This window comes from Cyanobium sp. Copco_Reservoir_LC18, from assembly GCF_009834675.1.
GTDB lineage: Bacteria > Cyanobacteriota > Cyanobacteriia > PCC-6307 > Cyanobiaceae > Cyanobium > Cyanobium minutissimum.
The window spans coordinates 1-54,463 of record NZ_ASAC01000026.1 but is presented as its reverse complement, the minus strand read 5'-3'; the positions used below and the strand labels follow the sequence as shown (position 1 = coordinate 54,463).

Genomic DNA, 54,463 nt, shown 5'->3' with positions numbered 1-54,463 from the left:
CAGCCGCCGTCCCGCTCGGCGCTGTAGGCGCCGCGGGCCCCCTGGCCGTTCCAGGGGGTGAGCCGCAGCATCAGCAGGAAGGCCGGCAGGGCCGCGGCGGTGGTGGCCAGGAAGAAGCCCGGCCAGCCCAGCCGTTCCGCCACCAGCCCCGCCGGGGCGGCCAGCAGGGAGCGGCTCAGGGCATAGACGCCCGAGAGCAGGGCGTACTGGGTGGCGGAGAAGCGGGGGTTGCAGAGGCTCATCAGCAGCGCCACGAAGGCGGCGCCCACCATGCCGCCGCCGATGTTCTCCAGGGCCACCGCCATCAGCAGGGCCGGCATGCCGCCATCGAAGCGGGCCAGGGCCCAGTAGGCCAGGTTGCCCGCCGCCCCCACCAGGGCGAACAGCCACATGGAGCGGTTCATGCCCAGCCGGCCGAACAGCACGCCCCCCAGCACCGTGCCGACGATGGTGGCCCCGATGCCCCAGCCCGCCAGCACCGACCCCACCACCTCGGGGCTGAAGCCCTTCTGGATCAGGAACGGCACCGCCATCAGGCCCAGCAGCCCGTCGGGCCAGCGGTAGAGCAGCACCAGGGTGAGCAGGGCCGCGGCCCGGGGGCCGCCGCTGCGGTGCAGGAACTCCCGCGCCGGCCCCAGCACCGCCTGGCGCAGGCTGCTCACCGGCACCGCCAGGGGCTCCAGCCGCGGCGCCGTGAGGGTGAAGGGCACCACCACGAGCATCAGCAGGGCCGAGAACAGGAAGGCCAGGGGCCAGTCGAAGCGGCCGGCCAGGATGAAGCCACCGGCCCCCACCGCCAGCATCGCCGTGCGGTAACCCAGGTTCGAGGCGGCGGCCCCGGCGCCCCGCTCCAGGTCGGGCAGCAGGTCGGTGCGGTAGGCATCCACGGCGATGTCCTGGGTGGCGCTGACCACCGCCAGCAGCACCGCCATCGCCCCGATCGCCGTGAGGCTGGCCGGATCGGTGGAGGGCCGCAGCAGGGCCATGGCCCCGATCACCGCCACCAGGGTGAGCTGCAGCACCAGCAGCCAGCCGCGGCGGCGGTCCGGCCAGGGCAGGGGCCAGCGGTCGAGGGCCGGCGCCCAGACCATCTTGAGCGTGTAGGGCAGCTCCGCCAGGCCCAGCAGGCCGATCAGGCCCAGGGGGATCTGGCTGGCGGTGAGCCAGCCCTGCAGCAGCTTGGTGCCCACCATGTAGGGGGTGCCGCTGGCGACCCCCTCGGCGGCCACCGCCAGGAGGCGACGCCAGGGGCGGACACTGCTGGAGGCAGGGCTGGCCATGGCCGCTCGCGGATCGCCGAACCCTAGGGGCGGCCGGTCGGACCACAATGCAGCCAGCCCCGCCGTCCCGTTCCCCCCCCATGTCCTTCCTGCGCTCCACGCTGCTGCCGGTGGCCATCGTGCTGCTGTTCGCCCTGGCCCTGTTCGCCGTCAGCGCCCGCATCTGGCTGCCCGGCGACATGGCCGCCCCCGCCCCGCTGGGCTGATCCGGCGCCGCTGGGCGGATCGGGCGGCCAACCGGCTTTTACGATGCCTTCACCTGGATGGCTCCATGCCGGACGACGGCCTGCCCTTTCCCGAAACCACCCACGCGCTGGCCCTCGATCCGGAGGTGCTGGCCCGGGAACTGGCGCAGGAGCTCCTGGGTGATCCCCTCGATGAGATCGACAGCGTCGCCCCCTCCAGCTCCGACGTGGCCGCCGAGTGCGACCTCGGCATCGAGCTGCTCAAAGGGGGACGGGAGGAGCGGCTGCAGGGCCTGCGCATCTTCTGCGAGCACCGCGACCCCCGGGCCATTCCCCTGCTGCTGCCGCTGCTGAAGGCCGGCTGTCCGATCGTGCGGATGAGCGCCGTCTACGCCCTCGGCCGCAACCCCCACCCCCTGGCGGTGGAGCCCCTGCTGGGCCTTCTGGCCGCCGACGACAACGGGTACGTGCGCAAGGCGGTGGCCTGGAGCCTCGGCAACTACCCCGAGGCCCCGGTGCTCAACCCCCTGATCCGGGCCCTGGAGCTCGACATCGCCGCGGTGCGGCTGTGGGCGGCCAGCTCCCTGGCCGATGCCGGCGCCACCGGCGTGGCCAAGGCCGACCCCGCCGCCGCCCAGCTGCTGCTGAGCCTCCGCATCGACAGCGAGCCGGCGGTGCGCAGCAACTGCGCCTGGTCGCTGGGGCGTCTCTACACCGACCTGGTGGAGCCGCGCCAGCGGGACGTGGTGGAGTCCCTGCTGCACACGATGCTGCACGACGGTGATCCCACCGTGCGGGACGAAGCCCGGATGGCCCTCGAGCAGCTGGAGCAGCCGGAGGTGCTGGAACGGCTGCAGACCCTGGTGGACGAGGGACTGATCAGCTGACGGTCGGCGGGCCCGTGCCATCCGGCGGCCGCGAGCTCGGAAAATCGCGGTTAAGATCCCGGTCTCACCTGTGCAGCCCATCCGGGATGGCCGAACGCACCATCCGCTTCCGCATTCGCCCCGACGGGCGCGTGGAGGAACTCGTGGAGGGCGTGCAGGGCGAGGGGTGCTCCCGGCTCACGGAGCGGATCGAGGCCCGACTGGGCAGCGTGCAGCAACGACGCAGCACCTCGGAAGCGTTCCAGACGCCCCCCCTCGTTCTCCAGGACCCCCAGGTGGTCGTCCAGCACCACGGGCCCTGAGCCCCCGCTCCCCCTCCCCTTCCGTCCCATGTCGCACTTCAGCACCGTCAAGACCGAGCTGCGCGATCGCCAGGCCCTGGTGGACGCCCTCCGCGACCTGGGCCACCCTCCGTCCGAGGGCTCCTGCCAGGTGCGCGGCTACCGCGGCCAGACGGTGACCGCCGATCTCGCCATCCCCCAGGCCGACGGCGTCGACATCGGCTTCCGCTTCAACCCCGACAGCGGCAGCTACGAGCTGGTGACCGACCTGGAGCTCTGGAAGCAGCCCATCCCGGTGGAGCGCTTCCTGGCCAAGCTCACCCAGCGCTATGCCCTGCGCTCCATCCTGGCCAGCACGGCCGAGGAGGGCTTCCAGGTGAGCGAGCAGACCAGCCACCTGGACGGCAGCATCGAACTGGTGGTGACCCGCTGGGACGCCTGATTCCGTGAGCGTGACGGGTCCCGCCGCCGGTCTCGACCCCGCCCTCGCCTTCCGCACCGCGGTGGCCCCCGAGTCGGCGGCCACCGGTCGGGAGCCGGTGCTGGGCGGTGCCCTGCGTCAGCAGGCCGTCTGGGTGGATGAGGCCGTCTGCATCGGCTGCCGCTACTGCGCCCACGTGGCCGGCAACACCTTCGTGGTGGAACCCGACTGGGGCCGCTCCCGGGCCCTGCGCCAGGACGGCGACAGCACCGAGCGGATCCAGGAAGCCATCGACACCTGCCCGGTGGACTGCATCCACTGGGTGCCCTACGAGCAGCTGCCGGCCCTGCGGGCCCAGCTCGACGAGCAGGAGATCCAGCCCCTGGGGCTGCCTTCCCACGGCCGCCGCCGCCGCACCCTGCCCCGCGCCGTCCCGTCGTCGCCGTGACCATTCCCACCCGGCGTTTCGGCCGCACGGGACTGGCCATGCCGGTGCTCTCCCTGGGGGGGATGCGCTTCCAGCAGAGCTGGAGCGACCTGCCGCCCGAGGCGGTGGAGGCCGGCAGCCAGGCCAACCTCGAGGCCACCCTGCGGGCCGCCATCGGGGCGGGGCTGCACCACATCGAGACCGCCCGCCACTATGGCACCTCGGAACGGCAGCTGGGCTGGCTCCTGCCCCGGCTGCCGGATCCCCGGCGGATCCTCCAGACCAAGGTGCCCCCGGCCGACGATCCGGCGGCCTTCGAGGCCGACCTGCGCACCAGCTTCGAGCGGCTGGGCCTGGACGGCGAGGGGGGCCCGGAGGGGGGTGGGGGCCGGGTTGATCTGCTGGCCATCCATGGCCTCAACACCCCGGAGCTGCTCGATCAGACCCTGCGGCCCGGCGGCTGCCTGGAAGTGGCCCGCCGCTGGCAGGAGGAGGGCCGGATCGGCCACGTGGGCTTCTCCACCCATGCGCCGCTGCCCCTGATCCTGGAGGCGATCGCCAGCGACCAGTTCGACTACATCAACCTGCACTGGTACTTCATCCGCCAGGACAACCGGGCGGCGATCGAGGCCGCCACCGCCCACGACATGGGGGTGTTCGTGATCAGCCCCACCGACAAGGGGGGCCATCTGCACAGCCCCTCCCGGCGTCTGTGCGAGCTCTGCGCGCCGCTGCATCCGATCGTCTTCAACGACCTGTTCTGCCTGTCGGCCCCCGGCATCCACACCATCAGCGTCGGTGCCGCCTCGCCGCAGGATCTGGACCTGCACCTGGAGGCGGTGGCGTTGCTGCCCAGGGCCGGTGAGCTGCTGCCGCCGATCCTGGCCCGTCTCGAGGAGGCCCGCCGCCGTGCCCTCGGCGACGACTGGCTGGCCAGCTGGGACCGGGGCCTGCCGGCCTGGCAGGACACCCCCGGGGGGATCAACCTGCCGGTGCTGCTCTGGCTGCACAACCTGCTGGAGGCCTGGGATCTGGAGGCCTACGGCCGGGCCCGCTACGGCCTGCTGGGCCAGGGCAGCCATTGGTTTCCGGGGGAGAACGCCGAGGCCCTCGATGGCAGCGTCAGCGAGGCCGAGCTGCTGGCGGTGCTGCAGGTCAGCCCCTGGGCCGCCGAGATCCCCGACCTGCTGCGGCGTCTGCGGGGGCGGCTGGGGGGCGAGGCGGTGAAACGGCTGCAGGTGGCCTAGGCGCCCGGCGCGATCGGTGTTTTCTGGGGTACCCCCACGGCGCGGGGGTAGGCGGCCGGACAGGGGCCGGCCGGCCGCAGCCAGAGGCCGTGGCGCACGCCCCGGCCCGCCGGCAGGTCGCGGCGCTGCACCGGATCCACCGACGCCCGCAGCACACCGACGGCCGCCTCCAGATCCCGCTGGTCATCGGCGCCCCACTGGCCCCGGTAGAGCAGGGCCAGGCCGTCGGGCTTGAGCAGGGGCACCAGGTATTCGGCCACCACCGGCGCGCTGGCCACGGCGCGGGCCATGGCGCGATCGAAGCGTCCCCGGCAGTCGCGGGCGCGGCCGGTGCGCTCGACCCGTTCGCAGCGCAGCCGCAGGCGCCCCTCGTCGAGCCCCAGGCTGTGGGCCATGGCCCGCACCGCCTCCAGTTTGCGGCCCACCGAATCCACCAGGGTGATGCGGGCCGTGGGCAGGGCGATCGCCAGGGCCAGCCCGGGGAAACCGCCGCCGGTGCCCACGTCGATCAGCTCCAGGCCGTCCGGAACGCCGCCCGGGGCCGTGAGCAGGGGCACCCAGGGCCAGAGGCTGTCGAACACCTGGGCGATCCAGAAATCGTCGCCCTCCACCAGCCGGGTGAGGTTGACCCGGCCGTTCCAGAGCCGCAGCTGCTCCTGCAGGGCCACCAGCGCCGCCAGCTGGTCGTCGGTGGGGGTCCAGCCGAGCGCCTGCCAGAGGCCGGCATCGGGTGGGGCGCTGGGGTCGGGGCTGGCGGCCATCCGCTACGGCAGTGGTGCTTCTCCCTAGGATCCCTCACGCCGGGCAGGCTGCCATCGCCGCCGCAGGGACCATGTCCTCCACAGCCAAGCCCTCCACCCCCACCCACTACCAGGTGCTGCAGCTGCAGCCCACCGCCACCGATCAGGAGCTGCGGCAGGCGTTCCGGGGCCTCAGCAAGCGCTACCACCCCGACACCACCGCCCTGCCGGCGAGCGAGGCCGAGGTGGCCTTCCGGCAGCTGCGTCAGGCCTATGCCGTGCTGAGCGATCCGGCCGCCCGGCGGCTCTACGACGCCGCCCTGGCCCAGCCGGCCCCCCCGGCGCCGCTGCGGCCTGCCCCGGCCCCCGTTGTCCGGCCCGTGCCGGTGCGCCGGGCCCTGTCCGGCGGTGAGTGGTTCGCCCTGCTGCTGCTGGCCGTGGCCCTGGTGCTCAGCCTGGTGCTGGGGCTCGGGGTGGCCTGGGCGCGGGGCGCCGAACTGATGGCCTGGCCCAGCTGGTGGTCGGAGCTGGAGGCGGCATCAGTGCCCCCAGCCCCGCTCCCCCAGTCGCCCGCCGCCTGATCCTCCCTTCCCCTGCCGATCCGATGGCGACCCTGCCCCCCGCGCCCACCCCCCTCTACAACCACCCCCTGCCCGCCCTGGAGGCCTGGCTGCGGCAGCTCGGCGCCAGCCAGTCGCGCAGCAACGTCTCCCACTGGGACCTGCACCGCCCCGAGTGGAGCGCCCGGATCGAGATGGAGGTGGAGGAGCTGCGGGTGAGCTGGCACCAGGAGGGCCGCACCACGGCGCGCCAGTTCCCCTATGGGCTGTCGCGGGCCGACGTGGAGGCGGCGATCCTGGCGGGACCCTGAGGCTGGCCTGCGGAGGACCGCCCCGCCGCCTGCCGCCCGCCGTTCAGAGCCCGTCCAGGGCTTCCCCGATCACCGCGTAGCACCGGGCCAGCTGGTCGTCGTCGATGCAGAGCGGCGGCAGCAGGTACACCACCTGCCCCAGGGGCCGCAGGAACACCCCCCGGGCCAGGGCCTGGCGCTGCAGCCGCTGGCCGACGGGATTGAGGTAGCCGGGGGCGTCGGTGGCCACCTCGAAGGCGGCCACACTGCCCAGGAGCCGGGGCCGCCGCACCAGGGGGTGGCGCGCCAGGGCCTCCAGGTGGGGGCGGTGGCGCGCCTCGAACCCCTGGTGGCGCTCCGGACGCTCCTCCAGCAGGGCCAGGCTGGCCAGGGCGGCGGCGCAACCGAGGGGGTTGGCGGTGAAGCTGTGGCCGTGGAAGAGGGTCAGGCCCGGGGTGGTGCCGATGAAGCCCTCGAAGATGGCCTCCCGGGCCAGGGTGACGCCCATGGGCAGGAAGCCGCCCGTGAGCCCCTTGGAGAGGGCCATGAGGTCCGGGTGGATGCCGGCCCGCTGGCAGGCGAACAGGTGGCCGCTGCGGCCGAAGCCGGTCATGACTTCGTCGGCGATCAGCAGGGCGCCGCTGGCGCGCACCAGCGCCTCCACCTTGCGCAGGAACTCCTCCCGCACCAGGGCCATGCCGCCGGCCCCCTGCAGCAGCGGCTCCAGGATCACCGCTGCGGTGGGCGTTTCCAGCAGCTGCTCCAGCCGCTCCAGGGCCGCGGCCTCCCGCGCCTCCACCCCGTCGTCGCCCCACCAGGTGGCGGGCCAGGGGGCCCGGGCGACGGCGAACAGCAGCGGCTCGAAGGCCTCGGAGAACAGGGAGCGCTCCCCCACGGCCATGGCGCCGAAGGTGTCGCCGTGATACGCCCCGTCGAAGGCGATCAGCTGCCGGCGCGGCTCGCCCCGGTTGCGCCACCACTGCCAGGCGATCTTGAGGGCCACCTCCACCGCCGTGGAGCCGTTGTCGGAGAAGAACAGCCGCTCCAGGCCGCTGCAGGCGGCCAGCCGCTCGGCCAGCTGCTCGGCGGCCGGGTGGCGGAAATCGGAGAAGCCCACCTGCTCGAGGGTGCGGGCCTGGCGGGCCAGGGCCTCGGCGATGGCGGGCTCGCCGTGGCCGTGCAGGGTCACCCACCAGCTGCTGATGGCATCGATCAGTTGGCGGCCGTCCTCCAGTTCCAGCAGGGCGCCCTCGCCGCGCACCACCCGCAGGGGTGGATCGGCGGTGGCCACCTGGGTGAAGGGGTGCCAGAGGTGGGGATGCCAGCCGGGTCCTGTCACGGTGGGGCTCAGCGGCAGACCTCCGAACGGCGCTCGCCCCCGGTGGCGATCGGCCCGCAGTTGACCCAGCGGGTGACGCTGGTCTCGATGTCGGTGAACAGCACCAGGATGCCCGCACAGAGCGCGGCCACGGCAGCTGTCACGAGCAGATGCTTGCGGCTCATGGCTGCAGGCTACGGGCCAGGCCACTGCGCTGCCATTGCCGCGCCAGCCCCTCCCGGTCGAGGGGATCGAGGGGCGGCAGCTCCGCCAGCACCGGCACGCCGCCGAGGGCTTCCAGGGTGCGGGGATTGTCGGGGTGGGGATCGCCGTTGAGCACCAGCCCGAGTACGGGGATCGAACGCCGCTTAAGGGCTTCGAGGGACAGAAGGGTGTGGTTGAGGGTGCCCAGGCCGCTGCGGGCCACCAGCAGCACCGGTAGGCCCCAGACGGCGATCTGCTCGATCTGCAGCCAGTTTCGCCGCAGGGGCACCAGCAGCCCGCCGGCCGTCTCCACCACCAGGGGGCCGTCTCCGGCCGGCAGGGCCAGCCGGGCCGGATCGATCGAGACCCCATCCCGCTCGGCTGCCCAGTGGGGGGAGACGGGGGCGGTGAGCCGGTAGGCCTCGGGCAGCACCCGCTCCGGGGGCAGCCCCAGCAGCTGCTGCACCCGGCCCGTGTCGCCGCCCCCCTCCATCCCGCTCTGCACCGGCTTCCAGTAGGTCGCCCCCAGGCCCTGCACCAGCAGGGCGCTCACCACCGTCTTGCCCACGTCGGTGTCGGTGCCGCAGACCACCAGCCTCATGCGATCCTCCGGCCCACCAGCAGCAGCACGTCCCACGAGATTGCCGCACCGCAGGGCCAGTGGCGAAGCAGGCGGCGCAGCTGGGCGGGGCTCAGCGGCGCGGTGCGGCTGCTGCCGGCGCCCAGATCGCGCAGGCGCCGCAGGGTGGCCAGGCCGTTGCCGGCCGGGCGGCTGAAGCGCAACCGTTGCTGGTGGGTGGTGGCCAGGCCGGCGCGGCCCAGGGCGCCGACCAGCGCGTCGGCGTCGGGCAGCTCCAGGGCGGTGCAGGGCACCCCGGCGGCGGCGGCGGCCTGGTGCCACTGGGGAAAGCTGCCGCGCACGGGCACCGCCAGCGCCAGCCAGCCGCCAGGGGCCAGGGCCCGCCCCCAGCGCTCCAGTTCCCGGGCCGGGGCCTCCAGCCACTGCAGCGCGAAGCTCGACACCAGCAGCCCCGCCGGCTCCAGGGCGGCCGGCAGGCCGCCGTTGAGGTCCCACACCAGCGGCGGCGGGCCCGCGGTGGCGAGGGGATTGCGGGCCAGCAGTTCGGGGCAGAGATCGAGCTGCAGCAGGGGGCGGCTGGCGAGGCCAGGGCAGTGGTGCAGCAGGGCGCGGCTGAACAGGCCGCTGCCGGCGCCCAGATCGGCCCGGGGGACGTCGGGGGGTGGGGGCGGCAGGTCGCGGCAGTGGCGGGCGAGCCGCCAGGCGATGCCCCGCTGCAGGCCGGCCTGGCCCTCGTAATCGGCGGCATGGCGGCCGAAGGCCCCGGCCACCTGCAGGGGGAAGGTGGTCATGGGCCGAGGGTGGCGGTGATCCAGTGGCGCAGCTCTTCAGGTAGGGGCGCCTGCAGCAGGCAGTGGCCCGCCCCCTCGACGTGGAGCACCTCGGCATGGGGCAGGCGCTCGCGCAGCAGGGCGCGCGCCTCGGGCCCCACGATCCGATCGGCGCCGGCCTCCACGATCAGCACCGGCACGTCCTCGGGAAAGCCGGGCGGCAGGTCTGCGCAGGCCCCCAGACGCTCCAGATCGTCGCGCAGCCGCCGCCGGCCCTCGGGCCCCACCGGCTGGCTGGCGGGGCCGTGGGGCAGGAGCTCGGGCGGATCCGGGGAGGCCGCCTTCTCCAGGAAGGCCTGCAGCATCCGCTGGGCGCGAAGGGCGGTGTCGGACTCGTCTGGCCCTTCGGCGAGCTGGGCCGCCATGCCGGCGAGGGCGGTCTGCAGCCGGCGGCCCTCGCGGCCCGGCGGCAGGAAGCGGGCGAAGCCGGCCAGCAGCACCACGGCCTCGGCCTGCTCCAGCACCGCGGGGGGCAGCAGGTGGGGGCCCATCGAATGGCCGATCAGCAGCCGCCGGCCCTCGGGGCCCCACTGGGGCCCCGAGGGTGTGCGGCCGCCATAGCCCCGTTCGCCGCACTGCCAGTGCCAGTCCGGTGCGGCGAGGGCCTGGCGCAGCAGCTCCCAGCCCAGGCCGTCGCCGGCCCAGCCGTGCATGGCGATCACCTGCAGGGACGAAGCCGGGGCGGCCTCAGGGGGCGAGGGCATGGTGGGGGGCGAGGGGACCGGGCCCGAGCGCGGCCAGCAGCCGCTCGAGGGAGCCGGTGGGGAGATCCTGGCGCAGCACCAGCCGCAGCCTGGCGGTGCCCTCCGGCACGGTGGGGGGCCGGATCGCCACGGTGAGCAGGCCGGCCGCCTCCAGCCGACGCTGGGCCGCCAGGGCCTCGGCGTCGGCACCGAGCAGCAACGGCAGGATCGGCCCGCTGCCGGGGGGCCGGGGCCAGCCGGACGCTTCGATGGCGTCGCGCCAGCGGGCGGCCCGCTGCGCCAGGGCCAGGCCCACCGAGGGCGTGGCCTGCAGGTGAACGAGGGCCGCCAGGGCGCCGGCCGCCAGGGGCGGGGCGAGGGCGGTGGTGTAGCGGAAGGCGCCGCTGCTCTGCAGCAGCCAGTCGCCCACCAGGACATCGCAGGCGAGGAAGGCACCGCCGCTGCCGAAGGCCTTGCCGAAGGTGCCGCTCACGATCGCCACGGAGCCGACGCCGTGGGCGAGGCCGCGACCGCCGGTGCCGAGCACACCGAGGGCATGGGCCTCATCCACCAGCAGGGGCGCGTCGTGACGGAGGCAGAGGGCCGCCAGGGCGGCGACGGGCGCGCTGGTGCCCTCCATGCTGTAGAGGCTTTCACACAGCACCAGCAGCCGACCATCGGGCCGCTCGCGCCGGGCGGCGAGCAGGCGGCGTTCCAGGTCTGAGGTGTCGTTGTGGGCGAAGCGCCGCAGACGGGCCCCGCTGGCGCGCACGCCCACCAGCAGGGAGTGGTGGATGAGCCGATCGGCCAGCACCAGGGTGTGGCGATCCGCCAGGGCCGACACGGCGGCGAGGTTGGCCTGGAAACCGCTGGGGAAGAGCAGCACCCGTTCGCGGCCGAGCCAGGCGGCCAGTTCGGCCTCCAGCTGCTGGTGGATGGGCCGGGTGCCGGTGACCAGGCGGGAGGCGCCCGCCCCCAGGCCACTGGCGGCCAGTTCGGCCGCGGCAGCCGCGAGCACGGCGGGGTGGCGGCTGAGGCCGAGGTAGTCGTTGCTGGCCAGATCCAGCAGGGGGAGCGCGTCGCCGGGGGGTGCGGGCTGGAGGCTGGCCGTGGCGGGGGCGGGCTCAAGGCTGCGCAGGGCCCGGCTGCGGGCGCCGGGCAGGGCCGCGAGGGCGTCGCGCAGCTGCCGGCGCCAGGGGGGCTGGGGGGCGGTGGGGTCGCCGGCTTCGGTGGTGGGGGGAGGAGGGATCAGGGCGGCCCGATAGCAAGGACTGGGGGCAGTCTGGGATGGGGGTGGGTCAGGGCTCGGTTTGGCCGTCGATGGAGTCAATGCGTGGGTCGTGTCACTGCAGACATACACCCCAAAGGTGTAGTCCGGGATACAGGTGGTTCACGGGTCCGAGAACCAGAGGCGAGCAATGAGTGAGTGGGGTGGATACTGTGTGGGCTGATTGTGTTCTGGCCGTGCTGATGTTCGGGGTGCACCTGTGGTTCACGGAAAGGGCAGGCGACTGGGGATTGGTTCTCGGAACCGTCTAATGACTAGTTGTACTGGCTTGCTACCGTTCGCGAAGTCCTGCCCTGACATTATGAAAGGAAGATGGTCGGAGAGGTTCACTCAACTAGAAGCTCAAGCGTCAGCACTTGAGAATACTGCCCATATCGTTACAAGCGCGCTAACTGGAAGTCAAGACACTTTTCTTGACGACGATCTCCTGCTTCATTGGAGAGCCAAGGTCCGAAACCTACTTGTTAATGCGTGTGGACGAGAGTCAGAACACTATCAATTATTTCTGCAGACAGAGGATGAGACCTTTCATGGCACAAACTACAATCTCTTCAAAAGGTTAAGGCTTGTCTTCCTTGCCGCAAAAGACGACTTTGATGGTGGATTTCTTGTTGGAATTAGGACGATAGTGCAATCAGAAGTCTTTGCATCTGAGCTTGAACAGGCTTCTGAACTCTTTGTCAGTGGCTATTATGCTGCAGCAGCAGTTATCGCTGGAGTTGTTCTAGAGACGACATTACGAGAGCTCTGCATGAGGCAAGATATCCCGTCAGCATCGCTTGAAAGAATGAATGCTGAATTGGTGAAGGCAGCTGCTTATAACACCTTGACCCAGAAACAAATTACAGCATTTCCGCCGTCCGCAATTCCGCAGCACATGGAAAGAACGAGGAGTTTAACCGCCAAGATGTTGAGCGGATGATAAAGGGTGTTGCTGACTTTTTAGCCTCCAACCTATGACTAGTAGCCCACCAGCCCCCGGAGTGGACATGCCTCCATTGATTCTTCGGCTTCCGATCTAAACTTTCTGTCTACCGTTCAAGGACAGATCTGGGCCTCAAAGGTGTATAAATAGATGATCGATTCGGATTTCATTAAGGAATGCTTGAAGACCAAGTCTGATGGCCGTCTCTTCCATCGCGAGAATCAGGAACTCGAGTTCAAAGAACAGTTTAACTTGGCAGGTCTTGAGGAATACCTCAGGGACTTTGCGGCATTCGCCAACAACCGAGGCGGCTACCTAGTGTTTGGGGTCAAAGACAAGCCGCGGCTGCCCAATGGCATGACGGAGAAATCGAGAAAACAGTTCGAGAAACTTGACCCTGAGAGGCTGACCGGATTCCTGCTTGAGATATTCGATCCCCAGATCGACTACGAGATCTCCTCCTTCGAGATCGACGAGAGAGTCTTCGGCGTGATGCGCGTCTTCGAAGCCAAGCGCAAGCCCGTCATCGCGAAGAAGGATGAAGGTAAGCAGCAGTCGATTCGGAATGGTGAGATCTACTATCGCTACGGGGGACGTACCCAGAAGATTCAGTTTGCAGAGTTGACAGCCATCATTGAAAGCCGGATCACTCAGACCAACAACGCGTGGATTGATCTGGTCGAAAAGATCGGCAAGGCAGGCCCTGCAAACGCTGCGATCTTAGATACCGAAGAAGCCGTGATCAGCAAATCGGATCGGCAGATTCTCGTGGTAGATGATGCCCTTGCCAAGAAGCTGAAGTTCATCAAAGAGGGCCACTTCTCGGAAACAGATGGAGACCCGACACTGCAGCTGGTTGGTGATGTGGTTCCTGTTAGTCAAGTTGATGTAGTCAAACGGATCCGCGAGAATTTGCACAAGGACTACCCGTTCTCAGCTATGGAGCTGGTTGAGCAGGTTAAGGCCATGCTTCCTACTGCGAAGCAAGGTCAGGTATGGAAGGTGATTGCAGACAACGACTTGAAAGCCAATCGCCAGTACAGTGCATATGTCTTCCGCAATAAGAAGCAGGAAGATGACTACAAGGCTACGGGCACTGTCCCAAAGGTTACCCCGTCAATCTACAATCAGGCGGCCGTGGACTTCATCGCAAAGGTAGTTAGCGATGATACCGATGACGGCCAACAAGCCAATCAAGTAGACGGCCTAACGGCCACCATTGCGCGTTGACGTTCAGCAGACAGTTGCCTGACAGGCTAAATGGACTAAAGTAGTCAGTGCGGCAGTGGTCTAACAAGGTCATGACGCTCGTGTCTCCTCGGAGCCTCGGGAGATCCCGGTTCGATTCCGGGCTGCCAGAGGGCGCTTTATCAGCTCCTTTTGCCAGCCTGTGAACCGAAACCAGCAAATGGATCGAGCAGCGCAACACTCAATCTTCCAAGCGCAGACCGCAAACGTTCGGAGCTTGATATCGGTCCAAAAGCGTATGCACCGGCGGGCCAATCAGGCCCTCAGGCTGGGTAATCTGGCAGAACTAGATATGCATACTAAGTTAATGGCCCTGTTGTTTTGCGCATGGTCAGAAGCCAATCTTTCAAAACTGATACATACGCCTTATGGCTTCGAGCTTTCAGAAATTGACGATATCAAGTCTGCATGGCGTTTGAACATCGAAGCTGCTTGGCTAAAGACTATTGATTTTGGCTTGGCAAAGGTCGCAACACCTCCGTCGAACGCTTCCCAAAAGTTGCACTCCCTTGTAAGGGACTTTGTTGTCGAGCCCGCAGGAATTAGGAATAAAGTGGCCCATGGCCAGTGGTCGGTTGCTCTAAATGCGCGAGGGACGAATCTCAACCATGACCTGACAGACGAACTTGCCCGCCTTAGTATAGTAAATATTCAGGTTTGGTTTCGCTCATCCACCCTGCTGTCAGAAGTCGTTGAAGCATTAATCGAGTCTCCTGAAAGTGCATTCCATCGGGATTTCGCCACAAAGCTCTCCGATCTCGAGGCATTTAGGCAGCGCAGCGCCACGTTCACGGTTTCGTCAAAGCTACAACAACTGAAGCCAATACTCCCCAGGGCTTAGCTGTCCAGCATCAAGATCCAGCGGACGGGACCACGGATGCTGGCTTTATTCGCAGTGGAACTTGCCTTCCGCTGATCTGGAGCGTTAGGTGCTTGAAGAGGGCTGAATGATTGACGTCACAAGAGCAGAACAACTGTTTAGCATCCTCGCTGAAGTGACGGATCAGCCTCTCTATGACGAGTCTAGGCGAATTGAGCTGAGCGCCACGCTCGCTAACACAGCTCTTGAAATCGGACGATCGATAAGAATCCTTTGCGCAGCCGACCAGCAACTCGGAGCAACGGTCTGCCTACGTAGCCAATTTGAGTCGCTCGTCAGAAGTGTTTGGACTTTACACTGCGCAAGTGAGAAGGAAATCAAACGTCTATCCATAAATCGTCTTACTTCTGAGACGTCGCAAGGCGCCAAAAACATCCCCCTTGCTGCAAAAATGCTTGAAGAGTTGGAAGAGATTCCCAGTTTGAGGAATCTGATGGTCGCTCTAAATGAGTTCAAGGGCTCGGCATGGCGTCCACTTAACTCTTTCGTGCATGCTGGCCTTCACGCAGTGGTTCACACGAAGTTCGGGTGGCCACCAGAGCTCGTCGATCAAACTTTTCGAATGAGCAACGGGCTTTGTGTGCTTGCCTATACGCAAATCGGCTTACTCACCGGAACACCTAGGATTCAGGGAGAGATCATTGCTTTAGCGGCTAGCTTCTCCAGTGTTCTTCCAAGGTATCGCGATAACACCTAACATCGCCATTCACCTGAGCCGCCGCCACATGTGCACTGTATGTCACAATCTCTCCTTGCGGTCAGGCAATGGCAGCGTTCGATCGCTACGCTTGAGGATAAAAGGAGTCTATAGGAGGTAGCATTATGCCAAAGGACAAGGATGACGATTTCAGCATTGACTGGAATATAGATGAGAGCTTATTGAAGGATTGGGATAACTTGCCTATGGTTGATTCCTCAACCGATGAGCTACTCAAATCGTGGGGCGCCAATCTTGAGCCTTGGCCGGACTTATCCTTCTCGGATGAAGATCTCAGTAAATTAACCAAAGAGTTATCACTTGCTGATTCTGAGTTTAATTTCGATTGGTCAGAAGCAGATTTATCCGCATGGACGAGCGATGGTGATGCGAGGGTTGCTGAATCTGAGCCGTCGGCTGAACCTGACCCCAATCTAACGGCAAAAGACGTAGCCGAGTGGATGCTGAAGGAGGTAGAAACAAAAGGAGAGCTTTTTCAGAAAGATGCCGCTTGGCATATCAGACGAAATGTTGGAAAGCGGTTCATCTATCTTAACGAAAATCACAACCCCGCAATATCGCGGGAAGTCTTAAAGGAATTTCTACTAATCTCAATGAAAACAGTGGTGTGGAATCGGCGAGAGCGTTATTGGAGAGTTCGCCAGCCGAACGATCCTCCGAAGTGTAGGGTAGTAGATAGTTAAGGTAGCTGTTTTCGACCATGGCCATATAATAACGGCATGCACCCGATCGGCGAAACGCTGCCTGTCAAATTCCTTCAATCGTTTGGGCGGGCGGGTGATGTCTGGCGTTGGACGCATAGTCCCAACATCGTTTCGCCCTGGGAATCGGCATTCGATAGCGCAGGCGTAAGGCCCGAAGCTTCCACAAAGTTTGCAGGTTAGCGGTCCCACACCCCCCCTAACCTCCCTACATGACCACCATCACCGAGATCGCCCCCGATCTGTTCCGGCTCTCGATCCATGTGCCGGAACTGGACATGCAGTTCAACCACTTTCTGGTGCGCGATCAGCAGCCGCTGCTGTTTCACGCCGGCCTCATGGGCATGTTCCCGTTGCTCCGGGACGCGGTGGCCACCCTGATCGATCCGGCCACGCTGCGCTTTGTGGCTTGGAGCCACTTCGAGGCCGATGAGGTGGGCGGCCTCAACCAGTGGCTGGAGCTCGCGCCGGAGGCCGAACCCGTCTGCACGTTCGTCGGCAAGGTCGTGAGCGTCGACGACGTGGCCCTGCGGCCCGCCCGCGGCATGGCGCCCGCCGATGTGCTTTCCACCGGCACCTACCGCTTCCGTTTCCTGGCCACGCCCCACCTGCCCCATGGCTGGGACGCCGGCCTGCTGTTCGAGGAAACGCGCCGCACCCTGTTCTGCTCCGACCTCTTCCACCACTTCGGCGATCCGCCGCCGCTGGTCTCCCACGACCTGATCGGTCCCTCCCTGGCGGCCATGGAGCAGATGCAGCAGGGCCCCCTGGCCGGCTACCTGCCCTACACCCCCCAGACCGACGGCCTGCTCGCCGGCCTGGCCGCCCTTGCGCCGGAAACCCTGGCTCTCATGCATGGCTCCTCCCATTCCGGCGCCGGCGGCCCGATGCTCACCGAGCTCGCCTCGGCCATGCAACAGGTGTTCGTGGCCGAGTGATGGGGCTGTAGGGCCAACCGGGACCCGGCGGAGGCCGCCACCGCGTCGGAATCCGGCCGGTCCGCTGTCAGAGGGCGTAGCGAAGGATTGCGGCGACGGCTGCCCCCTCGGGAAGGTCCCCCTGGCGCACCCCCAGCACCTCACCGCCGGAGAGCAGCACCCGCCGCGCGATCTCATCGAGCACCCCGTAGCTGTCCGCACCGGGGGCGTCCGCCTCGTCGATGCGGCCGTCCGTCGTGTCGATCCGCCCGTTGATCACCCGGTCGATGTCCACCAGGAGGCTGCCCACCGCTTCGAAGGTGGCCGCCCGGGCCACCTGGGCGAGATCGGTGCTGGCCCGGCCGGTGTTGCGGCGCTGATCGAACGTGCTGCGCCAGTCCACCAGCCGCTGCTGATGGAGGGCGTCCAGCACCGGCCGCGCCGCCTGGGCCAGCTCGGCGTCGGAGAGGTGCTCCGGGCTGCCCTCGATCGTGGCGGCGGCCAGGTGGGGGTAGGTGTTCACGGAGCGGTAGATAGCCCCGAGGCTCTCCACCGCCGCCAGCACCAGCGGCAACCTCTGACCGGCGAGATGGTCCCTCAGAGCCCCGTTCACCTGGCGGGCGTACTGCCGCAGTCGCACCTTCTTGCCCTCCGAGCCCGTTAGCCGGCCGCTGGGGGAGCGGTCATTGAGGCTGGCCTTGCCGGCGGCGGAGGCCGCGTCCTTCGGCAGATCCGCCAGCTTCACCGTGCTGGCCGGCAGATCGGCCGACACCTCGACCAGCCGCACGCCCCCCTCGGCGAGCGCCAGCACGTGACCGCTGCTGGTGAAGCTCGTGGCCCGCAGCAGGGGCTTGAGGTGAAACCGGTCGGAGACGGCCACCAGCGGCTCGACCGTCGTCGGCAGACGGAAGGTCTGAAGGGTCCCGGGGGTGGCGTAGACCACCAGGGAACGGGCCTGAAAGCGCCAGAACCCATCGTCGTCGACCAGGTCGGCCAGGGACTCCCGCAGTGTTTCCATGGCGGAGCTCTCCTGCCCGGCGGCCTCCAGCTGGCTGACCGCCTCCTCCGCCAGGGCCCGGAACCGCAGCCGGTCCACGTCGGTGTCGGGGGTGATCGGGGTGGTGGGCAGCACGATCGAGACGCTCGGGTCGTGAACGTGACGGGCGAGGGCGGCGAGCTCCTCCCGGCTTGGCAGATCGACGTGGAGCATCGGCCAGGAGTGCGCAGGTGATCACGCCACTCTGGCCCGGGGCACACGGCCCCATAGAATCGCTTCATGCTTGATCGCTCCGACGTTGGCAGCACGATCCGCTCCGACGGCGACGCCAGCGACACGACTTCGGGCCGCCCGGCTGGCACCGGTGCGGTCCCCCCCGTGGATCAGCTGTTCCCCTTTCCCCTCGACGGCTTCCAGCTCGAGGCGATCGACGCCCTGAACCAGGGCCACTCGGTGGTGGTGAGCGCCCCCACCGGCTCCGGCAAGACCCTGGTGGGCGAGTACGCCATCCACCGGGCCCTGGCCCATGGCCAGAAGGTCTTCTACACCACGCCCCTCAAGGCCCTCTCCAACCAGAAGCTCCGCGATTTCCGCCACCAGTTCGGCGACGAGAAGGTGGGCCTGCTCACTGGCGACCTCAGCCTGAACAGGGAGGCCCAGGTGGTGGTGATGACCACCGAGATCTTCCGCAACATGCTCTACGCGGAGATCGACCACGCCGACGACGACCCCCTGGCCGACGTCGAGGCGGTGGTACTCGACGAGTGCCACTACATGAACGACACCCAGCGGGGCACCGTCTGGGAGGAGTCGATCATCCACTGCCCCTCCCGGGTGCAGCTGGTGGCCCTCTCGGCCACGGTGGCCAATGCCGGCCAGCTCACCGACTGGATCGAGCGGGTGCATGGCCCCACCCGCCTGATCCACAGCGACTTCCGCCCCGTCCCGCTGGCCTTCAGCTTCTGCAGCGCCAAGGGTCTGCACCCGCTGCTCAACGACGAGGGCACCGGCCTGCACCCCAACTGCAAGGTCTGGCGCCCTCCGAAGTCCACCCGCCGCAAGGGACCGAAGGAACCGCGGCCGCCCCAGCCGGAGGCGCCGCCGATCGGCTTCGTGGTGGCCCAGATGGCGGAGCGGGAGATGCTGCCGGCCATTTACTTCATCTTCAGCCGCCGCAACTGCGACCGCTCCGTGCGCGACCTGGCCAAGGTGTGCCTGGTGAATCCCGAGGAGCAGGCCCGCATCCGCCGGCGGCTGGACGCCTTCATGGCGGTGACGCCCGAGGCGGTGCGGGATGGCGGCCATGCCGATGCCCTGCTGCGGGGCATCGCCGCCCACCACGCCGGCGTGCTGCCGGCCTGGAAGGAGCTGATCGAGGAGCTGTTCCAGCAGGGGCTGATCAAGGTGGTGTTCGCCACCGAGACCCTGGCCGCCGGCATCAACATGCCCGCCCGCACCACGGTGATCTCGGCCCTCTCCAAGCGCACCGAGCGCGGCCACCGGCCCCTGATGGGCAGCGAGTTCCTGCAGATGGCGGGCCGTGCCGGCCGCCGCGGTCTCGACACCCAGGGCTACGTGGTGACGGTGCAGAGCCGTTTCGAGGGGGTGCGGGAGGCCGGGGCCCTGGCCACCAGCCCGGCCGATCCCCTGGTGAGCCAGTTCACCCCCAGCTACGGCATGGTGCTCAACCTGCTGCAGCGCTACGACCTGGCCAAGGCCCGGGAGCTGGTGGAGCGCAGCTTCGGCCGCTACCTGGCGGGGCTGGATCTGGCCGAGGACGAGGCCCGCATCGCCGAGCTGATGGCCCAGCTGGCCACGCTGGAATCCAGCGGCGGCGAGGTGCCCTGGGACGACTTCGAGGACTACGAGAAGGTCCGCGGCCGCCTGCGGGAGGAGCGGCGCCTGCACCGGATCCTGCAGCAGCAGGCCGAGGAGACCCTGGCCCACGAGCTCACCCTGGCGCTGCAGTTCGCCAGCGAGGGCACCCTGGTGAGCGTCAAGGCGCCGGCCCTGCGCAGCCGGGTCACCCCGGCGGTGATCGTGGCCAAGGTGCCGGGCTCCGGCCAGTTCCCGCTGCTGCTCTGCCTCACCGACGAGAACGTCTGGATCCTGCTGCCCTGCCACGCGGTGGTGACCCTGCACGCCGAGCTCAGCTGCCTGCAGGTGGATCAGCTGGAGCCGCCGGAACTGCACCACGCCAATGAGCTGCGCCACGGCGACAACGCCAGCGGCGGCCTGGCCCTGGCGGTGTCCTCGATGGCCCGCCGCCACGACATGCACACCCCCCGCTACGACCTGGCCGGGGAAGTGCGCCAGCAGGGTGAGCTGGTGCAGCAACTGGAGCAGGAGCTGGAGGCCCACCCGGCCCACCGCTGGGGCGACCGCAAGCACCTCAAGAAGCACCGCCGCCGCATGGAGGAGCTCCAGGAGGAGATCGGCGAGCGCCAGCGGCTGCTGCACCACCGCGCCAACCGCCACTGGGACACCTTCCTCTCCCTGATCGACATCCTGCGCTTCTTCGGCGCCCTCGATGGCGAGGAGGGGCTGGAGCCCACCGAGGTGGGCCGCACCGTGGCGGCCCTGCGCGGCGACAACGAGCTCTGGCTGGGGCTGGCCCTGATGAGCGGCCACCTTGATGCCCTCGATCCGGCCGAGCTGGCGGCGGTGCTGGAGGCCATCTCCACCGAGGTGAACCGGCCCGACCTCTGGTGCGGCTACCCGCCGCCACCGGCCTCCGAGGAGGCCCTCCACGACCTGCGCAGCCTGCGGCGCGAGCTGCAGCGCCAGCAGGAGCGGGCCTCGGTGGTGGTGCCGGTGTGGTGGGAGCCGGAACTCACCGGCCTGGTCCACGCCTGGGCCCGGGGCGCCAGCTGGAACGACGTGATCGCCAACACCTCCCTCGACGAGGGCGACGTGGTGCGGATCCTGCGCCGCACCGTCGATCTGCTGGCCCAGATTCCCTACTGCGAGGCGATCAGCGAGCAGCTGCGCCGCAACTCCCGCCTCGCCCTCAAGGCCATCAACCGCTTCCCGGTCTGCGAGATCGAGGACCTGCTGGCCACGGGCAACGGCAAGCTGGATCCGGCGACGGAGCGGCCGCCGGCTGGGTAGAGGGCGGCCATCGGGGCTGGCGGTGAAGGGGCTTTATTAGCAAATCTGCCAATACGGTGCCAGTATTGGCTTGTGCCCGGACGCTGCCAATACCCTCTCCATGGCACTTCCGAACCTCTGGAGGCTCTACAACCTCCGCTCCTCGCCCTTCTTCCAGGCCACCCTGCGCCAGGACTCGGAGGCCACACCGCTCAGCCTGTTCGTGGGGCGCCGGAACGAGCGGCAACAACTGCTCAACGCCATCGGCGGCTCCCGCAGTTCCCGTCAGGCGGTGGCGGGGAGGCCTGGCATCGGCAAGACCACCCTGGTGCAGGTCGTCAAGGCTGACGCCCTGGCCGCCGGCTACTGGACCTCAGCCGAGATCATCCCGATCACGGCCGATCTGACCAGTGAGGATCTGATCGGCCAACTGCTCGCCGGCGCCTTTGATGCCGTCCTCGCCTCCTGCACGCAGGCGAGCGGCCCCGCCGTGGAGGCTGCCCAGCAGTTGGTGCGCACCATCCGTCTGCGCGGTGGTGGCTTCACTGTGTCGGCCGCCGGTTTTGGGGCGGGCGGCACCAGCACCCAGGTGGTCTCCTCGCCCCCCGGGGCCCTGCTGCTGGATGGACCCAGGGTTCTGCGCGATCTGCTGGCCTTTGCGCTGGAGCAGGGCGCCTCCGGTGTGGTGCTGCACCTCAACAATCTCGAGAACCTCAGTGAGGCCGATGCAACCCGTGCGGCCGATCTGCTGCGCAGCATCCGCGACCAGGCCCTGTTGCTCGATGGCCTGCACTTGATCGTGGTGGGCACCACCGATGCCGTTCGCACCGTGGTGCAGAGCCACACCCAGGTGCGCTCGGTGTTCAGCGATCCCGTGGTGCTCGAACCCCTGGAGCCGAAGGAGGTTCACCAGTTGCTGGAGGCGCGCTACCGATCCCTGCGACTGGAACCGGGCCTGCCGGTGCAGGCGCCCGTGCAGGGGGAGGTGATCGATGCGTTGCATGAGCTGTTCCGAGGAGATCTGCGCGGACTGCTCAAGGCCCTGGAAGACGGCATCTCTGCCCTGCTGGGTCTGACCGGCGACGGTGAGGGGCCCCAGCCGATTGACCTGGCCGACCTCACCCTCGTGCTGAGCCGTCGCTACAGACTGGAACTGCTGGACCAGCTCGGCACCACCCTCTGGCAACGGTTGGAGGCCTGGGGCGAGCGGGACGTGCATGCGGTGCTGACCCAGGCCGACCTGGTGAGGCTCTGGGGGATCAAGCAGCCCTCGGTGTCCCAGACCTTGCAGCAACTGGTGCACTCGGGTGCCGCGGACGTGCTGCCACGCCGGGGAGGGGAACCGCTTCAGTACCTGCTGACCGGCGCGACGCGGCTGGCTCTCAACTGAAAGTGAGTGTATTGGCAAATCTGCCAATACACAGCCGGTATTGGCAGTTGGCAGTCGCCAGCCAATACCCCGCCTGCAGGCCACGCGCCTCAGATCCCCAGCCGCTCCCAGATCACGTCCAGATTCGCCCGGTGCAGGTCGGTGGCGAAGCAGGCCTCCAGCTGCTCGGGGCCCAGGTGGTCCGTCACCGCCGGATCGCCCGCCAGGTTGGCGCGGAAGTCGCCGCCCTCGGTGTTCCAGGCGGCGTGGGCATGGCGCTGCACGATCCGGTAGGCCTCCTCCCGGCTCAGCCCCGCCTCCACCAGCGCCAGCAGCACCCGCTGGCTGAACACGACGCCGCCATACACATTCATGTTGCGGGCCATGTTCTCGGGGTACACCCCCAGCCCTTCCACCACGGCGGTCATCTCCCGCAGCATGAAGTGCAGGGTCACCGAGCAGTCGGGCAGCATCATCCGCTCCACCGAGCTGTGGCTGATGTCGCGCTCGTGCCAGAGGGCCACGTTCTCCAGGGCCGCCACGGTGTAGCTGCGCAGCACCCGGGCCAGGCCGCTGATGCGTTCGCTGCGGATCGGGTTGCGCTTGTGGGGCATGGCCGAGCTGCCCTTCTGGCCCTTGGCGAAGTTCTCCTCCACCTCCAGCACGTCGGAGCGCTGCAGGTTGCGGATCTCAGTGCTGAAGCGCTCCAGGGAGGTGCCCACCAGGGCCAGGGTCTGGACGTACTCGGCATGGCGGTCGCGGCCGATCACCTGGGTGCTGGCGGTGTCGGGCTCCAGGCCCAGCAGCCGGCAGGTGATCGCCTCCACCTGCGGATCGGTGTTGGCGTAGGTGCCCATGGCGCCGCTGATCTGGCCCACGGCCACCACCCGCTCCAGCCGCTCCAGCCGCTCCCGGTTGCGCTCGGTTTCGGCCAGCCAGCCGGCCACCTTGAAGCCGAAGGTGATCGGCTCGCCGTGGATGGCGTGGGAACGGCCGATCATCACCGTGTCCTTGTGGGCCCGGGCCAGCCGGCGCAGGGCATCGGCGAGGCCATCGAGCTCGGTGCGCAGCAGGGCCACCGAGGCCTTCAGCTGCAGGGCCAGGCCGGTGTCCAGCACGTCGGAGCTGGTCATGCCCACGTGGATGTAGCGCCCCGCATCACCGACGTGCTCGTTGACGTTGGTGAGGAAGGCGATGACGTCGTGGCGCACCTCCGCCTCGATCTCCAGGATCCGCGGCACCTCGAAGGCCGCCTTCTCCCGGATCGTGGCCAGCGCCTCGGCGGGCACCCGGCCCAGCTCCACGTTGGCGGCGGTGGCGGCGATCTCCACCTCGAGCCAGCTCTGGAACTTCGCTTCCTCGCTCCAGATTCGGCCCATTTCGGGCAGGGTGTAACGCTCGATCAAGGGCCGGGCGGTGGCGAACGATCCCCCAACCTATCGAGCCGCCCTTACCGGCTCATGCGGCGGCGGTGAGGCGGCGGTAGGGCAGCTCCAGGTGCACCATCGACCCCCAGGCCTGCTGGCGCACCCAGCAGCGGGTGCCGCGGCGCCGGATCAGCTGGAAGGGGGGCAGATCCTCGGGATGGTCCCGCAGCCGCACGAAGCTTCCCGGATGGAGCAGTTCCACCACGTTGGATCCGGGGGCAGCCTTGGAACCAGGGGCGGCCATGGGAGGGAACCGGGGGAAGAAGGTTTCCATCCTGCGACTGTTCCGCGCTGAACCGTCCGCCCATCGGTTTTTGTTCGGTTTCGGTCGCTGTTCGGTGACAACATGCCGGTGGAGTGGCATGTCCCATGGCCGAACATCTGGATGGCCCGTAAGCAGCGGCTCGATCGCCGGCTGGTGGACCTGGGCCTGGTGGCCAGCCGCCAGCAGGCCCAGCAGCTGATCCGCGCCGGCCGGGTGCGCGGCGGCGGCGAGGTGCTCGACAAACCCGGCACCGAGGTGGCCGAGACCCTGACCCTGGAGGTGGAGCAGCCGCCCCGGTTTGTCTCCCGGGGGGGCGAGAAGCTGGAGGGGGCCCTGGCGGCCCTGCCGATCCAGGTGCAGGGCCGGGTGTGCCTCGACGGCGGCATCTCCACCGGCGGCTTCACCGACTGCCTGCTGCAGCACGGCGCCGTGCGGGTGTACGGCATCGATGTGGGCTACGGCCAGACGGCCTGGAGCCTGCGCTCCGATGAACGGGTGGTGCTGCGGGAGCGCACCAACCTGCGCCACCTCACCCCGGAGCTGCTCTACGGCGAGGGCGACCCCTGGCCCGACCTGGCGGTGGCCGATGTGTCGTTCATTTCCCTCACCCGGGTGCTGCTGGCCCTGCGGACCTTGCTGCAGCCGGCGGGCGAGGCGGTGCTGCTGGTCAAGCCCCAGTTCGAGGTGGGCCGCCAGCGGGTGGGCAAGGGGGGCGTGGTGCGGGACCCGGCGGCCCATGCCGATGCCATCGCCGGCGTGATCGCCGCTGCGAAGGAGCTGGACTGGCACCCGGCGGGGCTGGTGGCCTCGCCCCTCACCGGACCGGCGGGCAACCACGAATACCTGCTCTGGCTGGTGCCGCCCGCCGCCAGTCCCGCCGCCGCGGAGGGGGCGGACTGGCCCGGCAGAATCGCAGCATTGGTGAACGACACCCTGGCCAGGGACAGCCCAACGAAGCAGTCCCCGGCCGGGTCCTGAGGGGACCGCGGCCAGGGTCAGGGGATCAGGAGCGGGGAGCGTTCAGATGGCGCCGCTGTCGAGGTCGCCGGTGCGGATCCGGATCACCGAATCCACGGTGCTGATGAAGATCTTGCCGTCACCGATCTCGCCGGTGCGGGCCGCGTCCTGCACCGCCTGGACCACCGTGGCCACCCGGTCGTCGTCGACGACGATCTCGAGCTTGAGTTTCTGCAGGAATTCCACCGTGAATTCGGACCCGCGATAGCGCTCCACCTGCCCCTTCTGACGGCCGAATCCGCGCACCTCGCTCACGGTCATGCCGACGATGCCCGCATTGACAAGGGCGATCTTCACGTCCTCGAGCTTGAAGGGGCGGATGATGGCCTCGATTTTCTTCATGGCTGTGCTGCGGTCAGGAAGGCGACGGTTGGAGTCTCTCAGAGTCCCCGCCTGAAGGGGGGACGGCTCCATTACCGCCGAGCCTTGCCGGGGTCGTCGTAACGGTTGCTACGCCCGCTCCGGGCCGCTGACGGGAGGGCCGGGCCGCGATGGGCCGCCGTTCGGGGCTCCGCCTCCTCCGCCAGCTCCTGTACGGTCAAAAACCCCTTCCCGCTCCTCCCGACCATGGCTTCCGGTGTCGCCGACCAACCCCAGGGCAACGCGCCGCCGGCCCCGCCCCAGACCGTGACCCCCCTGTATGGCGAACGGGCCATCGCCGAGGCCCAGCTGATCTGTTTCCCCAACCCCCGGGAGGGCCGGCCCTACGAGGTGTCCATTGAACTGCCGGAGTTCACCTGCACCTGCCCCTTCTCCGGCTACCCCGATTTCGCCGTCCTGCGGCTGCTGTACCAGCCCGGCCCCCGGGTGCTGGAGCTCAAGGCCCTCAAGCTCTACGTCAACAGCTACCGCCACCGCTCCATCTCCCACGAGGAGGCCGCCAACCGGATCCTCGACGACCTGGTGGCCGCCTGCGACCCCCTCTGGATGCAGCTGGAGGCCGATTTCAACCCCCGCGGCAACGTCCACACCGTCGTGCGGGTCAGCCACGGCGAGCGCCGGCCCTGCTGAGTCAGGGCTGCTGAGTCAGGCCTGGGCTTCCAGCCGCTGCAGGAGCGCCGGCAGCTCGGCGGCGAAGGCGGTGAGGTTGCGGTTGCACAGGCCCGCCACGTGCAGCCGGCCCCCGGGCCCATCGGCGATGGCCCAGAGCTGGCGGGTGGCCACCAGGCTCAGGGCACCCCCCGCCAGGGCGATGGCGAAGCCCGTGTACACGAGGGGCACGCCGGGGTCCCGTTTGAACAGGATGCCGCTGGCGGGCAGCACGCTCGCCACCCGGATCGGCAGCCCCTTCACCTCCTGGGCCTCGCCGCCGGGCACCAGCTGGGCCAGGGCCACACCATCGGGGCCGAACACCTGCACCGGCCCCTGTTCGCTGGTGAGGCTCAGCAGCACCGGTTCGCTGCCATCGGGGCGGGTGGGCAGCACCAGCCCCCAGAGCTGGTCGCCCAGCTGGGGGAAGGTCTGCAGCGGCAGCTCCAGCACCGGGCTGCGGCCCAGCTGCAGGCTGATCGTCGCCAGGGACCAGTCGGCCTGGTAGAGCGTCATCCCCCGGTAGCGCAGGGGGTGGTTGACGCTGATGGCGGCTTCGGTGGTGGGGGCCCCATCGCCGGGGCTGATCAGCCGCAGGTTGGAGGAGAACTGCTCCGGCCGGCCGGCGGGATCCCGCTGGATGCGGAAGTCGTCGAGGGCCAGGGTCACCTGGGTGCTGCCGCGGCTGTCCAGCAGCTCCAGCTCCCGGCCCGGGGCCAGGAAGCGCTCCAGCCGCTGGCCCCCCAGGGCGCCCCAGGCGGCCCCCACCATCAGCACCACCATGCCGGCATGGACCAGCAGGGGACCCACCCGGCCGAGCACCCCCCGGCGGGCCGCCAGGCGGTCGTCCTGGCGGTGGATCTGCCAGCCGGCGCCGCGCAGATCGGCCTCCAGCCGCTCGAGGCCGGCGACGGGATGGTTGGTGACGAGGGTTTCGGCCACGCTCAGCTTGCTGAGCTGGCGCGGGCTGCGGTAGTCGATCCAGCGCAGCGAGGCCTGCAGGGCGGGCCACTGGCGGCGCCAGCTGCAGAGGATCAGCGACAGGCCCAGCCAGGCCAGCAGGGCCAGGAACCAGCCACTGGAATACACATGATCCAGTTGTAGGCGCAGCACCCCGTCGCCGTCCAGCACCCCCAGCCAGGGGGCGGGGTCGTAGAGCTGGTGGTAGAAGCTGGCCTCCTCCTTCTGGGGGACGGCCGTGCCGATGCCGCTGGCGATGGCGATGACCAGCAGCAGGCCGATCGCCAGGCGCAGGTCGGAGATCCAGGCGGCCAGGCGCTGCAGGGGGCGCCAGGGCGAGGCTGCCGTGCCGCTCATGGCAGCACCGACAGCAGGGTGAGGCCGCCGCTGGCCAGCAGCACCACGCCGCTGATCGGCGGCACCCACTGCCCCAGGCGGCGCAGCTGCAGCAGCCCCGGCAGGGAGGCGGCCACCGTGCCGGCCAGCAGCAGGGGCATCACCTGGCCGGCGCCGAAGCAGGCGAGCAGCACCAGGCCCACCAGGGGCTGGCCGGTCTGGGCCATCCAGGCCAGCAGCACGGCCAGCACCGGGGTGGTGCAGGGGGTGGCCGCCAGGCCGAAGGCCAGGCCGGCCGCCAGCGGCGCCAGCGGCGCCGGCACCCGCCTTCGCCAGCGTTCGGGGTCGGGCCCGGCCGGCAACGGCAGCCGCAGCACACCCAGCAGGTTGAGGCCCATCACCACGGCCACGACGGCCACCAGCAGCGGCAGCTGGCCGGGGATGCGGCCGTAGAGGCGGCCCATCAGGCCGCTGGCCAGGCCGAGCAGCACCAGGGCCGCCACGATGCCGGCCGCGAAGCTGACGCTGCGCTGCCAGGGGGCACGGCCCTGGCCCTCAGTGCCGAAGCCGGCCAGGTAGGCCAGGGTGACGGGCAGCAGCGAGAGGGAGCAGGGGCCGAGGCTGGTGAGCAGGCCGCCGCTGAACACCACCGCCAGGGTCAGGGGGCCGGGGTGGGCCAGGGAGCCCTGGAGCAGCAGTTCGCTGCTGCGGGCCCAGTCGGCGAACGGCAGCCCGGGGCTGAACATGGCCGATTCAGATTGTCATCAGGGCTCAGCCTATCGGGGCAGGCCGGGGGGCCCGCCGGCGGGGCCGGACCGGTTCGAGCCCGGAGGACTCCAGGGAGCAGCGCAGCAGCAGGCCCGCCAGGAACAGGCTGCTGAGCAGGGAGTTGCCCCCGTAGCTGATCATCGGCAGGGGCAGGCCGGTGGTGGGCATCGAGCCGCTGGCCACGGCGATGTTGAGGATCGACTGGCCCACCAGCAGGGTGGTGCAGCCGATGGCCACCAGGCGGTGCTGGTTGCTGCGGCAGGCCAGGGCCACCCGCAGGCCCACGAAGCCGAAGATCATCAGGAACAGCAGCAGCATCACCGAGCCGACGTAACCGAACTCCTCGGCGAAGACCGCGAAGATGAAATCGGTGGTCTGGATGGGCAGGTACTGGAGCTTCTGGGTGGAGAGCCCGAAGCCCGAGCCGAGCACGCCCCCCGAGCCGATGGCCAGCAGGCTCTGCACCAGCTGGTAGCCATCCCCCTGGGCGACGCGCCAGGGGTTGAGGAAGGAGGTGACCCGGTCGAGCTGGTAGGGGTTGATCATGATGCTGATGCTGCCCAGCACGATCCCGCCGCCGGCGGCCCCCAGCAGCAGCGTCAGGGGCAGGCCGCCGGCCAGGGCCATCAGCCACAGCAGCAGGCCCAGCAGGGCGGCGGTGCTGAGGTTGGGCTGCTTGAGGATCAGCAGGATCACCACCCCGAAGATGCCGATCCAGAGCAGTTTCTGGTCGAGGGCGATGCGGCGCCAGTGGGAGAAGATCACCGCGCCCTGCAGCACGATGAAGGGCTTGATCAGCTCCGAGGGCTGCAGCTGCACCGGGCCGAGCACCAGCCAGCGGCTGGCCCCGTTGACGGTGGTGCCCACCACCAGGGTGGCGGCCACCATCAGGGCCCCCACCAGCAGGGCCGGCGCGGCCAGGTGCAGCCAGCGCCGCATCGTCGTGCGCATGGCCAGCCAGAGCAGGCCCCAGCTGGCCACCAGCCAGATGGCCTGGCGCTTGACGTAGTAGGCCCCGTCCCCCATCTCCCGCTCGGCCACCCACCAGCTGGCGGAGGTGAGCACCAGCAGGCCCACCAGGCTCCAGAGGGCCACCAGGCCGAGCAGCAGGCGGGCTTCCGCGGGCCACTGCTGCCAGGGCAGCGGCAGCAGGCCGGCGCCGGGACGGCCGTTCAGCAGGCGGGGGGCAGGGGTGGACAAGGCCGCGGGAGGGTTCCGGGAATGGCCCATTCAGCCGTGACGGAGGTGGGTTTGTCGAGTCGCGGTGAACATTTCGCCGCCCGCGCCCTTGGCGCCGCCGGGGCCGCCGGAGGCCGGCCGCTCGAGGCCAACAAAAAAGCCCGGCCATGGGCCGGGCGGATGGGTGGGGGCGCCGTGGCGTCCTCAGTTGCCGCAGTTCTGCTGACGACGGCCGGTGGCCAGTTCCACCTTCAGGATCCTGCCGCCCTGCTTCATGATCCGCTGCTGTTCGGCGAACCAGCTGTGGTAGGGCACCCACTTGGTGAAGTAGGTGTTCTGCAGCTCCCTCTGGCTGCGCACCTTTTCGGGGCAGGGGATGCAAGCCGTGATCTTGAACAGGCGCATGGGGTGATCCTCGGAAAACGTGCCGTGGTGGGGGCGTTGCTGGGGATCAGTTGCCCAGGCCGGAGCTGATGTAGTCGAAGTAGACGCCCATCTCACGACCGGCATCGGGACCGACGAGGGAGGCGGTGGCTTCCTTCATGGCCTGGATCGACTGCACCGTGGCGCCGATGGGCACACCCAGGGAGTTGTAGGTCTCCTTGAGGCCGTTCAGCACGCGCTCGTCGAGGATCGACGTGTCACCGGCCAGCATGGCGTAGGTGGCGTAGCGCAGGTAGTAGTCGAGGTCGCGGATGCAGGCCGCGTAACGGCGGGTGGTGTACATGTTGCCGCCCGGACGGGTGATGTCCGAGTAGAGCAGGGCCTTGGCGACGGCTTCCTTGATGATGGCCGAGGCGTTGGCGCTGATCGTGGCGGCGGCACGCACCCGCAGCTCACCGCTGGCGAAGTACTGCTCAAGGCGGCCCATGGAGCTGCCGTCGAGATAGAGCCCCTGGACGTCGGCCTGGTTGATGACGTTGGTGATGGCGTCTTGCATGGATCCTGGGTTTGATGGCTTTGGACGATAGGGAGGTGAAACCTCAGGAGAGGGCGCCGACCACGTAGTCGAAGTAGAAGCCGGCCTCTTCGGCGTCGGAGCCGGTGAGGAGGCCCGTGGCTGCGGTCTTCATCTCGCGCACGGCTTCCGCCATGGCTTCGAGGGGGGTGCCGAGGGCGCGATACATCTCGCGGGCCCCGATGACGCCGATCTCTTCGATCGGGGTCACATCCCCGGCGACCACGCCGTAGGTGACCAGGCGGAGGTAGTAGTCCATGTCGCGCAGACAGGAAGCCGTCATCTCCTCGCCGTAGGCGTTGCCGCCGGGGGAGACGAGATCGGGGCGCTTCTGGAAAAGCTGGCCTCCGGCCTGCTTCACGATGCGCTCCCGGCTTTCAGCCAGGACCTGGGCGACGCGCAGACGACGCTGACCCCCTGCCACGAACGACTTGATCTGGTCAAGTTCGCCAGGGCTGAGGTAGCGGGCTTCGGCGTCCGCGTTGATGATCGAGTTGGAGACGATGCTCATGCAGTTCTGCCTCGAAACAAGCGGTCACCGTGAAGGAGACCGGTATCCGGTGGGTAAGGGTGATCGGCTTGGCCGACCGTCGCATCATTCTGTGGCAAGGGCCGTCGCTCCCATGGGGGCCGGTAACAGTTCTTCACGGCGGATCGGCCCGCGAGATCCCTTGGCTTGCAACGGCTTTGGCGGGAGTTGTTATCACCGTCCAGGCGCAGCAATTGTTCATCTTTTCAGCTTGCCGTCCTCGGCACCGCAGGTGCATCGACAGCCCAATCTCTTCGTCTCGTTGTAGAGACGGACCAAAAGAAACCCCCCGGGTCAGACCCGGGGGATCATCGGATGCGCCGATGGGCACCCCTCGTCGGGCGCCCATTATGGCCCGGGGGCTGATCAGATCGCGCCCTTCAGCGAGGGGGTGAGCCCGGCGTTGCCGCCGTAGAGGGAGGCGGTGCGGTTCACGGTCGTCAGGGGCACGCCATCCTCGGTGCCGAGGCCGCGCAGGTAGGGCACGGTGTCCTGGCCGAAGGCGGTGGCGTACTCCCGGGCGTTGAGCAGTTCGGCGACGGCGGCCTGCTGGCCGGCGGTGGCGCGGGTGGCCAGGAACCGGCTCACTTCCGCCGGCATGGCGGCACGGCCGAGCAGGGCCAGGTAGGCGGCCGAGGCGGCCCGCAGGGGCGCCATCCGCTGCAGTCGCTGCTGGAACAGATCGCTGCCGGCGATCTGGGCCACGAACTCGGCCACCGAGAGCTGACCGTCGCGCAGCTGGGATTCGGGATCCATCTGGCGCTCGGCCGCGAAGGGCACGCGGTTCAGAAGTTGGCGGTAGACCGCCTGCACCACCTCCTGCACCTGGGTCTCGCTGGGATCGCGGAGCAGCTGTACGGGCCTCGACAGGCTCTGACGGCGACGGAAGCCCTGGGGGGCGCCCGGCCGCAGGGCCTTGGCCATGGCACCGTCGGGGGCGGTGGCGGCTCCGCTCAGCAGGTTGGTGCCCACCAGGGCCTTCCAGCCGCCGGCGATGCCGATGGCGGCGGGGGCCACGTAGCCATTGCCGCCGCTGGAGACGCCGCTGCGCCAGACGGGGGCGGCCCCACCGCCGGGCTGCCAGGGGGACTGGCTCCAGCTGCGGGTGGGGGCCGGGGGCTCCCGAAGGCTTCCGGGACCGCTGGTGACGCCCGTGGCGGCCGAGGCACTCTGGCCGCCGGCCACCTCCGCCTTCCACTGCCCCCGCACCTTGGGCCGGGCGGGCAGGTTGCGGGGGACCAGATCGCCGACAGTGCGGATCTCCTGGGCCACCGGCACGGTGGGCCGCTGCAGGGGGGTGATGTCCGCGACCGTCTCGAGGGTGCGCACCAGACCCGGGACGCGGCGGGCGTTGCGATCGGCCGGGGTGATGAAGCGCTCGTAGGGGACCGTGTCCTCGCCGAAGCAGTCGTTGTATTCGCGGCCTTCGATCATGGCGTCGACGACGCCGTAGAAGCCCTTGCGGGCGGCGGTGTCGAAGTAGGCGTTGATCTCCCAGCGGCCGAAGGTGGGCCGGCCGAGGAGGCGGCGGTGCATCACCTCGATGGCCTTGGTGATGTACAGGCCGCTCCAGTAACGACGGCGGAAGGCGTTGGAGCGGGCCACCTGGCGCACGAACTCCCGCAGGCTGATGTCGCCGTTCTCGAGCTTGATCTCCTCCACCTTGTTGCGCTCACCGGCGTAGCCGGCGGTGCCGAGCACCTGCACGTAGACCGCGTTGATGACGGCCTGGGTGCTGGATTCGGTGCCGCGGATGCTGGGCTGGCCGCCCCGGCGGGGGGTGGAGCTGCCGCCGGTGGCGATCTGGCGCAGGCGCACCACCTTCGGCCCCACCCGGCGCGGGGTGGCCTTGCGGAACTGGGCGCTGTCCATGGGCCCGGGCTGGGCCATGCCGTTGCCGATCAGGATCCGGCGGGTGTCGTAGCTGAAGGGGGCCGGGCGGGTGGCCACCGACGCCGTGCTGGAGGGGAAGATCGCCCCGTAGGTGAGGGCCAGGGGATCGTTGCCGCCGCCGTAGGGGTGCTGGTCGGCGAGGGGCTGGCGGTAGGAGGCGTAGAGGGTGATGTACTGGGGCGCCCCCTCGAATGGCGCACTGAAGCGGAAGAGGTTGCGGTTGGAGCCCCAGCCGGCGCTCTCCTGGGCCTCTTCGCCGATGTCGCGGAGGTAGGGGACCGTCTCCTCACCGAAGACCCGGGCGTACTCCATGCCGTTGACCAGGGCATCGACCAGGCCGTTGAGCCCCTTGGCGCTGACGATGGCGAAGTACTGGCGGAACTCCTCGATCGAGCTCACACCGCGGCCCAGGAAGTGGCGGAAGGCGAGCTCCACCACCCGGCTGTTGGAGAAGCGGCCGTAGAACTGGCGCCGGTAGACCTTGCTGCGGCCGAGGGCGCGGATGAACTCCCGCATCGAGAGCTGGCCCTGGCGCACCTGGGTGGCCTCCACCGGGCACACCACCTGGGAGTAGCCCTTGACGATGTCCCGCTCGAACACCTGGCGGTAGGCGGCCCGGATGACCTCGGCCTTCTCGGCACCGGAGAGGCCTGGCTTCATCACGAAGCGCTGGGCGCCTTCGGCGGCGAGGGCATAGATCGCCGGCAGCTGCAGGCCCTGGTTGACCGGGCTGCCCAGGCGGGCCCGGGTGGAGGGGGTGGGGATCTCGAGCTCCTTGAGGAGCACGTTGAAGCAGTCGATCACCAGCTGGCGGGAGTCCGGCTCCCCCTTGAACAGTCCGGCCGCGGCGGCGCGCATCTCCTGCAGGGCCACGTTGGTGGCGGCCAGGGAGCAGGCCTTCTCGAGCACGTCCCGCAGGCCCCGGGTGTTCACCGCCAGGATGCTGGGATCGCCGGCGATCACGGCATAGCCCACGTAGCGGAGGAACCAGGCCAGGTCCCGCAGCGACTTGCGCATGCGGGCGTTGCCGTAGATCGCCACCGAGATGGGGTTGAAGCCGCTGGGCAGCACGACCCGCACGTCGGCGTCGGCCTGGACACCCTCGAGGATGCGGCCGAGCAGACCGCTGCCGCCGGAGCCCTGGGCGAAGGTGCGCACCGACCGCTGGAACGCGGCCTGGTCGGCGGCGAGGGCGACCCCATCGCCCGCTCCGGCGCTGGGGGTGCTGAGGGGGGCGTCGAGATAGGAGAGGGGCGTGCCGCCGGTGAAGATCCGGTTGGCGGCCCGGGCCACGATCGCGTCGGCGTTGGCGGAGATCCGTCGGGCGGCTTCGACGCGGATCTGGCCGCTGCGGAAGAAGGTGGTCAGGGCGTCCAGTTCGCCGCCGTCGGGGAAACGGTCCTGTTGCTCCGCCTTCCGGACGCTGGAGAGCGGCAGGGTGTCGTAGCGCTGGGGGGCGACCCTGGTGCTGCCGCTGCTGGCGGTCACGGTCATGAACGAGAGCGAGCCGGGCTGGGTCACGTTACGGCTGGCCCCCTGGCCCCCCGGGGCGGGATGAACAAATGTTTGCAGCCTTCCGAGACGCTCACGCTGAACGGCGGCCGGCGCCGTGGAATGCTGCCGGAACCCGCACCAAGGCATTGATGGATCACCCCCCGGAGGCCCCGCTGGATGCCGCCACGCCGGTGGTGAGCGCCTTCTACGACCGCTTCCCCTACCCGGGGGACCCCCTCCAGGACGGTCCGCCGCCGGGATACAACTGGCGCTGGTGCGTGGACAGCGTGGTGGCGGCCGTGGACGGGTCCCTGCCGCCGCCGCCGCGGCCCTGGCGGATCCTCGACGCCGGCTGCGGCACCGGGGTGAGCACCGACTACCTCTGCCACCTCAACCCGGGGGCCACCGTGCTGGCGGTGGACATCAGCGCCGGCGCCCTGGCGGTGGCCCGGGAGCGCACCGCCCGCTCCGGGGCCGCCGCCCGGGTGGCGGAGCTGCGCATCGAGCAGCGCAGCCTGCTCGACCTGGCGGGGGAGGGCCCCTTCGACTACATCAACTCGGTGGGGGTGCTGCACCACCTCGACCGGCCCGAGGAGGGGCTGCGGGCCCTGGTGCCCCTGCTGCGGCCGGGGGGGCTGCTGCACCTCTTCCTCTATGCCGACGGCGGCCGCTGGGAGATCCACCGCACCCAGCGGGCCCTGGCCCTGATGGGGGTGGGCACCGGACCGGCGGGTCTGCGGCTGGGCCGGGAGCTGTTCGCCACCCTGCCCGAGACCAACCGCCTGCGGCGGCACCACGAGCAGCGCTGGGCCCTCGACACCGCCGCCGATGCCAACTTCGCCGACATGTACCTCCACCCCCAGGAGACCAGCTACGACCTGGAGCGCCTGTTCCGCTTCGTCGACCAGCCCGGGATCCGCTTCGCCGGTTTCTCCAATCCCGAGGTCTGGGATCCGGCCCGGCTGCTGCAGGGGGAACTGCTGGAGCGGGCCCGGGCGCTGCCGGCGCGGCAGCAGTGGGCCCTGGTGGAGAGCCTTGATCCCGACATCAGCCACTTCGAGTTCTTCCTGCGCCGCCAGGAGGGCGACGGGGCACCGGAGGCGGAGGCGGCGGCCTGGAGCGACACGGCGCCGCAGTCGTGGACCGACGAAGCCCTGCTGGCGGCCGGGGGCGAGTGCAACCGCTGCCTGTGGGGCTGGCCCTCCACGGCGCTGCTGGGTCCCGACCTGCGTCCCCTGACCCTCACGGAGGAGGAGCTGGCCCTGATGGAGGCCCTGGAGGCGGCCCCCGCCGGCACGCCGATCGGGGCGCTGCCCCTGGGCCAGGGCCCCGCCGAGCGGGTGGCGGTGGCGCGGCGGCTGCTGGCGGAGCGGGTGCTTCTGTTGCTTAAAGCCTGAACGGGCCGAGTGATAAAGTCCGCACGCCAAGACGGAGCCTCGTCGGTTGCAGGCTGCCCTGACCCCCTCCCCGGATGCCGTCCCCCCCGCGGAGACGTCGACCGAAGAGGTCGCAGTCCATCCGGCCAACGAGCCTCTCCCCCAGCCTGAACTCCCCGCCGCCCCGGCGACGGTGAACAACGGCATGGACGGTTACCTGCGGCTGCAGCGCCGGATGCTTCTTTCCACGGTCTGTGCCACCGCCCTGGCGGTGCCTCTCACGGCCCTGTGGTTCGACCTCCCCACCGCTTTCAGCCTGCTGGTGGGAGCCCTGGCGGGACTCCTGTACCTCCGCCTCCTGGCCCGCAGCGTCACCCGCTTCGGCGTCGAAACCAAGGGGGTGGGCAAGGCCCAGCTGCTGGTGCCGGTGGTGCTGGTGGTCGCGGCCGCCAGGCTCCCCGTCCTCGAGATCCTGCCCGCCGTCCTGGGCTTTCTCCTCTACAAGCCCGCCCTGATCGTTCAGGCCGTCCTCGACACCTGATCCCGCTTCAGCCGCTCCGGCGGCCCTCTTCAGCCGCCTTGCGGCCCCCGACGTTCCGCCAGGTCCTATCCCCGATGGCTCCGTTGCCCCTCGCCCTTCCCTTCGCCGCCCTCGAGGTTGGCCAGCACCTCTACTGGCAGCTCGGCAATTACAAGATCCACGGCCAGGTCTTCCTGAGCTCCTGGGTCGTGATCGGCGCCCTCCTCGCCGTGGTGGTGGTGGGCACGCGCCGCCTGGAGCGCGACCCCCGGGGCGTCCAGAACCTGCTGGAGTTCCTCTGGGATTACCTGCGCGACATCGCCCGCGAATACATCGGCGAGAAGGCCTACCGCGACTGGCTTCCCTTCATCGGCACCCTGTTCCTGTTCATCTTCGTGAGCAACTGGGGCGGGGCCCTGATCCCCTGGAAGCTGGTCCACCTGCCCAACGGTGAACTGGGCGCCCCCACCGCCGACATCAACACCACCATCGCCCTGGCGCTGCTGGTGTCGCTGGCCTACTTCTATGCGGGCCTGAGCCGCAAGGGTTTCCGGTACTTCGAGTACTACGTGGAACCCACGCCGATCATGCTCCCCTTCAAGATCGTCGAGGACTTCACCAAGCCCCTCTCGCTCTCCTTCCGTCTGTTCGGCAACATCCTTGCCGACGAACTGGTGGTGGCGGTGCTGGCCTTCCTGGTGCCCCTGGTGGTGCCCCTGCCGGTGATGTTCCTCGGCCTGTTCACCAGCGCCATCCAGGCCCTGATCTTCGCCACCCTGGCGGCCTACTACATCGGTGAGGCCGTCCACGAGGAGCACCACTAGGTCTCCCGCCCGCCGGCCCGTTCCCTCGGTCTGGCAAACTCTCTGCGCGCAGGTCCGGCTCGATCCGGGCCCGCCTTCCCAGGTGTCCCCGGCGCAGGGTTCTCGACAAGGTTCCTTCCGCGCTTCCCCGGCGCCCCACATTTCTAACCCCACCATGGATTCCCTTACTTCCGCTGCGTCCGTCGTGGCTGCTGGTCTTGCCGTCGGTCTCGGCTCCATCGGTCCTGGCATCGGCCAGGGCACCGCTTCCGGCGGCGCCGTCGAAGGCATCGCCCGCCAGCCCGAAGCCGAAGGCAAGATCCGCGGCACCCTGCTGCTCTCCCTGGCCTTCATGGAATCGCTGACCATCTACGGCCTGGTGGTCGCCCTGGTGCTGCTGTTCGCCAACCCCTTCTCCTGATCGGAGGCCATCGCGGGGATGAGTGGGCCGCCCGTCCGTTGCGGCCCTTCTCCACCCCCGGCTCCGTCCACGCCTGCACCACCGCCCGCCTTATTGCCCCATGACCAGCTGGCTTCTGCTCGCCGAGGCAGGTGCGACCGCAGGGTCGCCCGAGGGAGGTCTGTTCGACCTCGACGCCACCCTGCCGCTCATGGCGCTGCAGGTGGTGATCCTCACCTTCATTCTCAACAGCCTGTTCTTCCGACCGGTCGGCAAGGCCGTCGAGGACCGTGAGGGCTACATCGCCACCAGCCGGACCCAGGCCAAGGAGAAGCTGGCCCAGGCCGAGCGCCTCGAGGCCGACCTCAAGGAGCAGCTGAAGGGGGCCCGACTTGAGGCCCAGAAGGTGATCCTCGAGGCGGAACAGGATTCCGACCGTCTCTACCGGGAGGCCCTGGCGGTGGCCCAGGCCGAAGCGATCGCCAGCCGCGAAAGCGCCCGCAGCAAGATCGACGCTCAGCGCTCCGAAGCCCTGAGCGTCCTCGAGGCCGATGCCGACAGGCTCGCCGACCTCATCGTCGACCGTCTCCTGACCGCCTCATGATGATCTCTCCTCTCCTGGCCAGCCACGGCAGCTTCGGCCTCAACTTCGACATCTTCGAGACCAACATCATCAACCTGGCGATCGTCATCGCCGGACTGACCTGGTTCCTGAGGGGATTCCTCGGCGGGATCCTGGAGCGCCGCCGCGAGCGCATCCTGGCCGAACTCAAGGATGCCGAGGAGCGCCTGAAGGCGGCCACCGCCTCCCTGGCCGAGGCCCAGAAGAGCCTGGGTGAGGCCCGCACCCGCGCCGAGAAGATCCGCGCCGACGGCAAGGCCCGGGCCGAGGCCATCCGTTTCGACAGCGAGAAGCGCACCGTCGAGGAGATGGCCCGCCTCAAGCAGGACTCCCAGTCCGATCTGGATTCGGAGATCTCCCGCGTCAGCCGGCTGCTGCAGCGCGAGGCGGCCGAGATGGCCATCGCCAAGGCCCTGGTGAGCCTGCCCGGTCGCCTCGACGCCAGCGCCCAGGCCCGGCTGATCGATCAGTCCATTCAATCGATGGGGAACGCCTGATGCCTCTGCTCAACACCATCACCACCCCCTACGCCGACGCCTTCCTGCAGGTGTGCGACGCCAACGGCGACACCGAGGCGGTGATCGATCAGGCCCGGGCGATCCTCGCCCTCTGGCACGACTTCAGCGACCTGCGTGAGGCGATGGCCTCCCCGGTTCTTGAGGTCGAGGGCAAGAAGGCGGCCCTGGAGCAACTCTTCGGCAAGGACATCTCCCCCTCCTTCCTCAACCTGCTCAAGCTCCTGGCCGACCGCCAGCGCATCGGTTTTCTCGATGCCGTTCTGGAGCGGCTCCTGGAGCTCTACCGCGAGCAGAACCAGATCGCCCTGGCCACCGTGACCTCGGCGAGCCCCCTCAGCGAGGAGCAGCAGGAGCTGCTCGCCGAGAAGGCCAAGGCCGTGGCCGGCACCGACAAGGTGGAGATCAGCCTTGCGGTGGATCCCGCCCTGATCGGCGGGTTCGTCCTCAGTGTCGGTTCCCGGGTGATCGACGCCAGCCTCGCCGGCCAGGTCCGGCGCCTCGGCCTGTCGCTCGCCAACGTGAGCTGACGCCTCCCCCCCTCCCCTCCTCTCCTCACTTCATCGCCTCCCCTCCGGGGACTCCCATCCATGGTTTCCATCCGCCCCGACGAGATCAGCGCCATCCTCAAGAAGCAGATCGCCGACTACGACAAGTCGGTCTCTGTCAGCAACGTCGGCACCGTCCTGCAGATCGGTGATGGCATCGCCCGGGTCTACGGCCTGGAGCAGGTGATGGCCGGTGAGCTGGTGCTGTTCGAGGACGGCACCGAGGGCCTGGCGCTGAACCTCGAGGACGACAACGTCGGCGTCGTGCTGATGGGCGAGGGCCTGGGCATCCAGGAGGGCAGCACCGTCAAGGCCACCGGCCGCATCGCCGCGGTGCCGGTGGGCGACGCCATGCTGGGCCGGGTGGTGAACGCCCTGGGCCAGCCGATCGACGGCAAGGGTGAGATCGCCACCACCGAGACCCGCCTGATCGAGTCGATGGCGCCCGGCATCATCCAGCGCAAGTCGGTGCATGAGCCGATGCAGACCGGCATCACGGCCATCGACGCCATGATTCCCATCGGCCGCGGCCAGCGCGAGCTGATCATCGGCGACCGCCAGACCGGCAAGACCGCCATCTGCATCGACACCATCCTCAACCAGAAGGGTGAGGACGTGGTCTGCGTCTACGTGGCCATCGGCCAGAAGAACGCCTCGGTGGCCAACGTGGTGGAAGTGCTGCGTGAGCGCGGCGCCCTCGACTACACCGTGGTGGTGGCGGCCAGCGCCTCGGAAGCCGCGGCCCTGCAGTACCTGGCCCCCTACACCGGCGCGGCCATCGCCGAGTCCTTCATGTACAAGGGCAAGGCCACCCTGGTGGTGTACGACGACCTCACCAAGCAGGCCCAGGCCTACCGCCAGATGTCCTTGCTGCTGCGCCGTCCCCCCGGTCGTGAGGCCTACCCCGGCGACGTCTTCTACTGCCACAGCCGCCTGCTGGAGCGGGCCGCCAAGCTCTCCGACGCCATGGGCAAGGGCAGCATGACCGCCCTGCCGATCATCGAGACCCAGGCCGGCGACGTCTCGGCCTACATCCCCACCAACGTGATCTCGATCACCGACGGCCAGGTGTTCCTCAGCTCCGACCTGTTCAACTCCGGCCTGCGGCCCGCCATCAACGTGGGCATCTCCGTGAGCCGGGTGGGTGGCGCCGCCCAGACCAAGGCCATCAAGAAGATCGCCGGCACCCTGAAGCTGGAGCTGGCCCAGTTCGACGAACTGGCCGCCTTCTCCCAGTTCGCCTCCGACCTCGACGCCGCCACCCAGGCCCAGCTGGCCCGGGGCAAGCGTCTGCGTGAACTGCTCAAGCAGCCCCAGTTCAGCCCCCTGATCCTGGCCGAGCAGGTGGCGGTGGTCTACGCAGGCGTCAAGGGTCTGATCGACGACGTGCCCGTGGAGCTGGTGCCCCAGTTCGCCCGCGAACTGCGTGAGTACCTCAAGAGCAACAAACCCGAGTACATCAACAAGGTGCAGACCGAGAAGGTGTTGAGCGACGAGTCCGAGGCCATGCTCAAGGAAGCCATCGTCGAGGTCACCTCCTCGATGCTGGCCGCCGCCTGAGGAGCCACCACCGATGGCCAATCTCAAGGCAATCCGTGACCGGATCAGTTCGGTCAAGAACACCCGCAAGATCACCGAAGCCATGCGGCTGGTGGCCGCTGCCAAGGTGCGCCGTGCCCAGGAGCAGGTGCTGCGCACCCGCCCCTTCGCCGACCGTCTGGCCCGGGTGCTGCAGAATCTCGAGTCCCGCATGGGCTTCGAGGGTGCCGACTCACCGCTGCTGGCCGAGCGCCGGCCGGTGAGCACCATCACCCTGCTGGTGGTCACCGGCGACCGGGGTCTCTGCGGCGGCTACAACGCCAACGTGATCCGCCGGGCCGAGCAGCGCTTCGCCGAGCTCAAGGGCCAGGGCTTCACGGTGGACATGGTGCTGATGGGCCGCAAGGCCATCACCTACTTCACCAACCGCTCCTACCCGATCCGGGCCACTTTCACCGGCCTGGAACAGGTGCCCACCTCCCAGGAGGCGGGCGAGATCGCCAACGAAGTGCTCGCCGAGTTCCTCTCCGCCAGCACCGACCGGGTGGAGATCGTCTTCACCCGCTTCATCAACCTGGTGAGCTCCCAGCCGGTGGTCCAGACCCTGCTGCCCCTCGATCCCCAGGGCATCGCCAGTTCCGATGATGAGATCTTCCGTCTCATCACCCGCGACGGCCGCCTCGGGGTGGAGATCGGCAAGGTGGAGAACGCCCAGCCGGCCCTGCAACCGGACTTCGTGTTCGAGCAGAGCCCGGAGCAGCTGCTCAATGCCCTGCTGCCCCTCTACCTGGCCAACCAGCTGCTGCGCTCCCTCCAGGAAGCCGCCGCCAGCGAACTGGCCAGCCGGATGACGGCCATGAACAACGCCAGCGACAACGCCAAGGCGCTCGCCAAGACCCTCACCCTCGACTACAACAAGGCCCGCCAGGCCGCCATCACCCAGGAGATCCTGGAAGTGGTGGGTGGCGCGGCGGCGATGGGCTGACGCTCAGCTCCAGGTGGCCGGTGGCGGCATCCCGCTCCCGGCCCAGTTGCCAGCCTTCGGTCCGGACCAGCAGCAGTTCCATGGTCGTTCGCACGCGGCTTCCGTGGCAGAGATGGCCGCCCATCGTGCGGCCCTCGGCATCCGCCACCACCAGGTGCAGGTGGGCTCCGTCCCTGCTCAGACTCCCTGCCAGCAGGATCACCTCCTGCGGACCGGCCAGCACGGTGCCTTCGTCCTGATCTGCGAAGCGCAGCACGGGACTCTCCAGGCTGCCGATCCCGCAGACCACGAAGCCGCAGAGCTCCGGATCCGCCCGGACCCGTTGTTCCAGTTCCCTGCGCAGATCCACACCCGGCGGCAGACGGAGGGGGTGGTACGTCATGGCGTGGCGTTGGCCCGAGGGGTCAGGAGCCGCAGCGGTAGCCCTTGTCGCGGAAGACCCCCAGACAGGCATCCACGGCCGCGGAGTCGTACAGACGACCGCGGTTGGTTTCGATCTCCCTGAGGGCGGCATCGGATCCCAGTCCCGCCCGGTACGGGCGGTGGGCACACATGGACTCCACCACGTCGGCCACCGCCACGATGCGGGATTCCAGGAGCAGCTGGTCGCCGGCGAGGCCGTTGGGGTAGCCGCTGCCGTCCATCCGCTCGTGGTGTTCGAGGACGATGCGGGCAATCGGCCAGGGGAAGGCCACGTCCTTGAGGATCTCGTGGCCGGCCTCGACATGCTCCTTGATCAGGTCGTACTCGTGGCGGCTGAGCTTGGTGGGCTTGCAGAGAATCTCCGCCGGCACCGTGATCTTGCCGATGTCATGCACGGACGCCGCCAGCCGCACGCCTTCCAGTTCCCTGGGCGGGAGTCCCAGATCTTCCCCGATGGCGACCGCCAGGTTGGCCACCCGCTTCTGGTGACCGGCGGTGTAGGGGTCCCGCATCTCCGCCATCCCCCCCAGCACCGAGAGCAGCTGCCGGTAGAGGAGCTCCTGCTGTCTGAGGGTGTCGACCCATCCGGCCTCCGCCAGCTCCCTGGCGATGAGGCTGCCGAGACGGGTGGCGATCGTGTCGAGCAGCAGCCGCTCCTCCGCCAGGAAGGGGCCCTCGCCGGCCGCCTCGAAACGGTCGATGTAGCCCACGCTCACCGACCCGTGGGCGGTGCCCCTGACCCTGATCTCCGCGGACTGCACCGACCGGCAGAGCTCCAGATCGCCCGTCTGATAGCAGCGCTCGCCGCGTCGGATTCTGGCGACGGCGCTGCCCGCATGCAGCCAGGCCTCCGGGATGGTCGCCACGATCTGCTCGAGCATGGCGTCGATCGGGCCCTGGCTGCTGCTGATGATGGATTCGATCTGCTGGAGGCAGTGGAGTTCCTTCATCCGCTCCGTCAGGGCCTGCTCCAACGGCAACGACAGACCGGAGGGGGAGCAGGTCGCCACGGGTAGGGCCGCTGACCGTGCGCCATTGGAGCCGTTTCCCTTCCCTATGGAAGCGTCCATATCCGCCTCAATCCCAGAGGAGCAGAACGGCACGAAGCGCCTGCAACGGCGGTCGGTGTGTTTCTGTTGTCTTCACGCTACACCGCTGTCAGCGTCCTCGCATCTGTTCTGCTGCACGGCGGCTCACGGCCGGGCGCTCCTGCCTGGGGATTCCGTGGGCCAGAGCGGCGGCCGGGACCATCACGGACGCCAGCGGGGGACCGACCGCATTGCCCACCACGGGGATCCCCTCCCGCTGGAGCAGCTCGGCCTGGGTGTCGCCATTGGGATCCCGTTTGGTCACGCCCAGGCTTCCATCCGCTGACACGACCCGGTACCAGGGGACATCCAGCTTGGCGCCGTCCTCCAGCTGGCTGAGGATGTAGGCGACATGCCTGGGCATCACCGCCAGATGCTCGCCGATCGATTGGTAGGTGGTGAGCTTCGATTCGGGAATCGACGCGACCACCGTGAGAACCTGCCCCTTGATGCGCGCAAAAGCCTCGGACTTCGCCATCGAGGACTAGCTATGGCCGCGCAGATCGATGATCACATTACCCTTCTTTCGTCCCGTGTCGACATACCGATGGGCCGCCACGATCTGCTCGAAGGAATAGATCCGGTCGATCACCGGTTGGAACGCTCCCGCCTCCGCCAGGGCGGCCAGATGGTGCAGATCGTCCACCTTCACGGTCGCGGGTCCGGCGATGACGCGTCGGTCGCTCGTCAGCGACACCCACACCCCCCGCAGCATCTCGGGCAGCCCGGCCAGCACCAGCAACAGCCTTCCACCCGGTTTCAATGAGCGACGGCAGCGCGCGAACGGGGCGTTGCCGACCGTGTCGACAATCACGTCGTAGGTGATGCCGTTCCGGCTGAAGTCGTCCCGGGTGTGGTCGATGACATGGGCCGCCCCGAGGCGACGCACCAGATCGAGGTTCGCCGTGCTGCACACCCCGGTGACCTCAGCTCCGGCGCGGCGGGCCAGCTGGACAACGGCCGTGCCCACCGCTCCGGAGGCCCCGTTCACCAGCAGCCTCTCGCCGGGTCGTACCCTCGCCCGGCGCAGGAAATCCAGGGCCGTCGTGCCGCCGAAACACAGCGCCGCAGCCGTTTCGTCCGAGAGGGCGGGCGGGGTGGCCACCACCAGACCGTCCTGGGGCAGGCAGAGGTACTCGGCATGGCAGCCGAGGCGGGTGTCGCTGAAGGCGAAGACCCGCTCGCCCACCCGGAAGCGGCTCACCCGCGGGCCCACCGCGGCGACGATGCCGGCCAGCTCCGAGCCGAGGACGGGCTGCCGGGGTTTCCGCAGGCCGAACACCAGTCGCATGATCAGCCCGAAACCCGCCGGCACCGTCTGGCTGCGAATCCGCCAGTCCGCCGAGCTGACCGTGGTGACAAGGATCCGGATCAGGATCTCATCGTCCTTCGGGGTGGGTGTGGCGAGCTCCCGGATCTGGAGCACCTCCGGCGGCCCGTAGCGTTCGGCGACAATGGCTTTCATGGCAGGGGGGGTCCGAGAAAGGAGCTGTAGGCCCTGGCGAGGGCCTCCTTGCCGCCCGCTTCCACCACGGCGCCGTGGGCGACGATCACCCGGTCGAAGTCCCAGCGCAGGACGGCCTGCATGGCCCTGCGCAGCGCGGCACGGTCGGTGGTGGCCAGGCGCTCGAGTATGGAGGGCTCCAGGCGACCGTAACCGCCGCCGACCCGCGTGACCCAGCGGGTGAGCCGGGGGGCGGTGGCATCGAAGTGGAAGGCACTGTCGGTCAGGATGAGCGTCCTGCTGGGGGTGTGGCAGAAGGCCACCTCGTGCAGCGGCGAGGGGCCGCTGGGCCCCAGGGTGTGGAGCCCGCTGAGGCTGCACAGGAGCAATCCCGGCCAGGGGGAGGGATCTTCGGCGCTGAGCAGACGATCCAGCGCCAGATGGGGGCACTTCTGCTTCAGGCCGGGCGGACCCCACACGGTCGCCCGGGGAAAGCGCTGCCGGAAGGCCTCGAGATGGAGATGGTGAAACGCGTTGGGCGCCACGACATCGGTGACGACACCGATGGCGGCCAGGTCCCGTTCGAGGGCGGGGGTCGGCTGAATCGGCGAGAGGATCACCAGCCGGTTGCCGGGCTCCAGGCGGATGACGCCCATCCGGGTGCCGATGCTCAGGCCGAAGTACGTCTGCGGCTGTTCGGCCACCCAGAGATCATCGGCGAGGCGGTGGAGCATGGGAAGGATGGGGATGACGCAGCACCCTGGCAAGGATGGCCGCCCCACCCTTGGGGAAAGCCACGCCATGGTGGTCCTCATCGGCGAGGAACACCAGCGCATGGTCCGGATGGTCCGGGATCCAGGCTTCATACTTGGCTGCCCAGATCACCAGATGGGCCTCCAGCTGCGTCAGAAACAACGCCAGTTGGCCCAGACGGCGGTGGGACGGTGGGGCTGCCCGGAAGTAGCGGTCGGAGCGCAGCCACTCCAGCAGCGATTGATTCAGGGGTCGGATCGTGTGCATGGTCATCGCTCGTATCAATCCATGCAGCTGCCGTTCCTCCCCATCCATGGCCGCGTAGGTGTCCGCAAACAACCGTTCGTATCCAGGCTCCAGGGCAGCTGTCTCCGGTAGACGACCCTTCAGCTGGGCGGCCAGCCGCTTCAGCAGTTTGCGTTGGGCTGCATAGGCCGCGTCGCCGGCGCGCAGCAGCGCGTAGAGCTCCGCCAGCCGACTCCGGCGTTCCTGTGCGGTTCTCCGCAGCTGAACCACCACTTCGATCGCCGTTCTGCCCCCATAGCCCAGGGCGGCGATGAAGCCCGCAAGCAGGGCCGGGGCAGCCCAGGATGGGTCGGCGGAGGGGGGCATCAATCCAGCCGACGCAGGATCGGGAACGGTGGGCCGGCCAGATCCAGCCTTTCCTTCTCTGTCCGGAGGTTACCTGAGGTCGTTCTGCGGATGGACACGTCCGGGGCCTTGTGATGGGACCACCGAACGCCATGACCCCGTTGGACGCTCGGCGTTCGCGGCTGAGATCACGGGTCGAAGGAGTGAACCTGCCTCACTCCCCATCGCACCCACCGATGGTCACGTCAGCCGCCTGTCGTCCCTCCTCGGCGGACCGGTCCGGCAGCATTCCTGGGACCGGTCGCCTGCCGCCCATGCCCGATGCCGCCGCCCCCGTCACCCCCAAGGCTGAGGCCCCCGCCCTGGCGATCGAGCCCCTGTTCCCCATGGCCCTGGGCCGGGTGCAGCTGGCGCCCGATCCCCTGGACACCGCCCTGCTGCTGCAGCGGGCGCTGGAGCTGCGGGAGCGGCACCCCAGCGAGGAGGGGGTGGCCTGGACCGGCGATGTGCGCGGTGCCGGGGAGCTGCACCGCGACCCCCTGTTCGCCCCCCTGATCGGCCGGCTGGCCCTCCATGCCTGGGCGTATCTGGCCGCGCTCGGGTTCGACCGCCGGCGTCTGTGCCTGCATGTGCAGCGCAGCTGGCCGGTGATCAGCGAGGCCGGCGAGCAGGTGGGGCGCCACCACCATCCCAACGCCCACCTCAGCGCCATCTACTACCTCAACGGCGACGGCAGCGGCCGCAGCGGCTGCCTGCGCCTGTTCGCCCCCCGGCAGGTGAACGAGCTGGTGCCGGGGCTGGCGGTGGGTCAGGACGGGCCGATCGGGACCGATGCCGCCCTCAACCGCCCCTGGCACGACGTGGCGCCCCGGGCCGGCCTGCTGCTGCTGTTTCCCTCCAGCGTCGACCATGCGGTGCTGCCCAACGGCGACCCCGACGACACCCGCTTCTCGCTGAGCATCGACTTCGTGCTCACGGCCCCGGCGACCGCGGCCGAGCCGGGCGAGTACCTCGCCCCCCACCCCGGCCGCTGGCTGGCGATCGGGGAGGATGGGGCCGACCCGGGAGCCTGAGCCGCCCCCCTCCGCGCCGCCCCTCCCAGACCCCTTTTCCCCGTGTCCGAGCCCACCAGCTTCCAGATCACCGCCAGCCTCGACGGCGCGACCCACGTCTTCCCCTGCCGCAGCGACCAGACGGTGCTGAGCGCCGCCGAGGCGGCCGGGGTGCCCCTCCCCAGCTCCTGCTGCTCGGGCGTCTGCACCACCTGCGCCGCCCTGCTGCACAGCGGCACCGTGCACCAGCCCGATGCGATGGGGGTGAAGGCCGAGCTGCAGGCGAAGGGCTATGCCCTGCTGTGCGTCTCCTATCCCCTCTCCGACCTCGACCTGGTGGCCGGCCAGGAGGACGCCCTCTACGAGGCCCAGTTCGGTCAGTTCCAGAAGTGAGCACCCTGGTGCCCCTGGAGCTGTGGCTGCGGCTGTCCCCCGGCCCCCTGCGGCCCCAGCTGCGGCAGGCGCTGGTACAGGAGGCCCGCCGCCTGGCCGGTGAGGGCGCCGAGCCCCTGCGCTGGGCGATCACGGCGGCCGACCCCGGCCGCGGCCTGCGGCTCGAGGGGATCGTGGTGGGCCCGGCGTCGACGCCGACCGCCGCTGCCGGCCCTTGAGCGCGGCCGCCCCGCCCCTGCCCACCCTGCTGGTGATCCCCACCGGGGTGGGCTGCGCCGTGGGCGGCTTCGCCGGCGACGGCCTGCCGGCGGCCCGGCTGCTGGCGGCGGCCAGCGGCTGCCTGATCACCCACCCCAACGTGATGAACGCCGCCTCCCTCTACTGGAGCGACCGGCGGATCCACTACGTGGAGGGCTGGAGCCTCGACCGCTTCGCCGCCGCTGAGCTGGCCCTCGCTCCGGTGCCATCGCAACGGGTGGGCGTGCTGCTGGATGCGGGCATCGAAGCGGAGCTGCTGCTGCGCCACCGCCAGGTGATCGACGCCTGCCGCGCCAGCCTGGGGCTGACGATCGGCCCGGTGCTCAGCAGCGAGGCCCCCCTGCAGGTGGGCCTCTCGATCGGACCCAGCGGCAGCAGCTGGGGCAGCCTGGGCCGGCCTGATGCCCTGCTGCGGGCCGGGGAAACCCTGCTGGCGGCCGGGGCCACGGCCATTGCCGTGGTGGCCCGCTTTCCCGACGAGCCCGGCAGCGACGCCCTGGCGGCCTACCGCCACGGCACGGGGGTCGACGCCCTGGCCGGGGCGGAGGCCGTGATCAGCCACCTGCTGGTGCGCCACCTGGGCGTGCCCTGCGCCCATGCCCCCGCCCTGGCGCCGCTGGCGGCCGATCCGGGGCTGGATCCGCGGGCGGCGGCCGAGGAGCTGGGCCACACCTTCCTGCCCTGCGTGCTGGTGGGGCTGAGTCGGGCCCCCTCGCTGCGGCCGGAGCCGGCCAGCGGCCACGGGCTGCTGCACGGCGCTGATCTCGGGGCGGTGGTGGCCCCGGCGGGGGCCCTGGGGGGGGAGGCGGTGCTGGCCTGCGCCGAGCGGGGCGTGCCCGTCATCGCTGTGGAGGGGAACCCCTGCCTGCTGCAGGTGGGTGGCGAGGCCCTGGGGCTGCCGGTGATTCCGGCCGCCGGCTACGCCGAGGCGGCCGGGATCGTACTGGCCCTGCGGGAGGGAATCGATCCGGGGTCCCTGCGGCGGCCCCTGGCCTGAAAGCCTCAGGGCTCGCCGAGGAAATCCCGCTTGCCGAGCTCCACGCCGTTGTGGCGCAGGATGTCGTAGGCGGTGGTGACGTGGAAGTAGACGTTGGGCAGGACGAAGAACAGCAGGAAGCTCTGGCCGCTGAAGTGGAGGGTCTCGCCGCGGATCGGCAGCTCGATCGCCCTGGTTTCCGTGCCGTCGATCTGATCGCTGGAGAAGGCCGCGAGGCTGGTGAGGGTCGTCTCGATGCGGCCGATCAGGTCGGCGAAGCTGGATTCGTCGTCGGCCATCGCGGTGCTCTCCACCCCGGCCAGGCGGGCCAGGCCGCGGCGGGCGATGTCGGTGGCGATCTGCACCTGGCGCACCAGGGGGAACATGTCGGGGTAGAGGCGGGCCTGAAGCAGCACGGCCTGATCGATGCCTCGGGCTTCGGCGTGGGCGGCCGCCTTGGCCAGGATGCCGCTGAGGTTGGTCAGGCTGCGGGCCAGGGGCGGAACGGCCGCCTCGAACATCGAGAGGGTCATGGCTGGGGCGCGGGGCCGGGGGCAGGCGAAGCGGACTGTAGGCCGGTCGATGGGGTGGCCCGGCCGCGGCGATGAGCAGAAACACTCAGCCGGTTTCCCCCCTAAGGCGGACCGATTGCGAGTTAAGCTCTCTGCGATCGCTGCTCCGGGCGGCGCGTCGTCAAGTCGTTCTTCACACATTCACATGGCTGCCATCGAAAAGGTCCCCAGCGTCGTCTTCAAGACCCGTGTGCGCGATGAGTCCGTGCCCGGTCCCAACCCCTTCCGCTGGCAGGACCTCACCACCGACGACATCTTCAAGGGCAAGAAGGTGGTGGTGTTCTCCCTCCCCGGTGCCTTCACCCCCACCTGCTCCTCCAACCACCTGCCCCGTTACGAGGCCCTGTACGAGGAGTTCAAGGGCCTTGGCGTTGACAGCATCGTCTGCATCTCGGTCAACGACGCCTTCGTGATGTTCCAGTGGGGCAAGCAGGTGGGCGCCGACAAGGTGTTCCTGCTGCCCGACGGCAACGGTGAGTTCAGCCGCAAGATGGGCATGCTGGTCGAGAAGGACAACCTCGGCTTCGGTGCCCGCTCCTGGCGCTACTCGATGCTTGTCAACGACGGCACCATCGAGAAGATGTTCGTGGAGCCCGGCCTCGAGGACAACTGCCCCACCGACCCCTTCGAGTGCTCGGACGCCGACACCATGCTGGCCTACCTGAAGGGCACCGCCCCCGCCGGCGTCTCCGCCCCCAGCCGCGAGTTCGTCGGCTGAGGCCTGGCCTCCGGCCGCCCTGTGCCCCCGCTCCTGGTCAGGAGCGGGGGCTTTTGCTGGTGTCGCCGGGGCGACCCCAAGGCTGGTGAGATTTGGCTAAAAAAACCGTGGTGATCACCCAGCCAGAGCGCCATGGCAGGTCTACCCCACCCCACCCCTGGTGATGACACCCTGGATGGCGCGGTTGGTATCGGTGATGTCATCCGCGCCGGGGGGGGCAACGATCTGGTCCGCGGCAATGGGGCCGGGGCCGGGGAGGCCGACGAGCTGTTCGGCGAGGACGGGGACGACACGCTGATCACCAGCCTGAGCGGCTTCGGTTTCCTCGACGGTGGACCAGGCAACGACCTCATCATTGCCGGTGCCCCCGGCATCGACACCGGCGTCGGCGGCGCCGGCAACGACACGCTGATCGGTGATGCCAACAGCGACTACCTGACCGGCGACGATTTCGACCTGTTCGGCGCGCCGGGCTCGACGGTCGCCGGCAATGACCGCATCGACGGCGGTGGCGGCAACGACATCCTCAGCGGCGGGCCCGGCGACGATGCGATCGACGGCGGCGATGGCCAGGACCAGATCTTCGGCGGTGCGGAGAACGACATCCTCTCGCCGGGCAGGCCGGATCCATCGCCCACCCTGTTCGACAGCCTGCAGGGCGGCGATGGGGAGGACACACTCGCCCTGCCGGGCCGGCCAGAGGACTACAGCTTCTCCACGCCGGGCGGCCCTGTTGATGTCGTCCAATCGAACCCGGGGGTGATCCCGGCCGGCGAGGTCCGCGCGACGCTGACCGAGTTCGAGGCCGTCGCCTTCGGGGTGAGCGCCCTCGACCTCGCGGGCGGCGCGGTGCCGCTCACGACTGTCGCCTTCGCGGATCTGCTGGACGGCTCCACCAACAACCAGAACGGCGGACGGCCGCACTGGTCGATCAGCGACAGCATCTCGGCCCTGTTCGCCAGCAACCTGGTGCTGATCGACATCGGCACGCTGCTCGCCAACGATTTCGACCCGGATGGCGGCACCCTGACGCTGGTGGACCTCATCCCGACCGCCCCGGCCGGCGGGCCGGGCATGACCTTCCGCGTGCTGCTCGACGCAGCCGCCATCAGCGCCGCGGGCTACAACCCTGGGCTCTATCCGGAGGGGCTGCTGGAAGTCACGCTCACCCAGCCGCTCACGGCGCCGGTCAGCTTCACCTACCGCACCCTGGCCGAGGAGAATCTCGGCGCCGCCGATCTTGGCAGCATCGCCACCGTCACCATCAACCCGGTGAGCGCGCAGGACGACGTTGTTCGCGGCAGCTGGGGCGGGGAGACCTTCATCCCCTATGCCGTGCTGCTGGCCAATGACGGGCCGAGCGCGGTGTTCAATGGCTTCTCCAACGAATTCATCGGCAGCGGCGGCAGCATCGTCGATGATCCGGGCCGCGGCGGCATCGTGGTCACCTGGCCGTTCCCCTTCGGCACCGTCGCCGACTTTGAATACACCCTGGCCGGGGTGCCTGGCACCGCCTCAGTCACCATCAACATCGACAACGGCCCGCCCGTCGCCGTGCCGCTCGCGCGCGTGGTGACGCCCGGCAGCCATTTCACCATCAGCTTCGACGAGATCGTCGGGCATTTCGGCCATTTCGACCCGAACCTCGACGGGCTCGCGATGGGCAGCATCCTGGGGGCGACGGGCGCGGGTGCCACCTTCACCGTCACCGCCACCGGCGTGGACCTCACCTTCGCCCCCGGCTACAGCGGCGGCTTCGCGCTGAACTTCACGCTGCGCGACACCTCGCTCGGCGCCGAGAGCCCGGCCAGCACCATCAGCTTCCTCACCCCCGCCCCGCCCGCGCCCGTCGCGGTGGCCGACACGCTGGAATGGGGCATCGGCGACGGCCGGTCGATCTTCGACGGCAGCGTGCCCGGCTACGGCATCGTCTGGTCCCGCGAGCTGCTCGCCAACGACAGCGTCATGCCCGGCACGGTGCGGCTGTGGAACGTGCCCTTCGACCTCACGCCGGATGACGGCTTCGGGCCGCCGGACGCCGACAGCCAGCTGCTCCGCGTGCTGGAACGCCCCATCCCCGGCGTGCTGGGCGTGACCGACCCGGCCGACAACGGCTTCGGCTTCGAATTCGTCGCGGGCTTCACCAACCGCAGCGACACCTTCGTCTACACCATCATCGACCCGCTCGGCCGCCAGGCGCAGGGCCAGGTCACCTTCAACGTCGGCACGCCGCAGCCCGCGCTCACCGACAACGTCATCACGGTGGCCGCCGGGGCCACCAGTGTCACCGTCACCGCCGCCCAGATCCTCGGCAACGACACCTTCTTCGGCAATGCCCGCCGCCCCGGCGAAGGTGCCATCGCCGGGGTCGACGGCAACGCCCTCGTCACCACCACCAGCAGCGGCGTGGACATCGGCGGTGGCCGCACCGGCATCGAGAGCTTCACCTTCACCCTCGAGCCCGGCCGCGCGCTCGACACCTACCAGTTCAACATCCTCACCTTCGACACCGCGGCCGACGGCGGCAGCGCCAACGGCGTGCAGCGCGTGACCCTCACCGCGGCGGCGGCGACGCCGACCTACAGCCTGCGCAGCGCCGCCACCACCGTCACGGAAGGCACCGGCACCGAGATCGGTTTCTCCTACAGGATCGAGCGCACCGGCCCGCTCGATGCCGCGCAGGTGCGCGTCCTCACGGGCCCCGCGCCCAGCGGCACCTCGGCCGACGCGGCCGACCTGGACGGCGGCTTCGGCACCGGCTTCCTGGTGAACTTCGCCGCGGGCGAATCCTCCGTCGAGGTCCTGCGCCGCATCACCCCCGACGCGATCGACGAACCGAACGAGGACTTCGTCGTCACGCTCGACAGCATCGTCACCGGCCCGCCCGGCGCGGTGATCGACAGCGCCGCGAACAGCCTCCGCGTCACCATCCTCGACGACGACGCCCCGCCGCCGCCCACCGCCGCCCTCGACGCCGCCAACGTGGGCACGGTGAACGAGGGCAACAACGCGCTCGCCACCAGCAACACGCCGCTCGAATTCGTCATCCGCCGCACCGGCGACCTCTCCCAGGCCGGCACCGTCACCTTCGTCCTCGATGCCGCGCCAGGCAGCGCGCTCACCGCCGCCGACATCGGCTTCGTCGCGGCCGGCGGGGACGGGCTCGGCGGGGGCTTCGGGCCCTTCACCGCCACCTTCGCCGCAGGCCAGGACACCGAGATCATCTTCGTCTACGCCGCCGGCGACACCCTGCCCGAAGCCGACGAGGCGGTGCGCCTGACGCTCACCGGCGGCACGGGCGTCACGCTCTCCACCACCGGCCCGCTTGCCGCCGCCGGCACCTTCGCCAACGACGACACGCCACCGGCGCTGCCGACCGTCTCGCTCGACACCGCCGACGCCGGCACGGTGAACGAGGGCGACAACCCCACCGCTTCGTTCAACCCGGCGCTGGAGTTCGTCATCCGCCGCAGCGGCGACCTCTCCCAGGCGGCCACCGTCACCTTCGTGCTCGATGCCGCGCCGGGCAGTTCGCTCACCGCCGCCGACATCGGCCTCGTCGTGGACGGCGGCAACGGCATCAGCGGCGGCTTCGGCCCCTTCGTCGCGACCTTCGCGGCGAACGAGGCGACCCGCACCATCTCCGTCTTCACCACCGGCGACACCCTGCCCGAGGCCGACGAGGCGGTGCGCCTGACGCTGACCGGCGGCACGGGCGTCACGCTCTCCACCACCGGCCCGCTCTCCGCCACCGGCACCTTCGCCAATGACGACGTCCCGCCCACCGTCTCCGTCGCCCGCGTCGGCACCGCGACGGCGGTGGCCGAAGGCGACCCGACCCCCGGCAGCGAGGAGGGCGGCGCCTTCGCCTTCACCGTCAGCCGCACCGGCCAGACGGACAAGTTCGCCACCTCAATCATCTTCAGCCTGCTCTCGCCCGATGGCAGCCTCGGCGCCGACGACCTGCTGCGCGTCACCGATGCCGGCAACACCGTCACGCCCGATGCCAGCGGCCTGTTCACCCTCACCTTCGCCGCCGGCGAGACGAGCCGCACCCTCACCATCACCGCCCGGGCCGACACGGCGATCGAGACCGATGCCCGCTTCATCCTCGCGGTCGAGAATGTCAGCGACGGCACCCTGACCGGCCCGTCCAGCTTCGAGGGCAGCTTCGCCAACGACGACGTGCCGCCGACCATTTCGGTCGAGCGCCTCGGCGCGATCGCGGTGGCGGAAGGCAACCCCTCCCCGGGCCCCGGCGGCGAGGCCGGCGCCGACTTCGCCTTCGCCTTCACGCGCACCGGCCAGGCGGACAAGTTCGCCTCGACCGTCAATTTCCGCATCGCGGCGCAGACCGCCGGCTTCACCGCGGACGACATCCTGCGCGTCACCCTCGGCGGCACGACGCTGCTGCCCGATGCGGGCGGGGTCCATACCCTCGCCTTCGCCGCCGGCGACACCGCGGCGACCATCGTTGTCACCGCCCGCGCCGATGCGGTGTCCGAGGCCGACGACAGCTTCCAGCTCACCGTTGAGGACCCGACCGGCGCCAGCCTCGAGGGTGCGACCGGCTTCCTCGCCACCATCCTCGATGACGACACCGCGCCCATCGGCGGCGCCAACCGACCTCCCACCGACATCACCCTCACGAATGCGGTGGTGCTGGAGAACCTGCCCGCCGCCACGCGCGTGGGCCAGCTGTCGGCCACGGACCCGGATGGGAACGACACGTTCGTGTTCTCCTTCGCGCCGAACGGCAATCCGGATGGGCTGTTCCGCCTTGATGGGAACCAACTGCTCACCACCGCTGCGCTGGACTTCGAGGCGGGCGCCACCCGCAGCGTGACGCTGCAGGTGACCGACAGCGCCGGCAACCGCTACACCAAGGCCTTCACCATCACGGTGACCGACCTGGCCGAGGGTGCGGCCGTGCAGGCGGGTGTGATCAACGGCCCCGGTTTCGCGA

At 69.3% G+C, this 54,463-nt stretch carries 59 protein-coding genes and 1 tRNA gene (1 of these 60 cut by a window edge); 34 read left to right on the top strand and 26 right to left on the bottom strand.

The features are described 5' to 3' along the window. Positions 1-1,280 carry the 5' portion of an MFS transporter gene (locus L107_RS14570; protein ID WP_159820036.1) on the bottom strand. It extends 1 nt beyond the left edge of the window, so only the first 1,280 of its 1,281 coding nucleotides appear in the window; the start codon lies at positions 1,278-1,280; only part of the stop codon is in view: it crosses the left edge, with 2 bases visible at positions 1-2. An 80-nt stretch (positions 1,281-1,360) separates the two neighbouring features. Here L107_RS14570 and L107_RS16830 point away from each other — a divergent pair, with 80 nt between their 5' ends. From L107_RS16830 to L107_RS14545, 6 genes are all read left to right on the top strand, one after another. Further along, positions 1,361-1,486 (top strand): hypothetical protein, encoded by a 126-nt coding sequence (locus L107_RS16830; protein WP_015110553.1) that lies wholly within the window; start codon positions 1,361-1,363, stop codon positions 1,484-1,486. Positions 1,487-1,551: 65 nt separating this feature from the next. Next, a complete protein-coding gene (locus L107_RS14565; protein ID WP_159820034.1) occupies positions 1,552-2,352 on the top strand; it encodes a HEAT repeat domain-containing protein in 801 nt (266 codons plus the stop codon). An 86-nt stretch (positions 2,353-2,438) separates the two neighbouring features. After that, positions 2,439-2,654, top strand: a complete 216-nt coding sequence (locus tag L107_RS14560; protein WP_106220277.1) for a DUF2997 domain-containing protein — start codon at positions 2,439-2,441, stop codon at positions 2,652-2,654. A 28-nt stretch (positions 2,655-2,682) separates the two neighbouring features. Further along, a complete protein-coding gene (locus L107_RS14555) occupies positions 2,683-3,075 on the top strand; it encodes a DUF1257 domain-containing protein (protein WP_159820032.1) in 393 nt (130 codons plus the stop codon). Between the two features lie 4 nt (positions 3,076-3,079). After that, a complete protein-coding gene (locus L107_RS14550; RefSeq protein ID WP_159820030.1) occupies positions 3,080-3,502 on the top strand; it encodes a ferredoxin in 423 nt (140 codons plus the stop codon). A gap of 38 nt (positions 3,503-3,540) precedes the next feature. Beyond that, on the top strand, positions 3,541-4,728 hold the full coding sequence (locus L107_RS14545) for an aldo/keto reductase (protein WP_201295928.1): 1,188 nt from the start codon (positions 3,541-3,543) through the stop codon (positions 4,726-4,728). On the opposite strand, the gene L107_RS14540 is transcribed toward L107_RS14545, so the two are convergent. Then, positions 4,725-5,489 (bottom strand): 16S rRNA (guanine(527)-N(7))-methyltransferase RsmG, encoded by a 765-nt coding sequence (locus tag L107_RS14540; protein ID WP_159820026.1) that lies wholly within the window; start codon positions 5,487-5,489, stop codon positions 4,725-4,727. The two genes, L107_RS14545 and L107_RS14540, sit on opposite strands and share 4 nt — an antisense overlap. 71 nt (positions 5,490-5,560) lie before the next feature. On the opposite strand from L107_RS14540, the gene L107_RS14535 reads away from it, so the two are divergent. Both L107_RS14535 and L107_RS14530 read left to right on the top strand, forming a co-directional pair. Continuing rightward, a complete protein-coding gene (locus L107_RS14535; protein WP_159820024.1) occupies positions 5,561-6,049 on the top strand; it encodes a J domain-containing protein in 489 nt (162 codons plus the stop codon). Positions 6,050-6,072: 23 nt separating this feature from the next. After that, positions 6,073-6,339 carry a DUF3143 domain-containing protein gene (locus tag L107_RS14530; protein WP_159820022.1) on the top strand — a complete coding sequence of 89 codons (267 nt, stop codon included), beginning with the start codon at positions 6,073-6,075 and terminating at the stop codon, positions 6,337-6,339. 43 nt (positions 6,340-6,382) lie between these two features. Here the strand turns inward: L107_RS14530 and bioA are convergent, their stop codons facing one another. From bioA to L107_RS14505, 6 genes are read right to left on the bottom strand one after another with little or no spacing between them, the layout of a single operon-like run. Further along, positions 6,383-7,657, bottom strand: a complete 1,275-nt coding sequence (bioA, locus tag L107_RS14525; protein WP_159820020.1) for an adenosylmethionine--8-amino-7-oxononanoate transaminase — start codon at positions 7,655-7,657, stop codon at positions 6,383-6,385. Between the two features lie 8 nt (positions 7,658-7,665). After that, entirely contained in the window at positions 7,666-7,821 is a 156-nt protein-coding gene (locus L107_RS16425) for a hypothetical protein (RefSeq protein ID WP_201295917.1), read from the bottom strand. Next, positions 7,818-8,441: a dethiobiotin synthase gene (gene bioD, locus L107_RS14520; protein ID WP_159820018.1), complete on the bottom strand. Its 624-nt coding sequence runs from the start codon at positions 8,439-8,441 to the stop codon at positions 7,818-7,820. The genes L107_RS16425 and bioD overlap by 4 nt, the downstream gene beginning before the upstream one ends. Beyond that, positions 8,438-9,211 carry a methyltransferase domain-containing protein gene (locus tag L107_RS14515; protein ID WP_159820016.1) on the bottom strand — a complete coding sequence of 258 codons (774 nt, stop codon included), beginning with the start codon at positions 9,209-9,211 and terminating at the stop codon, positions 8,438-8,440. The genes bioD and L107_RS14515 overlap by 4 nt, the downstream gene beginning before the upstream one ends. Next, positions 9,208-9,954: an alpha/beta fold hydrolase gene (locus L107_RS14510; protein ID WP_159820014.1), complete on the bottom strand. Its 747-nt coding sequence runs from the start codon at positions 9,952-9,954 to the stop codon at positions 9,208-9,210. Before L107_RS14510 ends, L107_RS14515 begins: the two co-directional genes overlap by 4 nt. After that, positions 9,938-11,116 (bottom strand): aminotransferase class I/II-fold pyridoxal phosphate-dependent enzyme, encoded by a 1,179-nt coding sequence (locus L107_RS14505; RefSeq protein WP_159820486.1) that lies wholly within the window; start codon positions 11,114-11,116, stop codon positions 9,938-9,940. The genes L107_RS14510 and L107_RS14505 overlap by 17 nt, the downstream gene beginning before the upstream one ends. A 406-nt stretch (positions 11,117-11,522) precedes the next feature. On the opposite strand from L107_RS14505, the gene L107_RS14500 reads away from it, so the two are divergent. From L107_RS14500 to L107_RS14470, 7 genes are all read left to right on the top strand, one after another. Next, entirely contained in the window at positions 11,523-12,143 is a 621-nt protein-coding gene (locus tag L107_RS14500; RefSeq protein ID WP_201295916.1) for a DUF4145 domain-containing protein, read from the top strand. Positions 12,144-12,296: 153 nt separating this feature from the next. Then, on the top strand, positions 12,297-13,376 hold the full coding sequence (locus tag L107_RS14495) for an ATP-binding protein (protein ID WP_159820012.1): 1,080 nt from the start codon (positions 12,297-12,299) through the stop codon (positions 13,374-13,376). A 49-nt stretch (positions 13,377-13,425) separates the two neighbouring features. Then, positions 13,426-13,506: transfer RNA gene (locus L107_RS14490), tRNA-OTHER, on the top strand. Positions 13,507-13,701: 195 nt separating this feature from the next. Beyond that, the gene (locus tag L107_RS14485; RefSeq protein ID WP_159820010.1) at positions 13,702-14,235 is read left to right on the top strand and encodes a hypothetical protein; all 534 of its coding nucleotides are present in this window, start codon (positions 13,702-13,704) and stop codon (positions 14,233-14,235) included. 106 nt (positions 14,236-14,341) lie between these two features. After that, positions 14,342-14,971: a hypothetical protein gene (locus tag L107_RS14480; protein ID WP_201295915.1), complete on the top strand. Its 630-nt coding sequence runs from the start codon at positions 14,342-14,344 to the stop codon at positions 14,969-14,971. A gap of 125 nt (positions 14,972-15,096) precedes the next feature. Continuing rightward, positions 15,097-15,675: a hypothetical protein gene (locus L107_RS14475; RefSeq protein WP_159820008.1), complete on the top strand. Its 579-nt coding sequence runs from the start codon at positions 15,097-15,099 to the stop codon at positions 15,673-15,675. A 230-nt stretch (positions 15,676-15,905) separates the two neighbouring features. Continuing rightward, on the top strand, positions 15,906-16,631 hold the full coding sequence (locus tag L107_RS14470; protein WP_159820006.1) for an MBL fold metallo-hydrolase: 726 nt from the start codon (positions 15,906-15,908) through the stop codon (positions 16,629-16,631). A gap of 67 nt (positions 16,632-16,698) precedes the next feature. Here L107_RS14470 and L107_RS14465 read toward each other — a convergent pair whose 3' ends face one another. Continuing rightward, positions 16,699-17,820 (bottom strand): hypothetical protein, encoded by a 1,122-nt coding sequence (locus L107_RS14465; protein ID WP_159820004.1) that lies wholly within the window; start codon positions 17,818-17,820, stop codon positions 16,699-16,701. Between the two features lie 66 nt (positions 17,821-17,886). Between L107_RS14465 and L107_RS14460 the strand changes: the two genes are divergently transcribed. After that, positions 17,887-20,718 carry an RNA helicase gene (locus tag L107_RS14460; RefSeq protein ID WP_236550717.1) on the top strand — a complete coding sequence of 944 codons (2,832 nt, stop codon included), beginning with the start codon at positions 17,887-17,889 and terminating at the stop codon, positions 20,716-20,718. A gap of 100 nt (positions 20,719-20,818) precedes the next feature. After that, on the top strand, positions 20,819-22,087 hold the full coding sequence (locus L107_RS14455; RefSeq protein WP_159820002.1) for an ATP-binding protein: 1,269 nt from the start codon (positions 20,819-20,821) through the stop codon (positions 22,085-22,087). 89 nt (positions 22,088-22,176) lie between these two features. Here the strand turns inward: L107_RS14455 and purB are convergent, their stop codons facing one another. Continuing rightward, positions 22,177-23,472, bottom strand: coding sequence for an adenylosuccinate lyase (gene purB / locus L107_RS14450; RefSeq protein WP_159820000.1), 1,296 nt, complete (start codon positions 23,470-23,472; stop codon positions 22,177-22,179). A gap of 52 nt (positions 23,473-23,524) precedes the next feature. Next, positions 23,525-23,737 (bottom strand): hypothetical protein, encoded by a 213-nt coding sequence (locus tag L107_RS14445; protein WP_015110580.1) that lies wholly within the window; start codon positions 23,735-23,737, stop codon positions 23,525-23,527. Between the two features lie 141 nt (positions 23,738-23,878). Between L107_RS14445 and L107_RS14440 the strand changes: the two genes are divergently transcribed. Beyond that, positions 23,879-24,736, top strand: a complete 858-nt coding sequence (locus L107_RS14440; protein WP_159819998.1) for a TlyA family RNA methyltransferase — start codon at positions 23,879-23,881, stop codon at positions 24,734-24,736. A gap of 42 nt (positions 24,737-24,778) precedes the next feature. Here L107_RS14440 and L107_RS14435 read toward each other — a convergent pair whose 3' ends face one another. Beyond that, a complete protein-coding gene (locus tag L107_RS14435; RefSeq protein WP_015110582.1) occupies positions 24,779-25,117 on the bottom strand; it encodes a P-II family nitrogen regulator in 339 nt (112 codons plus the stop codon). A 225-nt stretch (positions 25,118-25,342) separates the two neighbouring features. Between L107_RS14435 and queF the strand changes: the two genes are divergently transcribed. Further along, positions 25,343-25,786 (top strand): preQ(1) synthase, encoded by a 444-nt coding sequence (queF, locus tag L107_RS14430; RefSeq protein ID WP_236550716.1) that lies wholly within the window; start codon positions 25,343-25,345, stop codon positions 25,784-25,786. 15 nt (positions 25,787-25,801) lie between these two features. On the opposite strand, the gene L107_RS14425 is transcribed toward queF, so the two are convergent. The 7 genes from L107_RS14425 to L107_RS14395 all read right to left on the bottom strand — a co-directional run bounded on the left by L107_RS14425 (position 25,802) and on the right by L107_RS14395 (position 33,921). Next, a complete protein-coding gene (locus L107_RS14425) occupies positions 25,802-27,121 on the bottom strand; it encodes a cytochrome c biogenesis protein ResB (protein ID WP_159819996.1) in 1,320 nt (439 codons plus the stop codon). Beyond that, entirely contained in the window at positions 27,118-27,846 is a 729-nt protein-coding gene (locus L107_RS14420) for a cytochrome c biogenesis CcdA family protein (RefSeq protein ID WP_159819994.1), read from the bottom strand. The genes L107_RS14425 and L107_RS14420 overlap by 4 nt, the downstream gene beginning before the upstream one ends. 25 nt (positions 27,847-27,871) lie before the next feature. Further along, positions 27,872-29,098, bottom strand: a complete 1,227-nt coding sequence (locus L107_RS14415; RefSeq protein ID WP_159819992.1) for an FtsW/RodA/SpoVE family cell cycle protein — start codon at positions 29,096-29,098, stop codon at positions 27,872-27,874. A gap of 153 nt (positions 29,099-29,251) precedes the next feature. Next, positions 29,252-29,452, bottom strand: coding sequence for a phycobilisome linker polypeptide (locus L107_RS14410; RefSeq protein ID WP_015110587.1), 201 nt, complete (start codon positions 29,450-29,452; stop codon positions 29,252-29,254). Between the two features lie 46 nt (positions 29,453-29,498). Beyond that, entirely contained in the window at positions 29,499-29,987 is a 489-nt protein-coding gene (apcB, locus tag L107_RS14405) for an allophycocyanin subunit beta (protein ID WP_015110588.1), read from the bottom strand. Between the two features lie 43 nt (positions 29,988-30,030). Next, complete coding sequence (locus tag L107_RS14400) at positions 30,031-30,516, bottom strand: allophycocyanin subunit alpha apoprotein (protein ID WP_015110589.1); 486 nt, start codon at positions 30,514-30,516, stop codon at positions 30,031-30,033. A gap of 384 nt (positions 30,517-30,900) precedes the next feature. Beyond that, positions 30,901-33,921 (bottom strand): phycobilisome rod-core linker polypeptide, encoded by a 3,021-nt coding sequence (locus L107_RS14395; protein WP_159819990.1) that lies wholly within the window; start codon positions 33,919-33,921, stop codon positions 30,901-30,903. A 149-nt stretch (positions 33,922-34,070) separates the two neighbouring features. Between L107_RS14395 and L107_RS14390 the strand changes: the two genes are divergently transcribed. The 9 genes from L107_RS14390 (at position 34,071) to L107_RS14350 (ending at position 41,229) form a co-directional block, all read left to right on the top strand. Then, complete coding sequence (locus L107_RS14390) at positions 34,071-35,318, top strand: class I SAM-dependent methyltransferase (RefSeq protein ID WP_159819988.1); 1,248 nt, start codon at positions 34,071-34,073, stop codon at positions 35,316-35,318. Positions 35,319-35,364: 46 nt separating this feature from the next. Further along, a complete protein-coding gene (locus tag L107_RS14385) occupies positions 35,365-35,838 on the top strand; it encodes an ATP synthase subunit I (RefSeq protein WP_106220300.1) in 474 nt (157 codons plus the stop codon). A gap of 74 nt (positions 35,839-35,912) precedes the next feature. Beyond that, positions 35,913-36,641, top strand: coding sequence for a F0F1 ATP synthase subunit A (atpB, locus tag L107_RS14380; protein WP_106220301.1), 729 nt, complete (start codon positions 35,913-35,915; stop codon positions 36,639-36,641). 154 nt (positions 36,642-36,795) lie between these two features. Beyond that, positions 36,796-37,041: an ATP synthase F0 subunit C gene (gene atpE, locus L107_RS14375; RefSeq protein ID WP_015110594.1), complete on the top strand. Its 246-nt coding sequence runs from the start codon at positions 36,796-36,798 to the stop codon at positions 37,039-37,041. 100 nt (positions 37,042-37,141) lie between these two features. Next, positions 37,142-37,624: a F0F1 ATP synthase subunit B' gene (locus tag L107_RS14370; protein WP_159819986.1), complete on the top strand. Its 483-nt coding sequence runs from the start codon at positions 37,142-37,144 to the stop codon at positions 37,622-37,624. Continuing rightward, positions 37,624-38,139 (top strand): F0F1 ATP synthase subunit B, encoded by a 516-nt coding sequence (locus L107_RS14365; RefSeq protein ID WP_159819984.1) that lies wholly within the window; start codon positions 37,624-37,626, stop codon positions 38,137-38,139. Before L107_RS14370 ends, L107_RS14365 begins: the two co-directional genes overlap by 1 nt. Continuing rightward, on the top strand, positions 38,139-38,687 hold the full coding sequence (gene atpH, locus L107_RS14360; RefSeq protein WP_159819982.1) for an ATP synthase F1 subunit delta: 549 nt from the start codon (positions 38,139-38,141) through the stop codon (positions 38,685-38,687). Before L107_RS14365 ends, atpH begins: the two co-directional genes overlap by 1 nt. Before the next feature lie 60 nt (positions 38,688-38,747). Beyond that, complete coding sequence (gene atpA, locus L107_RS14355; protein WP_159819980.1) at positions 38,748-40,265, top strand: F0F1 ATP synthase subunit alpha; 1,518 nt, start codon at positions 38,748-38,750, stop codon at positions 40,263-40,265. A 13-nt stretch (positions 40,266-40,278) separates the two neighbouring features. Beyond that, a complete protein-coding gene (locus tag L107_RS14350; RefSeq protein ID WP_159819978.1) occupies positions 40,279-41,229 on the top strand; it encodes a F0F1 ATP synthase subunit gamma in 951 nt (316 codons plus the stop codon). On the opposite strand, the gene L107_RS14345 is transcribed toward L107_RS14350, so the two are convergent. The 6 genes from L107_RS14345 to L107_RS14320 form a co-directional block, all read right to left on the bottom strand. Next, the gene (locus L107_RS14345; protein WP_159819976.1) at positions 41,180-41,611 is read right to left on the bottom strand and encodes a PPC domain-containing DNA-binding protein; all 432 of its coding nucleotides are present in this window, start codon (positions 41,609-41,611) and stop codon (positions 41,180-41,182) included. The genes L107_RS14350 and L107_RS14345 overlap by 50 nt on opposite strands. A 22-nt stretch (positions 41,612-41,633) precedes the next feature. Continuing rightward, positions 41,634-42,662 (bottom strand): HD-GYP domain-containing protein, encoded by a 1,029-nt coding sequence (locus L107_RS14340; RefSeq protein ID WP_201295913.1) that lies wholly within the window; start codon positions 42,660-42,662, stop codon positions 41,634-41,636. A gap of 148 nt (positions 42,663-42,810) precedes the next feature. Beyond that, positions 42,811-43,218 (bottom strand): MGMT family protein, encoded by a 408-nt coding sequence (locus L107_RS14335; RefSeq protein WP_159819972.1) that lies wholly within the window; start codon positions 43,216-43,218, stop codon positions 42,811-42,813. A gap of 6 nt (positions 43,219-43,224) precedes the next feature. Next, positions 43,225-44,205: an NAD(P)-dependent alcohol dehydrogenase gene (locus L107_RS14330; RefSeq protein WP_159819970.1), complete on the bottom strand. Its 981-nt coding sequence runs from the start codon at positions 44,203-44,205 to the stop codon at positions 43,225-43,227. Then, on the bottom strand, positions 44,202-44,918 hold the full coding sequence (locus tag L107_RS14325; protein WP_159819968.1) for a DUF4336 domain-containing protein: 717 nt from the start codon (positions 44,916-44,918) through the stop codon (positions 44,202-44,204). The genes L107_RS14330 and L107_RS14325 overlap by 4 nt, the downstream gene beginning before the upstream one ends. Next, positions 44,896-45,549: a hypothetical protein gene (locus L107_RS14320; RefSeq protein WP_159819966.1), complete on the bottom strand. Its 654-nt coding sequence runs from the start codon at positions 45,547-45,549 to the stop codon at positions 44,896-44,898. The genes L107_RS14325 and L107_RS14320 overlap by 23 nt, the downstream gene beginning before the upstream one ends. A gap of 293 nt (positions 45,550-45,842) precedes the next feature. Between L107_RS14320 and L107_RS14315 the strand changes: the two genes are divergently transcribed. The 4 genes from L107_RS14315 to L107_RS14300 are packed head-to-tail and all read left to right on the top strand — an operon-like array spanning position 45,843 to position 48,228. Next, on the top strand, positions 45,843-46,601 hold the full coding sequence (locus L107_RS14315) for a TIGR02466 family protein (RefSeq protein ID WP_201295912.1): 759 nt from the start codon (positions 45,843-45,845) through the stop codon (positions 46,599-46,601). A gap of 42 nt (positions 46,602-46,643) precedes the next feature. After that, positions 46,644-46,973 (top strand): 2Fe-2S iron-sulfur cluster-binding protein, encoded by a 330-nt coding sequence (locus L107_RS14310; protein ID WP_159819964.1) that lies wholly within the window; start codon positions 46,644-46,646, stop codon positions 46,971-46,973. Beyond that, on the top strand, positions 46,970-47,191 hold the full coding sequence (locus tag L107_RS14305; protein WP_159819962.1) for a hypothetical protein: 222 nt from the start codon (positions 46,970-46,972) through the stop codon (positions 47,189-47,191). Before L107_RS14310 ends, L107_RS14305 begins: the two co-directional genes overlap by 4 nt. After that, complete coding sequence (locus tag L107_RS14300; protein ID WP_159819960.1) at positions 47,188-48,228, top strand: DUF3326 domain-containing protein; 1,041 nt, start codon at positions 47,188-47,190, stop codon at positions 48,226-48,228. The genes L107_RS14305 and L107_RS14300 overlap by 4 nt, the downstream gene beginning before the upstream one ends. Before the next feature lie 5 nt (positions 48,229-48,233). On the opposite strand, the gene L107_RS14295 is transcribed toward L107_RS14300, so the two are convergent. Next, positions 48,234-48,740 carry a DUF1993 family protein gene (locus tag L107_RS14295; protein ID WP_159819958.1) on the bottom strand — a complete coding sequence of 169 codons (507 nt, stop codon included), beginning with the start codon at positions 48,738-48,740 and terminating at the stop codon, positions 48,234-48,236. Between the two features lie 184 nt (positions 48,741-48,924). Between L107_RS14295 and L107_RS14290 the strand changes: the two genes are divergently transcribed. Both L107_RS14290 and L107_RS14285 read left to right on the top strand, forming a co-directional pair. Further along, positions 48,925-49,497 (top strand): peroxiredoxin, encoded by a 573-nt coding sequence (locus L107_RS14290; RefSeq protein WP_159819956.1) that lies wholly within the window; start codon positions 48,925-48,927, stop codon positions 49,495-49,497. Positions 49,498-49,629: 132 nt separating this feature from the next. Continuing rightward, a partial coding sequence (locus L107_RS14285; protein WP_201295911.1) for a cadherin domain-containing protein occupies positions 49,630-54,463 on the top strand: 4,834 nt, incomplete at its 3' end.

Coding starts and splice junctions, on each gene's coding strand:
- L107_RS14325 (WP_159819968.1), bottom strand. CDS start 44,918: ATGCTCCACCGCCTCGCCGATGATCTCTGGGTGGCCGAACAGCCGCAG.
- L107_RS14545 (WP_201295928.1), top strand. CDS start 3,541: ATGCCGGTGCTCTCCCTGGGGGGGATGCGCTTCCAGCAGAGCTGGAGC.
- L107_RS16830 (WP_015110553.1), top strand. CDS start 1,361: ATGTCCTTCCTGCGCTCCACGCTGCTGCCGGTGGCCATCGTGCTGCTG.
- L107_RS14565 (WP_159820034.1), top strand. CDS start 1,552: ATGCCGGACGACGGCCTGCCCTTTCCCGAAACCACCCACGCGCTGGCC.
- L107_RS14530 (WP_159820022.1), top strand. CDS start 6,073: ATGGCGACCCTGCCCCCCGCGCCCACCCCCCTCTACAACCACCCCCTG.
- L107_RS14555 (WP_159820032.1), top strand. CDS start 2,683: ATGTCGCACTTCAGCACCGTCAAGACCGAGCTGCGCGATCGCCAGGCC.
- L107_RS14290 (WP_159819956.1), top strand. CDS start 48,925: ATGGCTGCCATCGAAAAGGTCCCCAGCGTCGTCTTCAAGACCCGTGTG.
- L107_RS14415 (WP_159819992.1), bottom strand. CDS start 29,098: ATGGGCCATTCCCGGAACCCTCCCGCGGCCTTGTCCACCCCTGCCCCC.
- L107_RS14460 (WP_236550717.1), top strand. CDS start 17,887: ATGCTTGATCGCTCCGACGTTGGCAGCACGATCCGCTCCGACGGCGAC.
- L107_RS14425 (WP_159819996.1), bottom strand. CDS start 27,121: ATGAGCGGCACGGCAGCCTCGCCCTGGCGCCCCCTGCAGCGCCTGGCC.
- L107_RS14295 (WP_159819958.1), bottom strand. CDS start 48,740: ATGACCCTCTCGATGTTCGAGGCGGCCGTTCCGCCCCTGGCCCGCAGC.
- L107_RS14535 (WP_159820024.1), top strand. CDS start 5,561: ATGTCCTCCACAGCCAAGCCCTCCACCCCCACCCACTACCAGGTGCTG.
- L107_RS14320 (WP_159819966.1), bottom strand. CDS start 45,549: ATGCCCCCCTCCGCCGACCCATCCTGGGCTGCCCCGGCCCTGCTTGCG.
- bioD (WP_159820018.1), bottom strand. CDS start 8,441: ATGAGGCTGGTGGTCTGCGGCACCGACACCGACGTGGGCAAGACGGTG.
- L107_RS14330 (WP_159819970.1), bottom strand. CDS start 44,205: ATGAAAGCCATTGTCGCCGAACGCTACGGGCCGCCGGAGGTGCTCCAG.
- L107_RS14485 (WP_159820010.1), top strand. CDS start 13,702: ATGGCCCTGTTGTTTTGCGCATGGTCAGAAGCCAATCTTTCAAAACTG.
- L107_RS14315 (WP_201295912.1), top strand. CDS start 45,843: ATGCCCGATGCCGCCGCCCCCGTCACCCCCAAGGCTGAGGCCCCCGCC.
- L107_RS14500 (WP_201295916.1), top strand. CDS start 11,523: ATGAAAGGAAGATGGTCGGAGAGGTTCACTCAACTAGAAGCTCAAGCG.
- L107_RS14510 (WP_159820014.1), bottom strand. CDS start 9,954: ATGCCCTCGCCCCCTGAGGCCGCCCCGGCTTCGTCCCTGCAGGTGATC.
- L107_RS14465 (WP_159820004.1), bottom strand. CDS start 17,820: ATGCTCCACGTCGATCTGCCAAGCCGGGAGGAGCTCGCCGCCCTCGCC.
- atpA (WP_159819980.1), top strand. CDS start 38,748: ATGGTTTCCATCCGCCCCGACGAGATCAGCGCCATCCTCAAGAAGCAG.
- L107_RS14395 (WP_159819990.1), bottom strand. CDS start 33,921: ATGACCGTGACCGCCAGCAGCGGCAGCACCAGGGTCGCCCCCCAGCGC.
- L107_RS14515 (WP_159820016.1), bottom strand. CDS start 9,211: ATGACCACCTTCCCCCTGCAGGTGGCCGGGGCCTTCGGCCGCCATGCC.
- L107_RS14560 (WP_106220277.1), top strand. CDS start 2,439: ATGGCCGAACGCACCATCCGCTTCCGCATTCGCCCCGACGGGCGCGTG.
- L107_RS14470 (WP_159820006.1), top strand. CDS start 15,906: ATGACCACCATCACCGAGATCGCCCCCGATCTGTTCCGGCTCTCGATC.
- atpB (WP_106220301.1), top strand. CDS start 35,913: ATGGCTCCGTTGCCCCTCGCCCTTCCCTTCGCCGCCCTCGAGGTTGGC.
- L107_RS14370 (WP_159819986.1), top strand. CDS start 37,142: ATGACCAGCTGGCTTCTGCTCGCCGAGGCAGGTGCGACCGCAGGGTCG.
- L107_RS14335 (WP_159819972.1), bottom strand. CDS start 43,218: ATGGCGAAGTCCGAGGCTTTTGCGCGCATCAAGGGGCAGGTTCTCACG.
- atpE (WP_015110594.1), top strand. CDS start 36,796: ATGGATTCCCTTACTTCCGCTGCGTCCGTCGTGGCTGCTGGTCTTGCC.
- L107_RS14400 (WP_015110589.1), bottom strand. CDS start 30,516: ATGAGCATCGTCTCCAACTCGATCATCAACGCGGACGCCGAAGCCCGC.
- L107_RS14480 (WP_201295915.1), top strand. CDS start 14,342: ATGATTGACGTCACAAGAGCAGAACAACTGTTTAGCATCCTCGCTGAA.
- L107_RS14455 (WP_159820002.1), top strand. CDS start 20,819: ATGGCACTTCCGAACCTCTGGAGGCTCTACAACCTCCGCTCCTCGCCC.
- queF (WP_236550716.1), top strand. CDS start 25,343: ATGGCTTCCGGTGTCGCCGACCAACCCCAGGGCAACGCGCCGCCGGCC.
- L107_RS14435 (WP_015110582.1), bottom strand. CDS start 25,117: ATGAAGAAAATCGAGGCCATCATCCGCCCCTTCAAGCTCGAGGACGTG.
- L107_RS14540 (WP_159820026.1), bottom strand. CDS start 5,489: ATGGCCGCCAGCCCCGACCCCAGCGCCCCACCCGATGCCGGCCTCTGG.
- apcB (WP_015110588.1), bottom strand. CDS start 29,987: ATGCAAGACGCCATCACCAACGTCATCAACCAGGCCGACGTCCAGGGG.
- L107_RS14475 (WP_159820008.1), top strand. CDS start 15,097: ATGCCAAAGGACAAGGATGACGATTTCAGCATTGACTGGAATATAGAT.
- L107_RS14350 (WP_159819978.1), top strand. CDS start 40,279: ATGGCCAATCTCAAGGCAATCCGTGACCGGATCAGTTCGGTCAAGAAC.
- L107_RS14440 (WP_159819998.1), top strand. CDS start 23,879: ATGGCCCGTAAGCAGCGGCTCGATCGCCGGCTGGTGGACCTGGGCCTG.
- L107_RS14410 (WP_015110587.1), bottom strand. CDS start 29,452: ATGCGCCTGTTCAAGATCACGGCTTGCATCCCCTGCCCCGAAAAGGTG.
- L107_RS14365 (WP_159819984.1), top strand. CDS start 37,624: ATGATCTCTCCTCTCCTGGCCAGCCACGGCAGCTTCGGCCTCAACTTC.
- L107_RS14445 (WP_015110580.1), bottom strand. CDS start 23,737: ATGGCCGCCCCTGGTTCCAAGGCTGCCCCCGGATCCAACGTGGTGGAA.
- L107_RS14495 (WP_159820012.1), top strand. CDS start 12,297: ATGATCGATTCGGATTTCATTAAGGAATGCTTGAAGACCAAGTCTGAT.
- atpH (WP_159819982.1), top strand. CDS start 38,139: ATGCCTCTGCTCAACACCATCACCACCCCCTACGCCGACGCCTTCCTG.
- L107_RS16425 (WP_201295917.1), bottom strand. CDS start 7,821: ATGAGCCGCAAGCATCTGCTCGTGACAGCTGCCGTGGCCGCGCTCTGT.
- L107_RS14345 (WP_159819976.1), bottom strand. CDS start 41,611: ATGACGTACCACCCCCTCCGTCTGCCGCCGGGTGTGGATCTGCGCAGG.
- L107_RS14390 (WP_159819988.1), top strand. CDS start 34,071: ATGGATCACCCCCCGGAGGCCCCGCTGGATGCCGCCACGCCGGTGGTG.
- L107_RS14420 (WP_159819994.1), bottom strand. CDS start 27,846: ATGTTCAGCCCCGGGCTGCCGTTCGCCGACTGGGCCCGCAGCAGCGAA.